This is a genomic window from Paenibacillus taichungensis, assembly GCF_047302525.1.
In the GTDB taxonomy this organism is placed as follows: Bacteria; Bacillota; Bacilli; order Paenibacillales; family Paenibacillaceae; genus Paenibacillus; species Paenibacillus taichungensis_B.
The window spans coordinates 1-56580 of the sequence record NZ_CP168020.1; the positions used below are offsets into that span (position 1 = coordinate 1).

Consider the following 56580-nt stretch of genomic DNA (forward strand, 5'->3'; position numbering starts at 1 on the left):
CCGGCCAAGAAAACACGAGAAACACGGTGCGGCAAGCGAATGAGATAAGCTTCGAAAGAAACTTGAAAAAAGAGCTTGCAAAGTTGGTTCGGATGTGATAAGATATAAAAGTTGCTGAGGTGAACAACACAGGCAATGAAACAAGTTTGATCTTTGAAAACTGAACAACGAGTGAGTAAACATTCTGCTTGCAGAATGAACGCGAAAGTTCGAGACAAGCCTTGGCTTGAATTGACTGGAGCATAAATGAGATTTTTAATCTCGTCAGTTTCAAAATGAGCATATCGCTCTTTTCAATACTTTATTGGAGAGTTTGATCCTGGCTCAGGACGAACGCTGGCGGCATGCCTAATACATGCAAGTCGAGCGGACTATCAGAGAAGCTTGCTTCTCTGATAGTTAGCGGCGGACGGGTGAGTAACACGTAGGCAACCTGCCCTCAAGTTTGGGACAACTACCGGAAACGGTAGCTAATACCGAATAGTTGTTTTCTTCACCTGAAGAGAACTGGAAAGACGGAGCAATCTGTCACTTGGGGATGGGCCTGCGGCGCATTAGCTAGTTGGTGGGGTAACGGCTCACCAAGGCGACGATGCGTAGCCGACCTGAGAGGGTGATCGGCCACACTGGGACTGAGACACGGCCCAGACTCCTACGGGAGGCAGCAGTAGGGAATCTTCCGCAATGGGCGAAAGCCTGACGGAGCAATGCCGCGTGAGTGATGAAGGTTTTCGGATCGTAAAGCTCTGTTGCCAGGGAAGAACGCTTGGGAGAGTAACTGCTCTCAAGGTGACGGTACCTGAGAAGAAAGCCCCGGCTAACTACGTGCCAGCAGCCGCGGTAATACGTAGGGGGCAAGCGTTGTCCGGAATTATTGGGCGTAAAGCGCGCGCAGGCGGTCATTTAAGTCTGGTGTTTAATCCCGGGGCTCAACCCCGGATCGCACTGGAAACTGGGTGACTTGAGTGCAGAAGAGGAGAGTGGAATTCCACGTGTAGCGGTGAAATGCGTAGATATGTGGAGGAACACCAGTGGCGAAGGCGACTCTCTGGGCTGTAACTGACGCTGAGGCGCGAAAGCGTGGGGAGCAAACAGGATTAGATACCCTGGTAGTCCACGCCGTAAACGATGAGTGCTAGGTGTTAGGGGTTTCGATACCCTTGGTGCCGAAGTTAACACATTAAGCACTCCGCCTGGGGAGTACGGTCGCAAGACTGAAACTCAAAGGAATTGACGGGGACCCGCACAAGCAGTGGAGTATGTGGTTTAATTCGAAGCAACGCGAAGAACCTTACCAGGTCTTGACATCCCTCTGATCGGTACAGAGATGTATCTTTCCTTCGGGACAGAGGAGACAGGTGGTGCATGGTTGTCGTCAGCTCGTGTCGTGAGATGTTGGGTTAAGTCCCGCAACGAGCGCAACCCTTGATCTTAGTTGCCAGCACTTCGGGTGGGCACTCTAAGGTGACTGCCGGTGACAAACCGGAGGAAGGTGGGGATGACGTCAAATCATCATGCCCCTTATGACCTGGGCTACACACGTACTACAATGGCCGGTACAACGGGCTGTGAAGCCGCGAGGTGGAACGAATCCTAAAAAGCCGGTCTCAGTTCGGATTGCAGGCTGCAACTCGCCTGCATGAAGTCGGAATTGCTAGTAATCGCGGATCAGCATGCCGCGGTGAATACGTTCCCGGGTCTTGTACACACCGCCCGTCACACCACGAGAGTTTATAACACCCGAAGTCGGTGGGGTAACCGCAAGGAGCCAGCCGCCGAAGGTGGGATAGATGATTGGGGTGAAGTCGTAACAAGGTAGCCGTATCGGAAGGTGCGGCTGGATCACCTCCTTTCTATGGAGAATCGTTTCCCGAGTGGAAACATTCAAATACGCAGCTTAGCTGCAAAACTACTCACTCGTTGCTCAGTTTTGAGAGCTCAAACTCTCAAACAGCTTGCTTTTGCATGGAGCTTGTTCTTTGAAAACTAGATATCGAAACGAAATTTTGCGATTTAGAACATTCCTTTTTAAGCTGAACTTGTGTTAAACAAGTTTCAATAAAAACGGTAGATTGCATGAGCGAGTGATCGAAATGGAACGACTTTTGGCTTTGCGCAAGCAAAACAAGGGAAGAGACAGCTCGAACACGAGCGATATGGTTAAGCTACTAAGAGCACACGGAGGATGCCTAGGCGCTAGGAGCCGATGAAGGACGTGGCGAACAACGAAACTGCCTCGGGGAGCTGTAAGCAAGCTTTGATCCGGGGGTGTCCGAATGGGGAAACCCAGCTGGGGTAATTTCCAGTTACTCATAACTGAATACATAGGTTATGTAGAGGCATACCAGGGGAACTGAAACATCTAAGTACCTTGAGGAAGAGAAAACAATAGTGATTCCGTCAGTAGCGGCGAGCGAACGCGGAGAAGCCCAAACCAGAGAGCTTGCTCTTTGGGGTTGTGGGACATCTCACATGGAGTTACAAAGGAACCGGTTAAGCGAAGAGGTCTGGAAAGGCCCGCCAAAGAAGGTAAAAGCCCTGTACTTGAAAGTTGGTTCTCTCCGAGATGTATCCCGAGTAGTGCGGGGCACGTGAAACCCCGTATGAATCCGGCAGGACCATCTGCCAAGGCTAAATACTTCCTAGCGACCGATAGTGAAGCAGTACCGTGAGGGAAAGGTGAAAAGCACCCCGGAAGGGGAGTGAAATAGAACCTGAAACCGTGTGCTTACAAAAAGTCAGAGCCCGTTTTAGGGGTGATGGCGTGCCTTTTGTAGAATGAACCGGCGAGTTACGTTCCCGTGCAAGGTTAAGGTGAAGAGCCGGAGCCGCAGCGAAAGCGAGTCTGAATAGGGCGACTTAGTACGTGGACGTAGACCCGAAACCGGGTGATCTACCCCTGTCCAGGGTGAAGGTGCGGTAACACGCACTGGAGGCCCGAACCCACGCATGTTGAAAAATGCGGGGATGAGGTGGGGGTAGCGGAGAAATTCCAATCGAACTCGGAGATAGCTGGTTCTCCCCGAAATAGCTTTAGGGCTAGCCTCGGAAAACAGAGTCGTGGAGGTAGAGCACTGATTGGGTGCGGGGCCCGCAAGGGTTACCAAGCTCAGTCAAACTCCGAATGCCATAGACTTACTTCCGGGAGTCAGACAGTGAGTGCTAAGATCCATTGTCAAAAGGGAAACAGCCCAGACCATCAGCTAAGGTCCCCAAGTGTGTGTTAAGTGGGAAAGGATGTGGAGTTGCACAGACAACCAGGATGTTGGCTTAGAAGCAGCCACCATTGAAAGAGTGCGTAATAGCTCACTGGTCGAGTGACTCTGCGCCGAAAATGTAACGGGGCTAAACACACCACCGAAGCTATGGCTTGATGCTTTGCATCAGGGGTAGGGGAGCGTTGTATAAGGGTTGAAGGTGTACCGTAAGGAGCGCTGGACATTATACAAGTGAGAATGCCGGTATGAGTAACGAAAAGATCAGTGAGAATCTGATCCGCCGAAAGCCTAAGGGTTCCTGAGGAAGGCTCGTCCGCTCAGGGTAAGTCGGGACCTAAGGCGAGGCCGAAAGGCGTAGTCGAAGGACAACAGGTCGAAATTCCTGTACCACCGTAAGCCGTTATGAGCAATGGGGGGACGCAGCAGGGTAGTGACGCGGACTGATGGATGTCCGTCTAAGCAGTGAGGCTGATGTGTAGGCAAATCCGCACATCATTAAGGCTGGGCTGTGATGGGGAGCGAAAATTATAGTAGCGAAGGTCATGATCTCACACTGCCAAGAAAAGCCTCTAGCCAGGTGATGGTGCCCGTACCGCAAACCGACACAGGTAGGCGAGAAGAGAATTCTAAGGCGCGCGGAAGAACTCTCGTTAAGGAACTCGGCAAAATGACCCCGTAACTTCGGGAGAAGGGGTGCCCCGGTAGTGTGAATAGCACGAGGGGGCCGCAGTGAAAAGGCCCAAGCGACTGTTTAGCAAAAACACAGGTCTGTGCGAAGCCGTAAGGCGAAGTATACGGGCTGACGCCTGCCCGGTGCTGGAAGGTTAAGGGGAGCGGTTAGGAGCAATCCGAAGCTGTGAACCGAAGCCCCAGTAAACGGCGGCCGTAACTATAACGGTCCTAAGGTAGCGAAATTCCTTGTCAGGTAAATTCTGACCCGCACGAATGGCGTAACGACTTGGGCGCTGTCTCAACGAGAGATCCGGTGAAATTTTAATACCTGTGAAGATGCAGGTTACCCGCGACAAGACGGAAAGACCCCATGGAGCTTTACTGCAGCTTGATATTGAATTTGGGTACGATCTGTACAGGATAGGTGGGAGCCTTTGAAACGTGAGCGCCAGCTTGCGTGGAGGCACCGTTGGGATACCACCCTGATCGTATCTAGGTTCTAACCTGGTACCGTAATCCGGTGCGGGGACAGTGTCAGGTGGGCAGTTTGACTGGGGCGGTCGCCTCCTAAAGAGTAACGGAGGCGCCCAAAGGTTCCCTCAGAATGGTTGGAAATCATTCGAAGAGTGCAAAGGCATAAGGGAGCTTGACTGCGAGACCTACAAGTCGAGCAGGGACGAAAGTCGGGCTTAGTGATCCGGTGGTACCGCATGGAAGGGCCATCGCTCAACGGATAAAAGCTACCCTGGGGATAACAGGCTTATCTCCCCCAAGAGTCCACATCGACGGGGAGGTTTGGCACCTCGATGTCGGCTCATCGCATCCTGGGGCTGAAGTAGGTCCCAAGGGTTGGGCTGTTCGCCCATTAAAGCGGTACGCGAGCTGGGTTCAGAACGTCGTGAGACAGTTCGGTCCCTATCTGTCGTGGGCGTAGGAAATTTGAGAGGAGCTGTCCTTAGTACGAGAGGACCGGGATGGACGTACCGCTGGTGTACCAGTTGTTCCGCCAGGAGCACCGCTGGGTAGCTATGTACGGAAGGGATAAGCGCTGAAAGCATCTAAGCGTGAAGCCCCCCTCAAGATGAGATTTCCCAGTATGTAAGACCCCTTGAAGACGACGAGGTAGATAGGCTGGGGGTGGAAGTGCAGCAATGCATGGAGCTGACCAGTACTAATCGGTCGAGGGCTTATCCAAGATATGCAAGTTGTAAATCGCAAATTTCGTTTCGGATCTAGTTTTCAGAGAATAAACTCTGAATGTAAGCTAAGCTATGCGTTTGGTGGCGATGGCGGAGGGGTTCCACACGTACCCATCCCGAACACGACCGTTAAGCCCTCTAGCGCCGATGGTACTTGGACCGCAGGGTCCTGGGAGAGTAGGACGCCGCCAAGCGAAACCCCTTTGGGGTATTTTTTTTCGATTTTTCATAGGGGCCCTTAGCTCAGTTGGTTAGAGCGCACCTCTGATAAGGGTGAGGCCGGTGGTTCGAGTCCACCAGGGCCCATAGTAATACCAGATATACTAAAGTGTATGGGGCCATAGCTCAGCTGGGAGAGCGCCTGCCTTGCAAGCAGGAGGTCAGCGGTTCGATCCCGCTTGGCTCCACCATTCCCTGATAGCTCAGTTGGTAGAGCACTCGACTGTTAATCGAGTTGTCACAGGTTCGAGTCCTGTTCGGGGAGCCATTAAGGCCCGTTGGTCAAGGGGTTAAGACACCTCCCTTTCACGGAGGTAACAGGGGTTCGAATCCCCTACGGGTCATAGCTATATTTATTAGCTTAAAAAAGGGATGAGAATCCCAAAGGTTCGTCGGAGGATAAACTTCGTTAGCAATGGCTTCGCAGTCTCGAACGAAGTGAGAGTATCCCCTACGGGTCATATATATGGAGGCTTAGCTCAGCTGGGAGAGCATCTGCCTTACAAGCAGAGGGTCGGGGGTTCGAACCCCTCAGCCTCCACCATATCATTTTCTGAATAACGACGCGGGGTGGAGCAGCCCGGTAGCTCGTCGGGCTCATAACCCGAAGGCCGCAGGTTCAAATCCTGCCCCCGCAATTATACTTTCTTTCAAGAAAGTGATCTGGAACCGTGGTGTAGTTGGCCTAACATGCCTGCCTGTCACGCAGGAGATCGCGGGTTCGAATCCCGTCGGTTCCGCCATCTTGATTTTGCTTCAGGGATGAGAATCCGTTTTTGGGTTCGTCGGAGCATTCACTTCGAGAGCATCAGCTTCGCAGTCTCGAACGAAGTGAGAGTATCCCGTCGGTTCCGCCATTTTAATCTTTACATGAGGAAGTTGTTCACTTAATCTGCTATATGGCACCGAACGCCTTAGATAAAGTGCAACGTATCAAGATTAAACTTTATTGTGGCTCGGTAGCTCAGTCGGTAGAGCAGAGGACTGAAAATCCTCGTGTCGGCGGTTCGATTCCGTCCCGAGCCACCATTTATCACAACTTAATATGCCGGTGTAGCTCAACTGGTAGAGCAACTGACTTGTAATCAGTAGGTTGGGGGTTCAAGTCCTCTCGCCGGCACCATGTAATCCTGGAGGATTAGCGAAGCGGCCAAACGCATCAGACTGTAAATCTGCTCCCGTACGGGTTCGGTGGTTCGAATCCATCATCCTCCACCAGTTTTTTGAGTCATTAGCTCAGTTGGTAGAGCACCTGACTTTTAATCAGGGTGTCGAAGGTTCGAGCCCTTCATGACTCACCATTATATGCGCGTGTGGCGGAATTGGCAGACGCACTAGACTTAGGATCTAGCGTCTTTGACGTGGGGGTTCAAGTCCCTCCACGCGCATCCTTTATAAGCGGACGTGGCTCAGCGGTAGAGCATCGCCTTGCCAAGGCGAGGGTCGCGGGTTCGATTCCCGTCGTCCGCTCCAATATTTTGCGCCCTTAGCTCAGCTGGATAGAGCGTTTGACTACGAATCAAAAGGCCGGGAGTTCGAATCTCTCAGGGCGCGCCATTATAACTTCATATGCCGGCGTGGCGGAATGGCAGACGCGCTCGACTCAAAATCGAGTGGGAAACCGTGGAGGTTCGAGTCCTCTCGCCGGTATAGATAACGGGATGTAGCTCAGCTTGGTAGAGCACCTGGTTTGGGACCAGGGGGTCGCATGTTCAAATCGTGTCATCCCGATTTTTACATGCGGGTGTAGTTCAATGGTAGAACTTTAGCCTTCCAAGCTAATAGCGTGGGTTCGATTCCCATCACCCGCTTTATAGAAATAAAAAAAAGAGATGGTTTCTGCCATCTCTTTTTTTGTATTTTTTAACGTTTCCATCGGCATCCGGACACTCACTCCAATGTTAGTAACTTATAGGATCATAGCTTTATCAACGGTGGGATAATACACAATACCACAGTGATAAAGCTATGTTTATTTGCCATTTTGTAAAACGCTTACAAAAATATCTTGCCTAATCCTTCAGCCTGTAATACTATATCAATTAAGCGCTTAACCTTTAGGGGTAAGGCGCTTAAACTTAACGTAGATTAAGCGCTTAACCCGTAAAGGGAAGGGAGATGATCATTCCATGACAACCATTAGACTGACGATGGCTCAGGCACTGCTCCGATATCTGGATCAGCAATATATTTCCGTTGATGGGGTGGAAACCAAGTTTGTGAAAGGTGTTATCGGCATTTTTGGTCACGGCAACGTAACTGGTATTGGAGAGGCACTGGAGCGTAGTTCTGGAAGTCTAACGTATATGCAGGGTAAAAATGAACAAGGCATGGTACATACGGCAGCGGCCTATGCCAAGCAGAAGAACCGTAGACAGATTTATGCCTGCACGACATCCATCGGACCAGGTGCACTGAACATGATTACCGCAGCGGCAACCGCGACGGTCAATCGGATTCCTGTTTTACTGCTTCCGGGTGATAACTTTGCCACACGTGAGCCCGATCCCGTGCTGCAACAACTGGAGGTAAGCGGCGATTATACCATTTCAGCCACTGATCCGTTCAAAGCGGTCAGTAAATACTGGGATCGCATCGTACGTCCCGAACAGCTGATGATTGCTGCCACGCAGGCGATGCGCGTGCTGATAGACCCGGCGGAGACGGGCGCGGTAACGCTGGCGCTGCCGCAGGATGTGCAGGCAGAGGCGTACGATTACCCTGAATCGTTCTTCGCCCGCAAGGTGCATTACCTGGACCGTCGTCCCCCGGTCCAGGCGGCAATTGAACGGGCAACGCAGCAGATTGCCCGTGGCAGGAAGCCGCTGATCGTAGCAGGCGGCGGCGTGTTGTATGCCGAGGCATCCACACAGCTGGCTGAATTCGCCGAGGCATTTGGCATTCCGGTTGCCGAGACGCAGGCTGGCAAGAGTGCCTTGGCGTGGGATCACCCACTTAATGTGGGAGCCATCGGTGTTACCGGCTCGCTGGCTGCCAACAGGCTTGCCAGGGAAGCAGATGTGGTAATCGGCGTCGGCACCCGGTTCTCGGATTTTACGACGGCGTCCCGGTCTGCTTTTCAGCATCCCGAAGCGACTTTCATCAATATAAACCTGAACGGCATGGATGCCGCCAAATTGGGTGGGGAAGCGATTTTGGCTGATGCACGGGAAGGTCTGCAAGCTTTGCAAACGGCTTTACAGGGACGGCAGTACCACAGTGGATACGGAACATCCGAGATCGCCGATCTGCGGGATGAATGGAACGCTGAGGTGAATCGACTCTATGGACTGCAACATGAGGCAGGACTGGCACAGACGACCGCGGTCGGTATTATTAATCGGAGCATTGACCCTTCTTCCGTCATTGTGTGCGCGGCGGGAAGTTTGCCTGGAGACTTGCACCGTCTGTGGCGCGCGTCTGCACCGAAAACATACCACATGGAGTACGGCTTCTCCTGTATGGGCTATGAGGTGAGCGGGGCATTCGGGGCAGCTCTTGCCGAACCGGATCGTGAAGTGTATGCCATGGTGGGTGACGGTAGTTACCTAATGCTGCATTCTGAACTGGTGACGAGCTTGCAGGAACAGAAGAAGATGACCATTTTACTATTCAACAACAACGGATTTCAGTGTATTCATAATTTGCAACGGGAGCACGGAAGTGACGGTTTCGGCAACGAGTTCCGTTATCGGGAATCGGAGAGCGGACGACTGACCGGGAATTACATGCCTATGGATTTTGCAGCCCATGCCCGCAGCCTTGGAGCCAAAGCCTATAAGGCAGAGACGACAGAACAATTGGAGCAGGCGATCAGAGATGCACGGAATGAGACCGTGACTACACTAATCGAAATTCCAGTCGTGCCCGGAACCAATGCAGGCGGATATGAGTCCTGGTGGAATGTAGGCGTTCCAGAAGTATCCAACGAGGAAAAGGTGGTAACGGCTCATCACGCGATGCAGGCAAACCGTGCCAAAGCTAGACTCATTTAATTGAGCATATCATCAATCCAAAGAGTGACTTTCAATCAGCATGATATAGATGGCAATGCGCGCGTTAAATCGAATGATGCAAAAATGTTGAACCATAAAAGGAGACGTGGAGCTATGAACAAGCTGCCATTTCAGCTCGGGATTCATCCGATCAACTGGGTCGGAGAGGATGTAAGGGAGCATGGTGATGCAACAACGTGTGAACAGATTCTGGATGACATTCAGCGACTTGGCCTGACAGGTACGGAGATGGGACGCAAATATCCCACGGATCCAGACACATTGAGAGAGGAATTAGGCAAACGCAACATACGCCTCGTTTCCCAGTGGAAATCGGTATTGTTCTCCGACCCGGCATATCGTCAGTCTGAGCTAGACAGCTATTGCAGACACGCGGAGTTTCTGCAATCAATGGGCAGCAAGGTGATTAGCACGGCGGAAGTAGGTGGCTCCCTGCATTTCGATCCAAGGCGGACACCACATGAAAAAGAAGTGCTGAGACTCAGTGAATCGGAATGGCACATCCTTGCTAAGGGGCTGAACGAAGCAGGTGCCATCGCCCGTGAGCACGGGTTGAAGCTGACGTACCATCATCATGGCGGCACCGTTGTTGAGCAGCCGGATGAGATCGATAAATTGATGGAACTGACTGACCCATCTCTTGTTTATTTGCTCTATGACACAGGTCATGCTTACTACGGCGGAGCCGACCCGTTAGCTCTCCTACGCAAGCATTATGACCGGATTGCCTATATTCATCTGAAGGATATCCGTCCTCAAGTGCTGGAAGAAGCACGGGCGGAACAGTCTGATTTTGTGGGCTGTATTCGTAAAGGGGTTTTTACGGTTCCCGGAGATGGATGTATTGATTTTGCACCGATTCTGCAGGAGTTAGTCACACGGGGGTATGATGGCTGGGCGATGCTTGAAGGGGAACAGGACCCTGCGATTCATAATCCGTATGAGTATGCGCGGCGATCGTTGCAATATATGGAGTCCTTATACCAGCACAGCTGATAAAGTCATGGCAATCGGGAGAGAGCCATACCATGAGGTAAACCAGATTATGAGTGTGAGTTTGATGAATGTATCATTCAAAATCCCATCACAGAAAGGGGTTCAAATACAATGACTTACGTATCCTTTCCTGATTCTAGGAAGATGGATTTCACCGCGATTGGCCGTCTGTGCATCGACTTGAATGCCAATGAGATCAATCGCCCGATGGAAGAGACGATGACCTTTACGAAATATGTGGGCGGATCTCCGGCTAATATCACGATTGGCATGTCCAGGCTCGGTATGGAAACGGCATTTATCGGCAAAATCGCGAATGACCAGATGGGCAGGTTCATCAACAGTTATCTGGAGCGGAACGGGATCGATACGTCAAATGTGGTAACGGACGATACCGGAGCGGTGACAGGACTTGCTTTTACCGAGATCAAAAGTCCAACCGATTGCAGTATTCTAATGTATCGTGACCATGTGGCTGATCTGTTATTGCAGTCGAGAGAAGTGAAGGAACAGCTGATTGCCGAATCCAAAGTGCTGCTGATCTCAGGCACAGCCCTCGCCCAGAGCCCGTCGCGTGAAGCGGTATTCCAGGCGCTGGCGTATGCGAAAAAGCATGGCACAATCATTGTGTTTGATCTGGACTATCGTCCTTACACATGGACATCAGCGGAAGAGACGGCGGTCTATTATAACCTCGCAGCCGAGAAATGCGATATCATCCTGGGCACACGTGAAGAGTTCGATATGATGGAGACATTTGACCATAATCAAGACCATAACGATCAGGTGACCGCGCAAAAATGGTTCGACTTTTCAGCTAAAATTGTCGTCATCAAACATGGCAAGGAAGGCTCCATTGCTTATACAGGTGAAGGGCTATCTCATCAAGCGGACAGCTACCCTGCGCGTGTGGTGAAGACGTTTGGGGCAGGTGATTCCTATGCGGCGGGATTCCTGTATGGGTTGATGCAGGGGTGGACGATTAAACGCAGCATGGCGTTTGGCAGTGCGGCAGCAAGCATCGTTATCTCCAGCCACAGCTGCTCGGATGCGATGCCAACGGTGGAACAAGTGAATGACTATATCGAACGCTGCAATCGGGGCGAAATTACGGTGTCTTGAAACGTGTTGAAGTACTTGGAGTACATGTGAGTGATTTGACGCAAAGCACATATAAGCGAAGGGAGACAGGGCTATGGGAAAAGGGATTTCGGAAGCGTCAGTAACAGCGACAATGGTTCAAAACTGGATCGGGGGTGCCTGGGTGACCCCGGCGGCAACCCGTACGGAGCAGGTTGTAAATCCGGCTACGGAAGAGGTCATTGCACACGTACCGCTATCTGAACAGGCGGATGTGGATTTGGCCGTCCAGACGGCACGGGAGGCGTTCCCGTCATGGAGTGGCACACCGGTTCCCCGCCGTGCACGGATTCTGTTCCGCTACCAGCAGCTACTGGTTGAGCACTGGGAAGAACTCGCGCGGCTGGTTACGCTGGAGAACGGTAAAAGCTACGCGGAAGCCTACGGCGAAGTGCAGCGTGGCATTGAATGCGTCGAATTCGCGGCAGGCGCCCCGAACCTGATGATGGGCAAACAGCTGCCCGACATTGCCACCGGGCTGGAGTCGGGCATGTACCGGTACCCGATCGGTGTCATAGGGGGAATAACCCCCTTCAATTTTCCGATGATGGTACCGTGCTGGATGTTCCCGCTGGCGATTGCGTGCGGCAACACCTTTGTCCTGAAGCCGTCCGAGCGCACACCGCTGCTGGCAGGTCGTCTGGCTGAGCTGTTCAAGGAAGCAGGGCTTCCGGACGGCGTGCTCAATATCGTTCACGGTGCTCATGATGTCGTGAACGGACTGCTTGAACACAAGGATGTTCAAGCGATCTCTTTTGTCGGATCACAGCCTGTGGCTGAATATGTTTACACTACCGCATCCGCACATGGCAAACGGGTACAGGCGCTTGCTGGTGCCAAAAATCACTCGATCGTCATGCCGGACGCCGATCTCGACCTGACGGTGAAAGAAATCACCAGTGCGGCTTTCGGCTCAGCCGGAGAACGCTGTATGTCCTGCTCAGTTGTTGTCGCCGTGGGCGATGTTGCTGACACGCTGGTACAAAAGCTGGTGGAAGCGGCAGATCGCATCACGATTGGTAACGGCATGGATGAAGGGGTATTCCTGGGTCCTGTCATTCGTGGTCCGCATAAGGAACGTACACTTAGCTACATTGAATCCGGAGAACAGGAAGGCGCTGCTCTGATCCGGGATGGTCGCAAAGATGAAGCGACAGGCAAGTCCGGTTATTTCGTTGGTCCGACGGTATTTGATGAGGTGCAGAGCACCATGAAGATCTGGAAGGACGAGATTTTTGCACCGGTGCTCTCGGTAGCGAGGGTGGCTACGCTGGAGGAAGCAGTGGAATTGGCCAACCGTTCCGACTTTGCTAACGGAGCTTGCCTGTTCACCCGCAGTGGAGCAAGCATGCGCCAATTCCGTGAAACGATTGATGCAGGCATGCTGGGCATTAACTTGGGCGTACCTGCGCCAATGGCATTTTTCCCTTTTTCCGGCTGGAAGAAATCGTTCTACGGTGATTTGCATGCCAACGGTACAGACGGCGTTGAATTTTATACTCGCAAAAAGATGGTTACTGCCCGCTGGTAGTCACTCAGGGCATACCAGCCAATGGAAGAACGTTGAGTCCACATGGACACATACAGGGAGGATAACGGAATGGGCAAGGATAAAGTAAGAATTGGCATCATCGGCGCTGGTCGTATTGGTAAAATTCATGCGGACAATCTCCTGCGCAACCCGCATGCCGAGATTGTTGGCATCAGTGATTTGTTTGCAGGACCCGAGCTGGAGGAGTGGGCTTCCAGCCGCGGCATTCCGGTGGTAACGACAGATAGCAGCCAGCTGATCGCCATGCCAAATGTGGATGCAGTGCTGATCTGTTCCTCAACAGATACGCATGTACCACTGATTGAACAGGCAGCCCAGGCGGGCAAACACATTTTTTGCGAGAAACCGGTCAGTATGGATCTTCATCAGACTCAGGCAGCTGTTGCAGCCGTGCAGAAGGCTGGGGTAAAGCTGCAAATCGGATTCAATCGTCGCTTCGACCATAACTTCAAACGGGTACGTGCACATGTGCAGGAGGGAACGATTGGTGATCCGCATATTATCAAAATCACTTCTCGTGACCCGAGTCCGCCGCCAGCGGAGTATATCCGGGTGTCTGGAGGGATCTTCATGGATATGATGATCCATGATTTCGACATGGCCCGGTATCTGTCCGGGAGTGAGGTGGAGGAAGTCTATGCCCAGGGCAATGTGCTGATTCATCCTGTTTTTGCGGAACACGGCGATGTGGATACGGCCATTGTGACGATGAGTTTTGAAAATGGAGCAATTGGTGTCATTGATAACAGCCGCCAAGCGGTATATGGATACGATCAGCGAGTTGAAGTGTTTGGCTCATTAGGCAGCGCCGCAGCTGCGAACGATCATCCGAATACGGCAGAAATTAGTACAGCAAACGGATTGATGCGCGACAAGCCGCTGCACTTTTTCCTGGAGCGATACAACGAAGCGTACGTGCAGGAGACAGCTCTTTTCATCGACGCGATTCGGAACGATACATCTGTCATCGTGAACGGGAATGATGCAGTCCAGGCAGAACGCATCGCACTCGCCGCGCGCATGTCCATGGAACAAGGCAGACCTGTGAAGCTGCGTGAAGTCCCGGGGATATCGGTGGAATCGCAGACGGTTGCCCCGTAGAGCCATTTTCATAACAAGTTCATTTCATCTAATAGACAGCCATCAGGATTAAGGATAAATACCGGAAGGAGTGGAAGGAAGCATGTCAGAACGCGTAGTAAAACCTGTGTTGAATCCGAAAGCAGACGGAACGTTGTTGACGGTCACACCAGAGTCTGCGGGATGGGAATATGTTGGGTTTCAGGTGGTACAGCTTGCGGAGGGACAGACTCTAACTCGTGAGAGCGGGGATCAGGAGCTCTGTATTGTGCTTCTCAGCGGCTTGGCGAATGTAAGTACTCGTGAATACACGTGGGAGAATATCGGGAAAAGAATGAGCGTCTTCGAGAAGATTCCTCCGTATTCGATTTACGTATCCAGTTCAGATCGAGTGGAGTTCACGGCTCTTACCGCATTGGAGATTGCCATATGTGCGGCACCAGGTAAAGGTACGTATCCTGCTCGTCTGATTGCCCCGGAAGATGTAGGTGTTGAGACGCGTGGTTACGGCAACCTGGAACGACAGATTCACAACATTTTGCCCGAACAAAAAGAAGCAGACAGTCTGCTCGTCGTTGAGGTGTTCACGCCAGATGGACATTGGTCGAGCTATCCTCCGCATAAACATGATCGGGACGCCCTACCTGACGAATCCTTGCTGGAAGAGACGTATTATTTCCGAGTACAGCCAGAGCAGGGGTTTGCCATTCAACGTATCTACACAGATGATCGCGCTGTGGATGAGACGCTTGCAGTGAACAACGGTGAAGTCGTGCTTGTTCCGTGTGGATACCATCCGGTAGGTGCTCCTCCGGGATACGAGGTCTACTATCTGAATGTGATGGCAGGACCAACCCGGACCTGGAAGTTTCATAACGACCCAGACCATGATTGGCTGATGAATAAAAAGTAGTATCGGCTTCAAGTTGCGTATGCGGACTTCCCCCTGCATAATGAGAAGATACGATTACCTATATATAAGGGAATTTATATATAGCACAAATGGGGAAAAAACAATGAAAGCAACCATATATGATATAGCACGCGAGGCGGGGGTATCCATTGCAACCGTCTCACAGGTCATTAACGGCAAAGGTAAAATTAGCGAGAAGCGGCGTGCCGAGATTATGGAGATCATGGAGCGTCTTCACTACCAGCCGAGCGCTATTGCTGCCGCACTTACGGGTAAGCAGACATACACGCTCGGGCTGCTCGTGCCCGATATCTCCAATCCGTATTTTGCCGAGCTGGCCAGAGCGGTAGAGGATCGCAGTCGGCAGTTGGGTTATAGCGTCGTGATTTGCAGCACAGACAATAAGGACGAGCGGGTAGAGCGGTATTTGAATCTGCTTCAGCAAAAAAGGGTCGACGGCATGATGATCGGAACAGGTATCGATAATGCCGAGATTCTGTCTCCACTCCTGCAACAGTCGATACCTGTTGCTCTGATTGCCCGTCATATGCCGTCGTTGTCGGTACATACCGTTGCGATCGATGACAGGCTTGGCGGCGCCTTGGCAGCACAGCATCTGCTTGAATTGGGTCATACTCACGTAGCGGTGCTGTCCGAATCGTTCAAAGTCAGCAGCAGTCAGGAACGCGTACGCGGATTTCGTGAAGCATTGGAGAAGGAGGGTTTTTCTCTTGAAGCCGATCAGGTGAGAGAGTCATCTGCCGATCTGGGTTCAGCCAAAAAAGAGGCGCTCGTGCTGCTCACTAAAAAAAATCGAGCCACAGGCATCTTCTGCTGCAACGACATGCAGGCAATTGGTGCGCTTCAAGCTGCCAAAGAACTAGGCCTGCGTGTGCCTGAAGATGTATCAATCATCGGATTCGATAATACGATTCTAGCTTCGGTAACCAACCCTCCTCTAACGACGGTTGCCCAACCTATTGAGGATCTGGGGCGTCGTGCCGTTGATTTATTAATTGATGAGCTAAAAGATGAAGGAAATTCACCGCGGAAAATTGTCCTGAAGCCTGAATTGGTCATTAGAGACTCAACAGGGAATGTATCAAATCAATCTTGAGAACACAGCCCTGTCCACAAACATATACGTCGTCATACAAAACAAGCCGCGTGCCCCTAAGGGTAAACGCGGCTTATTAGAGTTAAATCTTGAACTTCTTCACTTCCTCGTACAGCGTATTGGGGCATGCTGCGCCAGCTCATTGGAACGTTCCGAGATGCTTGTAATGTAATTGAACTGTTCCTGCGTGGAAGAAGCAACTTCTTCTGTGGAAGCTGCGCTCTGCTCCGACATGGCTGCAACACTGGAGATCACTTCCACAATCTTACCAGAGCTGTCATCTAACTCGGTCGTAGCAGAGGAAACCAACTGAAGCTGGCTGTCGATGCCGTCAATGGATTGTTTGATTCAGGTAAACGACTTGCGCATCTCATGCACAGCAGCTACCTGCTGCCAATACCTTGCTCAGCCGAAGTAACTTCACTCACTCTTTGACGACTTGCCGCCTGAATCTCATCCAGCAGGACAATGATATCCTGTGCCGGGTCCGAAGTTTCACCTGATGATCCACGGCTTGCAATCCGGCAAGCATGGCTTCCCCTGCTTCTCGATCATCGTTACCGATTGTTCAACATTGCGGTTAATGCCGCCAACACTATTACTCATCTCTTGCGATGGAGATCTGATCGGTAATACGTTTGGTATTGTCGGTATGCTCTTCCATCTCACCGAGATGCTTTGCACCCGGTTAGCGGAGGAGGCGACTCGTTTCAGCAGCAGACTGAGTTGAGCGGACATCTGATTGAATGCCGCACCTAACTCTGCGAACTCATCTTTACCTTTGATCTGCACCCGACCGGTAAAGTCATCACTCGACATCAGTCTGGAAGTTGCGCCCAAGCTTTTCAGTGGTTTGATGAATAGTGTTGCAATCCAGTATGCTGCTGCCATAACAAAGATTAGCGTAACAGCGATAATCAGAATGTAGTTATTTCGTAGTTCATAGTATTCTGAATAGGCTAAGGATATAACTGAACCTACCACTCAGCCCGTGCTGGGGATTGGATTGTAGAACAGCAGATAATTCTCACCATTGTAGTTAAAATTTTTCTCTTCTGACGGGTTTGCCTGCATATCGGCCAGCAGTAGTTTTAATTCCGCATTTTCAGAGGCCGAGGTATTCACCTGTTTCTCGTCAGGGTGAGCCCGAACCATTCATGAAATGACCGTCTTGTTCTGAACCAAAGTAAAGATCTGATAGACTCTCTTTGTTACTCCCCAGCTTCATGATTGGATGAGGTGGTATACTTATAATGGAATCTGTAATTTCCTGATTCACCCAATCACGAGAGGAGATCTCAATGAAAAAAAGAACCAAAACGATTCTTGGTGTGGTTGTTGTAATCGTGATTGCAGCTATTGCGATACCAATGTACATTTCGAGACAACACACCACCTTTCGAGCCGAAGTCACGGATCATATGAGTATGCTGGACACACTGGATATTCTAGTTATCAGAAAAATAACGACCACCGATCCATATGATGAAGAAGAAGTGATTATTAAAGGTCCCCAAGAGATTAGAAATATGTTGAAGTTAGCGAAGGATATCGAATTAAGAAGGCTAAAGCATACAGATATCTCCGAGCGATTCGAGGGGAACCCATATTACTATGACTGGCAGCTTAGGACAAAGAAAGAAGATCGATTTACAGAAGGCTTTGGAATTACGTTTTATAACCAACATGCCGTCTCTATCTATAGCGGATACAAAACGAGAGACAAGCTTGAAAATTATGAAATAACCAATGATTTTAATCTAAATGAAATGGAACAGCTCTTTACAAATTTGAAGGAGGAGAAGGAATGACGGAGTATCAATTGCGTCCGATTGAGGAGCGGGATATCCCTTTTCTTTGGGAGATGTTGTATGCATCCCTATTTAAGCGGGAGGGCGAAGAGCCTTTTGAACCTGAGATCATCCATAGCCCCGGCATGTCCAAGTACGTTGAAGGCTGGGGGAGAGAGGGAGATTTCGGATTTATCGCCGTGGATTCTCAGGGAAAGCGTATGGGCTCGTTGACGTTGCGGTTTTTTAATGATCAGAATGCGGGATATGGTTATGTAAATGCGGATACACCCGAGATGGGAATGGCTGTGGTTGAGACAGCGCGTGGCAAAGGAATAGGCACCCGTCTCATTCAGGAGGCGTTAGAAGAGGCTCGAAAGCGGGGTATTGACGCCGTTTCACTCAGTGTTGACCCGGATAACGAAGCAATTCGGCTTTATCGGCGTTTCGGATTCGTCGAACAAGGCATGTGTGGCACATCTGTAACGATGGTGTGTGTGATTAACCCTTGACCTTATCGCAACATGATGAACGTATTCATATGAAGAGTTTGATAATACAAAAAGGCGTTCCCTCATATTCTGGGAAGCGCCTTAAGATATGACTGCAAGCTCCTCGCACCGTATTTCCTTTATGCTTTAACGATGTTTAAAAATCAATCTTCAAGCTGTTACCTTCCGTAGCTATTCCTTCCGGACGGTTGATGGGCAGCTTTTGTTCTGCAGAGAAGCCAAGCGTCTCGCCGTCATGCAACGTTACATCGTTTTCGACAACATAAGTCGCAGTCATATACATCATTTCAAATACTTCACTTAACGGCTTAGCGGATTGAGTGATTTCCATCTCCTCTTTCCCGAAGTTGCGTAACCCATAAGTGTAGGCCGATGCGCCTTCAGGACTTTGAAATAGTCCGATGAAAATCCAGAGGGAGACGGGCAGCTCATCATCCTTGATTGAACGACTGATGTCCACGTACTGGCCTGCTTCCACCACAAGTGGCGCCATATATATAGCCAGCGCATGGTCAAGCTGGAGCAAAGCACTCGCTGTTTGGGTGAACAGAATATGTGCCTGAATGGCGTCAGTTGCATTAAGTACAGAAACAATAATCTGAGATTGATGTCTTGAAGTGACTTGCACCGCGTCCTGCCACAGCACATTTAATTTGGCATTTTCCTCTACTTCGTGGTCAGGAATAGGAGCATTAATATGTGCACACACCACTTGCATTCCATCCACTTCGAAAAAAAGATTGCCTTCCTCCGGACGTTCCTCAATCTCAATATTCCACTCGTTTTTCATAGTGTTAATGAAGTGATCAAAATTACAATCTTCGTGCTCCAGCAAAACAAATCCAACGATAGTTTCGCTATATGGAGCAGTATGTACGGCTCCACTTGCGGTCGCGTTTTCCTTTTTGCGGCGTCGCAGCTTGTCAAACAGTCCCATGAAACGTTCTCCTTTCCAGACCAATCACAGTGATCAGGCATAATCCGATGCCTTTATAACCATACCTTACCACATTGGAGCTTTTAATGAATCTCGGCATGGTAATGGTCAACAGGCGATCAGAGGAAAAGAACCAGAAGTAATGCAATGATCGCAGGCAACCCTTGTTTGATGATGATGGACCGAGTAGCGGTTACGCCTCCGTAGATTGCGGCGATAATGACACATGCCAGGAAGAAGATCTGAATGTGCTGTCCGACGGATGCATCCGGATAAACGAGTCCCCAGATCAAACCTGCGGCCAAAAATCCATTGTACAGACCTTGATTGGCTGCCAAGGACTTGGTAGATTCGGCTAGTTCAGGGGTAAGACCGAACGTTTTCATCGTGCGTGGACGGGTCCACAGGAACATCTCCATCACCATGATGTAGAAGTGCTCAATGGCTACAATAGCCACGAAAATGATACTAATCAAAAGAAACACCCGACTTTCTTATATGTCATTTATTTACTTGTCCTACTCAGTATAAATGTTTGCAATCCGAACTGAAAGTATAAAATTAATTTTACACAAAATAATTGTGTGAAATATTAATAGATCAATGATTCTCGTTTATAATGACACCGCGGATTAAACATATAGATAAACATACGCTGATTGTCGAAAATCCATTCATTGGGTAATAATGAACAATAAAGAAGAGAACTTACTCATGGAGAAGAGGGATTAGCGTGGGTGTGGGAACCGTTCAATTCTTCCTGCTGGCGGATGATCCATCAACGTTTGGAGTGGCTCGGTGCCAACCTGTTGGTCCGTGGAGTTGAAAAGTTGACAGAGCTTCCTTTCGGGACACGACTTCTGTTCCCGGATGGAACCGGGCTTATCTGCGAAGGGGAGAATCTGCCTTGTGTACACCCCGGGAAAATCATTGAGCAAGTCTACGAACAGGATGGTTTGCGCAAAAAGTTCGTGCCAGCCGCCCGCAAAAAACGCGGAATCGTCTGCTCAGTCGAGAGTGAAGGCGTAATCCGTACCGGAGATGCCATCGAAATTATTCACCTGTCCTGAGGCTTCAGGACAGGTTCTTACATTGCAGTCTAGTCCTTTTGTTTCGACTGTAGTTAATCTCAGTTTATCTTCTGGAATGGACGTAATCTTCAGGTGTGCTTCCGATAATGGACTTGAAGTCTTTGATAAAATGAGACTGATCGTGATATCCAAGGTCCTGGGACAGCCTAACCAGATCGCAATCCATACCCCGCTCCATCAGCTCAGCAGCATTTTGCAGGCGGTAGAGTTAGATCACCATTTTGGGGCTGATGCCCACATACTGATTGAAAAGGCGCTGGAGCTTTCTTGTGTGCATATTCCAGGAGGCAGATAAATCATCGACTCTCAACATATCCCGATGTTGCTCAATATACAGCACAATCTGGCTAACCAGAATGGCTTGATCATCAGGAGGAGGGAGGTGTTTACAGAGAAGCTGATCCATATAACTGACTTTGTCCGCATCACTTCCGTCCCCGAGCAACCGTTCTTCGAGCAGTGGAGCATCAACATCAAGCACACCAGAGACATTCAAGGGGTTCCCATACAATGTGGAAACGGGAGTGCGAATGAATGGATAGAAGCCGCCAGGCTTAAACTTCACCCCAAACACGCTTCCTTTTCCACGGACGAGATAGGAGAACTTCTGTCCAGATGGACCGAAGAAAAAGGTGTTTCCACGCTCTACCACCAGATTGACACAGGGATTCGGAACCACATGCTGAGGATAAGGATCATGCCCGGTAAGATCCCAGGAGACGATCCAGAAATGCTTGACCAAAGAACTCAATGCTTCGGAAGGGGCATACCGTGTCAGGCAATATCTGTTGTCGCCCTCATCCAGATTCAGAAGACCCATACTGGGTCTGACAGCATGATCTGCATGTTTCATTTTGCCGATTCCTCCAAGTATCTCGTCAATTCTGCTACGTTTCGAACAATGCACAATTTATGTTGGTGAGGCTGCAAAAACGCCATGATTAGCGCTTTTTCCTTACGGTCATGTTGATAGCTCCATTTATACATCCGCCAAAGCATGGTAAAAGTCTGTCTATAATTTCCTTGTTCCAGCCCGAGCTTCTGTACTGTGAAACGTTTGAGAATGCGCACATTCCTTTTCCACACGGGGGTATTCAAATAGACGATAAGATCAGCCTGCTCGAAACTTCTTGCCACCCATTCATAGTGTACACCTTCAATAATCCACTGATTGGAATGCACAGCTTTTTGCAGGAGTGTGTCCCGCGTCTCTGGGCTATTGCGAATATCCTGTCCTTGAGGTACACGGTGCCACACAATGTTGTCGAGCTCATAATAAGGAAGGTCTAGCCTCGTGGATAAATGGCGGGCCAGTGTAGACTTGCCGCTGCCGACTGAGCCGATAATATGTATTTTGTTTGGCCTGAATTTGATCTTGGATTCTTCACCGACCATTCCGTAACCAGTCCCCTTTGTTATTTACCTTTGCTCCCTGAACAGCAATGCACGGACAGCGAAACGTGGCAAAATAAGTTGTCTGCGCCATCTGGAAGGCTGGCTGAGCAGTCGATAAAGCCATTCCAAATTAAGCTTCTGCCATATCGCAGGTGCTCGTTTGGTTTTGCCGGCCAGAATATCCAGGCTACCCCCGACTCCGATGGCTACACGAGCATTGAGTTGGTGGCGATATTTATTGATCCAGTGTTCAGCATTAGGTGCTCCTAAGGCCACGATAAGAAAATCAGGTTGTGCCTCGTGAATCTCTTCTACAATGCTTTGCTCCTCGTCCGTTGTGAAAAATCCATGTTGTCTGCCACGAACAATGACTCCCGGATAGTTTTGCGCAATAACCTCCACAGCCCGCTTACTGACAGTTTCTTCTGCCCCGAGCATATAAAAGGACCAATTCTTCCGGTTGGCTTCCTCCAACAAACGAAAAAGCAGGTCACAACCTGTTACCCGTTCAGTCAATTGTCCACCCCGAAAGCGGGATACCATAACTATGCCCGCGCCATCAGCGGTCACAATGCCTGCCTGATCCACCACCGAACGAAGTGTCTGATCCTTCTGGCAGGACATGACGATTTCCGGATTGCCTGTAATGACATGGAACAGTTCAGATTGTCTCTGATAGATTACATCACCAAGAATTGTAACCGTCTGATCCATAGTTATATTGGGAAAAGGGATTCCCATAATTTTTGTTGTTTGGTTCATATTTCGGTTCCTTTCTGGATGCTAACTATCCTTCTCCAACGTATAATTCCTGTTATTTCATTCCATTTTAGCATGAAAACATAAAAATATACCGGACGAAAAGTGCGGATTATCAAGTTTCATGGTATCTTAAATCGTTTATTTTCGCTGTTGTCGCGTTTTTACAATACGCCGTTTGGGGTATAACGGTAGGATAGTGTTGCAAGCAAGTGTCAGTTCCTTCAATACAACACATAAAGGGAGTGAGTTCATGGAATTGAAATATGAGTTCTATATTAATGCTGGACAGGAAGATGTGTGGAATGCCCTGATCTCGCCGGACGGTACACGGAGCAGCTTTTTTGGCAGTGAACTTCGTTCCAATTTCCAACCGGGTCAGCCGTTCGCCTATGTAGGACCTGGGAATGATGGTGCAGAGACGGTTCATGTGTACGGCGATATTCTGGAATTCGAACCTTTATCCCTATTAAGTTACCTTGAACATCCCGGACCTTCCTATCACGCCAATCACGCTGAGCTTCAATCCAGAGTAGTGTTCCAACTGGAGACGGTAGGGGAATGTACGAAGTTAACATTGATCAATGACCAATTTACGGACAACCATCCATCCTTTGCGAACGCACAGAGTAACTGGTGGATGATATTGAGCAGTATCAAGACATGGGTAGAGACGGGCAAAACGCTGAATTTTGGCTGGTAAAGGTTCCGATAACGAACCGAGAGAATATATAAATATAACATCATAGCAATATGAAAAAAGCGCTGATAAAGCGTTTTTTCTTAATCGATTGTTGAATGATAAAATGAATTGCATAAGAAAATCCACCGAGACGCATTTCTGCTCTCGGTGGATTTTTGTATTTTCAACGATATATGCAATTCTATCTGTTGAATTATACTTGTTGAACTTTGATCAAGTTGGTGTTACCGGATTGACCGATAGGTACGCCAGCAGACAATACGATGATGTCCCCTTTTTCGATATAACCGGTTTTGATTGCATTGCGAGTAGCTGACTCGAACATTTCATCGGTTGTTGTTACTTTGTCGCCCATAACCGGAATGACACCGGAGAGCAGGCAGATTTTCGCAAGTACTTCTTCATGCTGTGTAACCGCGATGATCGGTGCTTTCGGACGATATTTGGAGATCATACGCGCCGTAAATCCACTCTCGGTAGAAGTGATGATCGCTTTGGCATTCAGGACGAGGGAAGAACTAACTGCTCCCTGACTGATAACTTCGGTAATATCAGCTACTTGTTGAGCGGATTTTTGGTTGAATTGTTCTTTGTAATCAATCATCGTTTCAGCACGGCGAGCAACAGCAGCCATAGTGCGAACGGATTGTACCGGATATTTACCTGCTGCCGATTCACCAGACAACATAACAACGTCTGCGCCTTGAAGAACAGCGTTAGCTACGTCACTAACTTCGGAACGAGTTGGGCGCGGATTCACTTGCATGGATTCCAGCATGTGTGTTGCTACGATAACCGGTTTACCCGCACGGTTACATTTATCGATCATTTCTTTTTGCATCATAGGTACGTCTTCAATCGGTACTTCAACCCCGAGATCTCCACGAGCTACCATGATACCGTCAGATGCTTCAATGATATCGTCCAGGTTGGTCATACCTTCCTGGTTTTCGATTTTGGAGATAATTTGTACATGATCTACACCGCGTTCTTTCAGGATGCTGCGAATTTCACGAATGTCGTCGCCTTTACGAACAAAGGAAGCAGCGATGATTTCGATACCGTTTTCGATCCCGAATCCGATGTGCATAACGTCACGTTCCGTAACACCTGGCAAAGTCGTTTTGATTCCTGGCAAGTTAACCCCTTTACGTGGTTTCAGAATGCCGCCGCTGATGATTTTACAGTGAATATCTGAACCTTCCACGGACAGTACAGTCAGATCCACCAAACCATCATCGATGAGAATGCGATCTCCAGGTTTTACAACGAGGTTCAATTCTGGATAGTTTACTGAGATACGCTCAGCGTCACCAAGAATTTCTTCGGTAGTCAGGATAAGCTCCTTACCCGCTTGCAGATGGCAGGATGCTTCTTTCAGTTTGCCAATACGAACTTCCGGTCCCTTGATATCCATCATAATCGGTACGTACGTATTCAATTCGGAAGCCGCTTTGCGGATATTGTTAATCCGTGCCACGTGATCTTCCAGCTCTCCGTGAGCCATGTTCAGACGGGCAACAGTCATCCCTTCCTGAATCATTACTTTTAACAATTCGATTGAGTCACAAGCAGGTCCCATAGTACAAATAATTTTTGTTTTCAACATGCTATTTTCCTCCTCATATGTTTGCTTATATGTGTATTGTAGCGTTTTCTGTCGAATCAAGGTATGAACTATAGTACAATGATTAGAATATAGTCCAATAATGAGGTGTGTTATGGTCACTCCATTAGAAGTACGACACATTAATGGTGTCGGTTGGTACGAAGAAGCGGTGCAGTCAAAGGCAACTTGGCGGTTAAGCTTGGTTACTTATGGAAAATGTGTATATTGGGTGAACGGAGAGAAGCAGATCATGGAAAAGGGGGAGCTCCTGTTAATCCCCGCTGGCATTCCGTATTACGGCAAAAGCATTCCTACCGTAACCCACACGCAAATTGTTGTTCAATTACAGGGGGATCATGGGCAAGGTTTGCCCGCGCTGGAACGGAGTGAGGCCTTGCGACATAAGCCCGGATGTTATGAACTGATTCATGAACGCATGAAAGCCATCCAACAACAATGGCAGGAACGTCCGTCTTATTATGTCATGATGAGCCAAGCCTTATTGATGGAAGTGCTTATTTATATAAATAGGGAACTGGACCGTGGTGTTATTCCGCCGGAGAGACATGTTCATGCGGAGCGGATGAAGCGATACATTGCGCGGCATTACCGGGAGAAAGTTACGAAAGAAGAGCTCGGGGACGAGATCGGTAAAACCCCGAATTACGCCGCCGCGTTATTTAAAAGCATGACGAATCAGACGATCAGCCAATATGTTCATGATCAACGGATGAAAAGGGCGGTGTATTTGCTTACCGAGTCACAGCTCTCCATTCAGGAAATTGCAGAATTTCTCGGTTACCGTGATCTGTCTTATTTTTACCGGATATTCAAGCGTTTAATGGGAACTCCTCCATCTGATTTGCTCCATGAACGTCCACCTATTGTATGAAAGACAAGGTTGTCATGGTCTCGTCTTGAAAAGTTCTTACATTTAAGTATCAACATAAATCACGCAAAAAAAAAAAGAGGGCCTCGGCCCTCTTTTTGGTCTCATGACAGTCGAATTAATCCTGCCTTTGCAATATAAATCATATACTAAGCGTTGCTGCTTGTATTTGTAGCCGTGATTGGCTGCTTTGTTTTTTTGTTTGCCAGACCTGCGCGAACCGCAAATACATGCACAGCCCAATACGCTGCTTCCGCGAATAGAATGCCGCCTGCTACATCCAGCAACGAATGCTGCTTCACAAACACCGTCGAAGCAATGATCAGCCACAGCCATATCGACCAGGAGATCCGCGCCAGTGGTTTAAAGTTTAAATGGCGATTGATGATAATGAAGAGCAGATAACTTGTGAGACAGTGGATGCTTGGAAAACAGTTAAATGGAGCATCATTGGTGTAGATAAATTGTACGAGCGCGCTGCTTAGGCCTGTTCCGATAGCTTCCGGCCGCGGCACGTAAGTAGGGAAGACCGCAAAAACGATATTGGCTGCGATTACTCCTACGTTATAGGTAATTATCATACGCCAGAATAGTGATTTGTTCGTTAGACCCAAATAAAGAAATCCAAGATACAGAATCGGCATCCAACTGACATAAGGATAAATAAATTCTTTGATAAAAGGAATCTGTGTATCAATCCAGGCATAATTGTAGAAGACATCACTTCCGGTGTTACTACCCAACAAAACATAAATGGAACCTTGAAGCGGTATACATAAGATTGCCAGCAAATGTCCCCAGCGCAAAAATAATGCTTTCATAGTATCCCCCTGATTTCGTTCTTCTTCATTTTAACTCTCCATATATATGACGTTGCAAAAGTGTCGTACCCCTGCAGCGATTCATTCTATTACTACTATAATGGACAGATTAGTACTTGAGCCATACCTGATTGTAAGGTAAAAGCTGTAAGAGGAATTCTCTTTTTTGTTACTTTTATAGTTTTATCCAGAAAAGGATACCCGAATATCCAGTAGATATGATACAACTAAATTGTCATATTAGTTCATGTGACAACCACTAAAGATGAAATGAGGCTGGTACAATCTATGAAAACCCCGCAATCCAGGCAAAACCAATCCTTTTCCACGCGTAGGCCCGTGCTGACGGTAGTCATTATTGAACTGCTCCTTTTGCTGGCGGTATTCGCGGCAGGAGCGGTTGCAACCGTGAAGCAACTGGATTACACATCACCTGTGCTTATGTCGTTTACTCCAATTGCTCTTGTACTCATCATCTATCTGACTATGCGCCGCAAGTGGGGAGAAACCGGATTCCGTTCCTTAAGAACCATCCCAGCAAGTCATGCAAAGTATTATATTCCGCTACTCCTTGTACTGGGTACTATCGCGCTTAAAGGATTTACAGAATTAACCCTGTCCAAGGTGACTTTTTTTATCTTCTTCACCTTGCTTGTCGCCTTTGTGGAGGAAACCATTTATCGTGGACTTATTTTCAAAACTTTGCTTCGTAAGAGTGCGGTTGCGGCAGTTGTCACTTCAAGTGTTTTATTTTCCGTCACTCATATCATGAATGCATTATCCGGCCAGAGTATGGCAGATACGATTCTGCAACTGATCTATGCACTGCTGCTTGGAGCGGCCCTCGCGCTGTTAATGTTGAAAAACGGAAATATCGTGCCGCTGATCTTGTTTCATTTCATACATAATTTGATTCAATTTCTTGGGGACGACCGGCAAGATACCGGAACACTTCCCTACGATATCTTCATATTGGTTGTGTTGGTTGCTTATTGCGTATGGTTGACGTTTAGCGTTCGAACGAAGTTATCTTCTTCAGAGAGTAGTACACCGGGTAGTTCAGTAGTTCATTAAACGGGTCTGGATCAGTTGCTGCATAACTCTGTTTACCGCCAGCCATGGGATCGTGGTATACTTCAATCTGGCGGTATGACAGGCTTGTTCGTAATCAATCGGAAGTCCGTCCATCCGTACAATGGGTAGATAAATAGGTGATATTGTGGAAAAGACAGCACAGACAGTAGCGGAATGGATGGTACAGGAGATTAAATTCACCGGTACGCTTCATCAGGAAGCTGCAATTGAATATGTAAAGTCCAATTTTGGAGAAGAATTTGTATTTGTAAATGAGAATGGAAATACTTCGTTATCAAAAGAAGTGAAGAAAGCGTTCCGCAAGTTACATCGTGGGCAGATTGCATGGGATCGTGATGCCTTTATGTGGGCATGGACATAGTGTGTTATCTTGTAATGGGTTAAGCTTTCATGGATGTATTGGATATGCATGTCAAAATATTTTATAGAAAATGTATAAGTTGGTTCGGATCTGCATATCCTTTCATAAGACCGCAATGAGCGGCAGGTAAGCGACAAACCCTGTTCCAGCGCGTGCGAATAACATGTATTTCCAAAGCTGTTTGAAAAGAAAATACAAAGATTTGCTTTTTGGAGGAAACGGAGTTATAATAAAAACAAGTTGTAGAGAGTGGAAAACCTAATTCACATATTGTAAAGGGCGATCACTTATAGGTTATGACTGGTACCTTTTTCAATGTGTGAATTTTTATTTGCTTGCTGCAAAGAACAAAGGAACATGTTAATCTTTATTTGGAGGTGTAATTCACATGCAAAACGGAACAGTAAAATGGTTCAACGCTGATAAAGGCTTCGGTTTCATCGAAGTTGAAGGCGGAGAAGATGTATTCGTACACTTCAGCGCTATTACAGGCGAAGGCTTCAAAACGCTGGACGAAGGTCAACGCGTGCAATTTAAAATTGTACAAGGAAACCGTGGTCCTCAAGCAGAAGAAGTTGTAAAACTGTAATTAAAGCATAGCTGCCTTTAACATGTTATAATGGTAAAGGCAGCTTCTTTTTTTTGAGCAGTTATAATGAAAGTCGGCCCAATAGTTGTCGAGACAGAAGTCCGGACGGGACGAAACTTCCGCTAAGTAGTGGCTTCTGTGAAATAACGTCGGATTAGATGTTTTTCCATAACAAAGGGGGTAGAAGTCATGTATAATCGCAAAAAACCGTTGGAAGAGATTCCACAAGCGGATGCGGCAATCTGGGAATGTACGAGCGATACGTGCAAAGGATGGATGCGGGACAATTTTGCGTTTGATAGCGTGCCTACTTGTCCGATATGTGCTTCTGAGATGGTTAGCACGACCAGGATGCTGCCATTGCTTGAAAATTCGAATAGTAATCTGAAAACGATGCCTAAAGGAAATCGGATTTAACATAGCTTACCCGCCTCTAACGAGGTGTTTTTTTTTAAGTTGAACCTGACATCTTGTACAAAGGTAAGGGTATTAAATATGAAGTTCCCGGCATTCGTTTTTGGCGAATGCCTTTTTTATATCTTTTTTCCAATATATCGGATAATAAAACGGTAATATATCCAATTTACAACAGTGTTGGGTGTAAGCCGGGGTAAAGCATCCGTAGTGTTACAGTGGCTGAAGGAGAAACTTTAAGTATGATAAATGAAAAACAAAGAACCTTCTCGCTTTATGCGAGAAGGTTCTTCGTTTGTTTGGATAGTTTAGATGAACAGGAATGGAAGCAGGAACAGCGTTGCTACCAGAGCCAGCTCAATCCCTGCTCCAGAGCCGTAACCCCCGTAACCTCTTCCGTATCCTCCACCGTATCCTCCATATCCGTAAGCCGAGGATTTAACTTTCTTTGTTGCAACAGCATTTTTCTTACTGCTTTTTACAAGCTGCTGTTTGGATTTGACTGAACACAGCCGTGGTCCTTCGAAACACCCGTTCAAATAAACTTTACCATCACGACATTGACTAAGCGTACCGTACATATGCTTACCGTCGTTCATAACGAGACAAACGGAACGTCCAACGTGCGGAGAAACCGTCTCTTCACATACCGGATTAATTCTGTACATGTAAATCCTCCTCATTATTGCGGTTGCCGCTTGAAATCAACGGTTTGTATATCATAGTAAAAAGAAGACCGATTGGTATGGACGAGTACCCGGAAATTAGATGGGGAGGAGCCGTTTTTGTATCTGTTCCATACACTGGAGGGAGTAAAAGGGAGGGAATCTCATGGATTATCATGATTTGCTGGCCCGGCTTGGAGAAGGGAGTGCCCATCCGGGAGGGTTTACAGCAACGATGCAACTGTTGGATACGCTGTCTCTGCCTGCGCATAGTAAGGTGCTTGAGGTGGGATGTGGTACAGGGAGGACGGCTTGTTATCTGGCTCGAAACGGTTACCGGGTAACTGCGGTGGATCTTAATCGGCAGATGTTGGAGAAAGCGGTGCGACGCGCAAGACGGGAGCGCTTGGATATTCGTTTTATTCAGGCAGACGTGAGATCCTTGCCTTTTCCGGATCATTATTTTGATGTGGTATTTGTAGAGTCTGTCACTATCTTCACCCAGTGGCGAAGTACCCTTGCGGAATATAAGCGAGTGTTGAAGCCAGGTGGTCTCTTCATTGATCGGGAGATGGTGTTATCCGGAAGGAAGACAGAGGTGATGAGCCGTAGGCTGAAACAATTTTACGGAATAAGGACACTGGCGACCATGACTACATGGAAGAAACGTCTCAGACAGAGTGGATTTACTGAAGTCCTGGTCAAGGAACAATCTCGTTCCATGGGAAAGTGGGGCGTGGATCATGATCCTCATCGGGAGATGGATATGAGCTTGTTTGAGGATGAGCAAGTGCAGCGTATGGGTCGCACCAATGATCGTTTGCTTGCGAGATACGGAAAAAGACTGGGGTATGCGGTTTTTGAAGCGAGGGTACCAATGGAGAATGGTAATACCCAGAAAGAGTAGGAAGCATCTGCTCGCGCGGAGGTCGTTGTATTTCATCAATAAATGAATGTGGAAAAATATTTGGTTGATGCCGTACTTGGCATATAAAAAGGCAACCCACTCTAAGGTAGGTTGCCTTTGCCTTCTTTTTTTCGGACTCTAAATCCAATATAAGTAAGTTATGAAGAAACGTCAACTCAAAGGCTTGGACTGAAACCGTTACAGCATATCGTTGTCGATAATGCGCCAGTGGTGCTTCAGCAGAGCTTCCAGTTGCGGTTTATCTTTGGCTCGAAAAGCGCTTAGGATTTGGCGATGTTCTTCATTTACTTCATTAAGTACACTGGATAGCTTCGGCTTATTGTCGCTGACATACGACTGGCGAATAAAGCTGTTTTTTAACGTGTTTAACATCTCGATGACAGTGGCGTTACCGCAGCGCTGGATGTACAGGTTATGAAATTGATATTGATTCTTGCTGTAAGCAGCCAGATCGAGCTGGGTAATATCTTCATCCATCCGTGCAACAAGGGCCTCCATCTCCATGAGCTCAGACGGTTTGAGGTGGTCCGCTGCAAGTGTAGCAGCAAGTGCCTCAAGTGCACCGATGGCCTGCGAGAATTCGAGTTTTTTGCCAGCATCAAAAGGAGCGACGATAAATCCCCTGCGTGGGATATATTGCAGGAGGTTGTCAGAAGTGAGTTGAAATAAGGCTTCCCGAGTAGGTGTGCGGCTGATGTCGAGCTTTTTGCAAATCTCCGCTTCATTAATCTTCTGATTGGGGAGCAGTGTCCCGTCTTGAATTTTCTGTGCGATATAATCGTAAACATGATCTTTCAAGGACCGGTATTTTGGTGCCTCCATACCGAATCCCCCCTTCTGTATATAGTGATGATTGGATGTGTGAGGGTGTAAGCCCTGTAATGGTGCGCCGTTCGGGAGTTTCAAGTTTTTATCATCTTAACACCGAGGGGGGAGTTGGGCAAGCAATCTTAATGATCTAAAGAGATGTTAGTTTCGGGTTACATAAATGACGTTTTGTGGAATTTAAGCGTATAAATGTGTTGAATTCATTGCTATGCAGCTAATTTCTTATTAGTATTACTTACATTAAAGCCCACATATTGTCTGATGTATATTGTATAGAGATAAATTATACTGCCGCAGGCCTTTCGTAACATGCTTCCAGCTATCGGCAATGAATTCATTATTATCATTAAAGATTCCTCGCTTGTTCCCATGATCGGGATTGCTGAGATTATCTATACAGCCAGAGCTGTTCAGGGGATTACCTTCCAACCGCTTGCCCCGCTACTTGTTGCTGCTGCCCTCTATTTTGTAATTACATTTACGTTGGCCAACCTGCTCACCTGGCTGGAACACAGACTTTCTATATCCCGATAACGTGGATACGGACTCTGCGAATGAGTGGAATTAGGTGATAGCGGAAAAAGTGAGCAGGAGTCGTAAATGGTCGTGGCGAAGCATACATTGATATTGTATTTTGTATACAATATAATCAAAGAGGGGTGCTGGGAGTATATGTCAGATTCGAAAGTGTTAATGGATTGGTCGGAACGTTATGCTGCACCTAATTATCATCCGCTCCCGATCGTCATTGAGCAGGCGGAGGGAGTATGGGTCGAAGATCCGGAAGGTCGCCGTTATATGGATATGTTAAGTGCATATTCGGCATTAAATCATGGGCACAGACATCCAGCAATTATTCAGGCGCTGAAGGATCAGGCAGATCGGGTAACATTAACATCACGGGCATTTCACAGCAGTGCGGCATCACTTTTCTATCAGAAGCTCTCGCAATTTACGGGCAAACCCAAAATTCTTGCCATGAACACGGGAGCTGAAGCGGTTGAAACGGCCGTGAAAGCAGTACGAAGATGGGCATATCGCTGCAAGGATGTATCGGAAAATCAAGCTGAAATCATCGTATGCTCAGGAAATTTTCATGGAAGAACACTGACCGTCACGTCTTTCTCATCTTCAGAAGAGTACAAAAAAGACTTTGGACCGTTTACACCCGGATTCAAAATCATTCCTTATGGTGACATTGAAGCGCTTAAGCTTGCGATCACACCGAACACGGCCGCTTTCCTTGTGGAACCCATTCAGGGGGAAGCCGGTATTGTCATTCCGCCAGAAGGATATCTTGCTGAAGCCTTTACGCTGTGCAAACAGCACCGGGTGTTGACCGTGGCGGATGAGATTCAGACCGGATTCGGACGAACGGGACGCCGTTTTGCCTCTGACTGGGAGGGGATTGAGCCGGATATCTGGATTATGGGTAAAGCGCTAGGCGGGGGAGTGATGCCTATCTCGGCTATTGCTGCAAATGCAGAAATACTGGATTTGTTTGAACCGGGTTCTCATGGCTCCACATTCGGGGGTAACCCACTCGCTTGTGCCGTGGCTGTCGCGGCACTGAAAGTTCTGGAAGATGAGAAGCTTGCAGAGCGCTCGGAGCGTCTGGGAAATTATTTTATGAAACAGCTTCAGGGAATTCGCAGTTCAGCTGTGCGTGAGATTCGAGGTAGAGGATTGTTCATCGGTGTTGATCTGCATGTACCTGCACGTTCATATTGTGAGAAATTAATGTCTGTTGGACTGCTCTGTAAAGAAACCCATGAGACAACGATCCGTTTTGCGCCGCCACTGACTATTACGGAGGCTGAGATCGACTGGGCGTTGGAACGAATTGCTCAGGTGCTGGGTGACTGAATAAACCTTTCATTCTTTGATTACTTCATATAAGCAGCGAAGGAGCTGACCTACGTGGGAAACAATGATATTGAATCTGCAGGAACGCTGAATGCTTCTAATGAAACGAGCCAATTGCTTTTGCGTCATCATGACGTTGCCATCATTAAGGTTCCTTTTGGACTAGGCGGGGCGCGAGGTGGTGCTGAGCTAGGTCCGGATGAACTAATTACAGCAGGATTGAAACGTGAAATTGCAAGCCTTGGGTTGAATGTATCAAAAGAGATCCGTGTAGATTGTCCCTCAGAGTCTGTTGCTCCAATTGAATGCAACCGTGTGAAATATTTATCCGAGGTTAGACAGGTGAGTGAGCGAGTGTGCAATGAAGTGTCTGGGGCGATATCTGGAGGTGCTTTTCCACTTGTTCTGGGTGGCGATCACAGTGTAGCTATAGGTTCTCTTGCTGGGGTGTCTGCGCATTATTCCAATCTAGGTGTGATCTGGTTTGATGCCCATGCGGATTTGAACACAGAAGAGCGTAGTCTGTCTGGAAATATGCATGGGATGAGTGTTGCTGCAGCTTTGGGGCATTCTGCATTTAACTTGTCTCATATTCCGGGTGCAGGGTCGTTCGTTAATCCTTCCAATCTGGTCTACATTGGCTTACGTGATCTGGATGTGTATGAAAAGGAACAGATCCGAGCGCTTGGCATTAAGAGCTTTACAATGCATGATATTGATCGGATAGGTATACAACAGGTTGTTGAACAGGCGCTGGCTGTAGTCGGGGAAGGAACAGATGGTATTCATATTAGCTTTGATATGGATTGTCTTGATCCGCGTGAGGCTCCGGGTGTGGGTACGCCAGTACCAGGGGGATTGAATTACCGTGAAGCTCATTTCGCACTGGAGCTGCTCGCTTCCACCAACCGAGTCACGTCCATGGATCTGGTGGAAGTTAACCCGCTGTTTGATCAGAACAGGCATACGGCCCGCCTTGGAGTAGAACTGATTGCTTCATTGCTGGGTAAACGGATCTTATAACAATTGTATAGCTATTTCTTGTGCGGATGAATTCATGCTTATATAGAAGGTAAGGTCGAATCATATAATGTAAGGTTATATAAGAGCCAGGGTCAGACTCATCCATACGATCTTCAACTGAGTGAAGATAGGTATGAGTACTTCCCTGGCTATGGTTGTTGGGTGCACTTCTTGATTCCTGAAAAGGGGAAGCGTGAAGTTGGCCTTATAGAGTAATGTTTGGCTAAGCGGGGCTTTCTGTTTCTTTAAGGAGCGTTGGGTAGAGCGTTGGGTAGATATACGAGGGCTCTACTATAGAAGAAAGAGATTGAGATTATCTGATGAGAAAGTGGTTCTAAAGTTTTTTAAAAATAAAGCTTGCGTTCATAATCTCTACATGGTATATTCTAATTCCGGCCAAGAAAACACGAGAAACACGGTGCGGCAAGCGAATGAAATAAGCTTCGAAAGAAACTTGAAAAAAGAGCTTGCAAAGTTGGTTCGGATGTGATAAGATATAAAAGTTGCTGAGGTGAACAACACCCGGCAATGAAACAAGTTTGATCTTTGAAAACTGAACAACGAGTGAGTAAACATTCTGCTTGCAGAATGAACGCGAAAGTTTGAAACAAGCCTTGGCTTGAATCGACTGGAGCACAAATGAGATTTTTAATCTCGTCAGTTTCAAAATGAGCTTATCGCTCTTTTCAATACTTTATTGGAGAGTTTGATCCTGGCTCAGGACGAACGCTGGCGGCATGCCTAATACATGCAAGTCGAGCGGACTATCAGAGAAGCTTGCTTCTCTGATAGTTAGCGGCGGACGGGTGAGTAACACGTAGGCAACCTGCCCTCAAGTTTGGGACAACTACCGGAAACGGTAGCTAATACCGAATAGTTGTTTTCTTCTCCTGAAGAGAACTGGAAAGACGGAGCAATCTGTCACTTGGGGATGGGCCTGCGGCGCATTAGCTAGTTGGTGGGGTAACGGCTCACCAAGGCGACGATGCGTAGCCGACCTGAGAGGGTGATCGGCCACACTGGGACTGAGACACGGCCCAGACTCCTACGGGAGGCAGCAGTAGGGAATCTTCCGCAATGGGCGAAAGCCTGACGGAGCAATGCCGCGTGAGTGATGAAGGTTTTCGGATCGTAAAGCTCTGTTGCCAGGGAAGAACGCTTGGGAGAGTAACTGCTCTCAAGGTGACGGTACCTGAGAAGAAAGCCCCGGCTAACTACGTGCCAGCAGCCGCGGTAATACGTAGGGGGCAAGCGTTGTCCGGAATTATTGGGCGTAAAGCGCGCGCAGGCGGTCATTTAAGTCTGGTGTTTAATCCCGGGGCTCAACCCCGGATCGCACTGGAAACTGGGTGACTTGAGTGCAGAAGAGGAGAGTGGAATTCCACGTGTAGCGGTGAAATGCGTAGATATGTGGAGGAACACCAGTGGCGAAGGCGACTCTCTGGGCTGTAACTGACGCTGAGGCGCGAAAGCGTGGGGAGCAAACAGGATTAGATACCCTGGTAGTCCACGCCGTAAACGATGAGTGCTAGGTGTTAGGGGTTTCGATACCCTTGGTGCCGAAGTTAACACATTAAGCACTCCGCCTGGGGAGTACGGTCGCAAGACTGAAACTCAAAGGAATTGACGGGGACCCGCACAAGCAGTGGAGTATGTGGTTTAATTCGAAGCAACGCGAAGAACCTTACCAGGTCTTGACATCCCTCTGATCGGTACAGAGATGTACCTTTCCTTCGGGACAGAGGAGACAGGTGGTGCATGGTTGTCGTCAGCTCGTGTCGTGAGATGTTGGGTTAAGTCCCGCAACGAGCGCAACCCTTGATCTTAGTTGCCAGCACTTCGGGTGGGCACTCTAAGGTGACTGCCGGTGACAAACCGGAGGAAGGTGGGGATGACGTCAAATCATCATGCCCCTTATGACCTGGGCTACACACGTACTACAATGGCCGGTACAACGGGCTGTGAAGCCGCGAGGTGGAACGAATCCTAAAAAGCCGGTCTCAGTTCGGATTGCAGGCTGCAACTCGCCTGCATGAAGTCGGAATTGCTAGTAATCGCGGATCAGCATGCCGCGGTGAATACGTTCCCGGGTCTTGTACACACCGCCCGTCACACCACGAGAGTTTATAACACCCGAAGTCGGTGGGGTAACCGCAAGGAGCCAGCCGCCGAAGGTGGGATAGATGATTGGGGTGAAGTCGTAACAAGGTAGCCGTATCGGAAGGTGCGGCTGGATCACCTCCTTTCTATGGAGAATCGTTTCCCGCGTGGAAACATTCAAATACGCAGACTTGATCTGCAAAACTACTCACTCGTTGCTCAGTTTTGAGAGCTCAAACTCTCAAACAGCTTGCTTTTGCATGGAGCTTGTTCTTTGAAAACTAGATATCGAAACGAAATTTTGCGATTTAGAACATTCCTTTTTAAGCTGAACTTGTGTTAAACAAGTTTCAATAAATAGTGAAAACTGCATTGCGATGGTATAGAGTGAGAGCGACTTTTGGATTTGCGCAAGCAAAACAAGGGAAGCGAGCAGTCGAAACCGGAGCAAATATGGTTAAGCTACTAAGAGCACACGGAGGATGCCTAGGCGCTAGGAGCCGATGAAGGACGTGGCGAACAACGAAACTGCCTCGGGGAGCTGTAAGCAAGCTTTGATCCGGGGGTGTCCGAATGGGGAAACCCAGCTGGGGTAATTTCCAGTTACTCATAACTGAATACATAGGTTATGTAGAGGCATACCAAGGGAACTGAAACATCTAAGTACCTTGAGGAAGAGAAAACAATAGTGATTCCGTCAGTAGCGGCGAGCGAACGCGGAGAAGCCCAAACCAGAGAGCTTGCTCTTTGGGGTTGTGGGACATCTCACATGGAGTTACAAAGGAACCGGTTAAGCGAAGAGGTCTGGAAAGGCCCGCCAAAGAAGGTAAAAGCCCTGTACTTGAAAGTCTGTTCCCTCCGAGATGTATCCCGAGTAGTGCGGGGCACGTGAAACCCCGTATGAATCCGGCAGGACCATCTGCCAAGGCTAAATACTTCCTAGCGACCGATAGTGAAGCAGTACCGTGAGGGAAAGGTGAAAAGCACCCCGGAAGGGGAGTGAAATAGAACCTGAAACCGTGTGCTTACAAAAAGTCAGAGCCCGTTTTAGGGGTGATGGCGTGCCTTTTGTAGAATGAACCGGCGAGTTACGTTCCCGTGCAAGGTTAAGGTGAAGAGCCGGAGCCGCAGCGAAAGCGAGTCTGAATAGGGCGACTTAGTACGTGGACGTAGACCCGAAACCGGGTGATCTACCCCTGTCCAGGGTGAAGGTGCGGTAACACGCACTGGAGGCCCGAACCCACGCATGTTGAAAAATGCGGGGATGAGGTGGGGGTAGCGGAGAAATTCCAATCGAACTCGGAGATAGCTGGTTCTCCCCGAAATAGCTTTAGGGCTAGCCTCGGAAAACAGAGTCGTGGAGGTAGAGCACTGATTGGGTGCGGGGCCCGCAAGGGTTACCAAGCTCAGTCAAACTCCGAATGCCATAGACTTACTTCCGGGAGTCAGACAGTGAGTGCTAAGATCCATTGTCAAAAGGGAAACAGCCCAGACCATCAGCTAAGGTCCCCAAGTGTGTGTTAAGTGGGAAAGGATGTGGAGTTGCACAGACAACCAGGATGTTGGCTTAGAAGCAGCCACCATTGAAAGAGTGCGTAATAGCTCACTGGTCGAGTGACTCTGCGCCGAAAATGTAACGGGGCTAAACACACCACCGAAGCTATGGCTTGATGCTTTGCATCAGGGGTAGGGGAGCGTTGTATAAGGGTTGAAGGTGTACCGTAAGGAGCGCTGGACATTATACAAGTGAGAATGCCGGTATGAGTAACGAAAAGATCAGTGAGAATCTGATCCGCCGAAAGCCTAAGGGTTCCTGAGGAAGGCTCGTCCGCTCAGGGTAAGTCGGGACCTAAGGCGAGGCCGAAAGGCGTAGTCGAAGGACAACAGGTCGAAATTCCTGTACCACCGTAAGCCGTTATGAGCAATGGGGGGACGCAGCAGGGTAGTGACGCGGACTGATGGATGTCCGTCTAAGCAGTGAGGCTGATGTGTAGGCAAATCCGCACATCGTAAGGCTGGGCTGTGATGGGGAGCGAAAATTATAGTAGCGAAGGTCATGATCTCACACTGCCAAGAAAAGCCTCTAGCCAGGTGATGGTGCCCGTACCGCAAACCGACACAGGTAGGCGAGAAGAGAATTCTAAGGCGCGCGGAAGAACTCTCGTTAAGGAACTCGGCAAAATGACCCCGTAACTTCGGGAGAAGGGGTGCCCCGGTAGTGTGAATAGCACGAGGGGGCCGCAGTGAAAAGGCCCAAGCGACTGTTTAGCAAAAACACAGGTCTGTGCGAAGCCGTAAGGCGAAGTATACGGGCTGACGCCTGCCCGGTGCTGGAAGGTTAAGGGGAGCGGTTAGGAGCAATCCGAAGCTGTGAACCGAAGCCCCAGTAAACGGCGGCCGTAACTATAACGGTCCTAAGGTAGCGAAATTCCTTGTCAGGTAAATTCTGACCCGCACGAATGGCGTAACGACTTGGGCGCTGTCTCAACGAGAGATCCGGTGAAATTTTAATACCTGTGAAGATGCAGGTTACCCGCGACAAGACGGAAAGACCCCATGGAGCTTTACTGCAGCTTGATATTGAATTTGGGTACGATCTGTACAGGATAGGTGGGAGCCTTTGAAACGTGAGCGCCAGCTTGCGTGGAGGCACCGTTGGGATACCACCCTGATCGTATCTAGGTTCTAACCTGGTACCGTAATCCGGTGCGGGGACAGTGTCAGGTGGGCAGTTTGACTGGGGCGGTCGCCTCCTAAAGAGTAACGGAGGCGCCCAAAGGTTCCCTCAGAATGGTTGGAAATCATTCGAAGAGTGCAAAGGCATAAGGGAGCTTGACTGCGAGACCTACAAGTCGAGCAGGGACGAAAGTCGGGCTTAGTGATCCGGTGGTACCGCATGGAAGGGCCATCGCTCAACGGATAAAAGCTACCCTGGGGATAACAGGCTTATCTCCCCCAAGAGTCCACATCGACGGGGAGGTTTGGCACCTCGATGTCGGCTCATCGCATCCTGGGGCTGAAGTAGGTCCCAAGGGTTGGGCTGTTCGCCCATTAAAGCGGTACGCGAGCTGGGTTCAGAACGTCGTGAGACAGTTCGGTCCCTATCTGTCGTGGGCGTAGGAAATTTGAGAGGAGCTGTCCTTAGTACGAGAGGACCGGGATGGACGTACCGCTGGTGTACCAGTTGTTCCGCCAGGAGCACCGCTGGGTAGCTATGTACGGAAGGGATAAGCGCTGAAAGCATCTAAGCGTGAAGCCCCCCTCAAGATGAGATTTCCCAGTATGTAAGACCCCTTGAAGACGACGAGGTAGATAGGCTGGGGGTGGAAGTGCAGCAATGCATGGAGCTGACCAGTACTAATCGGTCGAGGGCTTATCCAATATGCAGGTTGTAAATCGCAGATTTCGTTTCGGATCTAGTTTTCAGAGAATAAACTCTGAGATGTAAGCTAAGCTATGCGTTTGGTGGCGATGGCGGAGGGGTTCCACACGTACCCATCCCGAACACGACCGTTAAGCCCTCTAGCGCCGATGGTACTTGGACCGCAGGGTCCTGGGAGAGTAGGACGCCGCCAAGCGAATTCCCTTTGGGGTATTTTTTTTGCCCCCCTCGTAAGGAAAAGGGAAATATATTGGGGCCCTTAGCTCAGTTGGTTAGAGCGCACCTCTGATAAGGGTGAGGCCGGTGGTTCGAGTCCACCAGGGCCCACCATATAGTTTTAAACCACAGTGAAACATGGGGCCATAGCTCAGCTGGGAGAGCGCCTGCCTTGCAAGCAGGAGGTCAGCGGTTCGATCCCGCTTGGCTCCACCATTCCCTGATAGCTCAGTTGGTAGAGCACTCGACTGTTAATCGAGTTGTCACAGGTTCGAGCCCTGTTCGGGGAGCCATTCAGGAGAGGTGTCCGAGTTGGTCGAAGGAGCACGATTGGAAATCGTGTAGGCGCCAAAAGCGTCTCGAGGGTTCGAATCCCTCTCTCTCCGCCAGATAGAATTTTGTTACTGTGGCCCGTTGGTCAAGGGGTTAAGACACCTCCCTTTCACGGAGGTAACAGGGGTTCGAATCCCCTACGGGTCATATATATGGAGGCTTAGCTCAGCTGGGAGAGCATCTGCCTTACAAGCAGAGGGTCGGGGGTTCGATCCCCTCAGCCTCCACCATATAGTTTTTAAATAACGACGCGGGGTGGAGCAGCCCGGTAGCTCGTCGGGCTCATAACCCGAAGGCCGCAGGTTCAAATCCTGCCCCCGCAATTATACTTTCTCTGAAGAAAGTGATCTGGAACCGTGGTGTAGTTGGCCTAACATGCCTGCCTGTCACGCAGGAGATCGCGGGTTCGAATCCCGTCGGTTCCGCCATTTTTACTCAAGTAACATTTTATACCGTGCCGGTGTAGCTCAACTGGTAGAGCAACTGACTTGTAATCAGTAGGTTGGGGGTTCAAGTCCTCTCGCCGGCACCATTTATTGCATTTACCTCTGAATTTATAATAGAATGTATATTGTAGTTTCAGATGGGAATACTGAGATACTCTCAGCGAATGTAAGGGATAGCTTATGGCGATCGTGGCGAAGTGGTTAACGCACCGGTTTGTGGATCCGGCATTCGGGGGTTCAATTCCCCTCGATCGCCCCATGTTTTCTTAATGGGGATTAGCCAAGCGGTAAGGCAACGGACTTTGACTCCGTCATGCATAGGTTCAAATCCTATATCCCCAGCCATTTTAGTTTTTAGTTTGAGTCATTAGCTCAGTTGGTAGAGCACCTGACTTTTAATCAGGGTGTCGAAGGTTCGAGCCCTTCATGACTCACCATTATATTTTGCGGTCGTGGCGGAATTGGCAGACGCGCACGGTTCAGGTCCGTGTGGGCTAACCCCCGTGGAGGTTCGAGTCCTCTCGACCGCACCATATATTTTGCGGAAGTGGCTCAGCGGTAGAGCATCGCCTTGCCAAGGCGAGGGTCGCGGGTTCGATTCCCGTCTTCCGCTCCAATATTTGCGCCCTTAGCTCAGCTGGATAGAGCGTTTGACTACGAATCAAAAGGCCGGGAGTTCGAATCTCTCAGGGCGCGCCATTATTTTCATAAGTATCGGGATGTAGCTCAGCTTGGTAGAGCACCTGGTTTGGGACCAGGGGGTCGCATGTTCAAATCGTGTCATCCCGATTTTTATATGCGGGTGTAGTTCAATGGTAGAACTTTAGCCTTCCAAGCTAATAGCGTGGGTTCGATTCCCATCACCCGCTTCATGGTAACAACAAAGAGAGCTCTTGCTTATTGCAAGGGCTCTTTTTGATATAGTAATCTTAAGTAAGAAAATAGTGGGAGGACTTATGAAAAATAAAATAGAAGCGCCAAAGATTCCCCTGGAACTCGAAGACTTATCGTTAACTTTAGAAGCATGGGAGAGTAAAGAAGAAATCAAACATGGGCGATTTACCAATATCTCTATTGAGAATCAGAGCGCCAGCAGAGTTTCATTCGATAAAGTGGTCTTTGAGAACGTGATCTTCAGCCAGTCCTCTCTCCCCGAAGTCGAGCTTACTGATGTAATTTTTGATAAATGCGATTTATCCAATATGGACTTTAACGGTTCTTTCCTCCACCGAACAGAGTTTAGAAACTGTAAATTGCTTGGTACCAATTTTGCAAATAGCAGGCTCCAAAATGTAAGCTTTCAGGGCTGTGTAGCTGACCTTTCTTTATTTCGATTCTCCAAGTTTAAACAGGTGAAGTACACGGAATGTTCTCTGGTGAGTGGCGATTTCTTTCAAGCTACTGCCCAAAAATTGGAGTTTTCTGAATGCAATATAGACCAAGCTCTTTTGTCGGGTGTTAAGCTTAAGGGAGTGGACCTTAGTGACTGTAGCTTTGAAAGGTTACATGTAGATATTGAGGATCTGAACGGATGTATCATCTCAGATGCTCAGGCCGCCTCTTTTGTTGGATTATTAGGCTTAATTGTGAAGTGAGTTTGATTATGCGAGTGATCTTTGTTTAAATGAAGAGATCAATGAATGTACAACATCATGCTTTCACTGATAAAAAGGAGGCGGATTATGAAAAGGGCTCTGGTTATTGGAGGACATGGAACATTAGGTAAGGCTGTTGTTGCGAAGCTTCAGGAATATTCCGTTGAGGTCATTACAGCCGGCAGGCAATCCGGAGATTACCAGGTGGATATGACATCCACAGAGAGTATTACATCCCTCTTTGAAACGGTGACTAATATTGATTATGTCATTGTTGCAGCCGGCCAGACCCATTATGCGAAGTTGGAGGAGCTGACCCCTGAGAACAATATGATTAGTGTGCAGGGGAAATTACTTGGTCAAGTGAACATCGTCTTGATTGGACAGCACTACATCAACGATATGGGAAGTTTTACGCTGGTCAGTGGCATTATACAGGACCATCCCATTCTCAAAGGCGCATCCAGTGCTATGGTCAACGGTGCAATTGATTCGTTTGCCAAAGCAGCAGCTTATGAGTTGCCCCGAGGTATACGTCTGAATTCGGTTAGTCCTAACCTGTTTGTTGAATCCGCAGAGAAATATAAAGGTGTGTTTATCGGATTTAATCCGGTGCCTGTGGAGCGAGTCGCCAATACGTTTATCCAGAGTGCACTTGGGATCGAAACAGCCCAGACCTTTAAAATATACTAACTGTAAGAAATAGTAAGTATAAAGGAGATCAGCAGAATGTTCCTGCTGATCTCCTTTTGTTTTGGTTGAAATGGAAGTTCGGCTTTAAAATTTTCTCCGTTGCCCCATAAGCCGCTAGATACCATTACTTAGACTCATACGATATAGACAGCAACAACCAATTAGTATCTTTCCAAGATCAGTTGAGTTTTCAGGCCATCCGCAGGAATGAGCCAGTTTTTGTTCTCCAGCACTTGCATCAGTTGGGTACGCAGTCCGGAAACAGCTGTAGAATCAGCTGTTTTGAACGAGATCTCAACGATATTCTCTACACCTGTGCCTGCTGCGTTGCGAATTGGCCATACTTCAAGGGTGAGTTCCTGTCCATTCCATGTGCCTTCATAACGTTGGAATGTTACCGGGCCGTAAGCACGGGATGCCGTGAGTTGTTGTTTACCCCAGTTGGAGGAGGACCAGTTTTTTAATTTGCCAGGCAGCTTGTCCAATAACATGCTCAAGGCTTCCTGCTGTGATGGAAGTTGTACGCCTGTAGCTTTGGTATCCACCTTTTTAGTGTTGGAGAAGCTTAATGTTTGTTTGCCATATCCCCAGTCAATTTCAGCCTCGTAGTTATCATCTGACGCATCAAATCCCTCTTGGTTAGCCAGAGTCAACGCCGCATTAACATCACCATTAATGACAGGGTAGCGCTTCTTATAAGTCAGTTCATAGTTATTCTTGTCATCCTTCTTCCGAAAACGGACGTTCCATCCCTGTTGATCCAGATTGAGCGCGTTGGTGTCGAAATACTCTGCACTAATGTTTCTTGCTGTGGAGCTCAACCCAAGCGTCTGAATGACTTCACTGCGTGGTGTCCCATCTGTGTTCAATACCAGCTCCGGCTTAGCCAGGAACTTCACTTCATAAGCAGGAACGGCGTTGGCTGCTGCTGAAGCCTGTGGTGCTTCCAGAAACGTCAGTCCACTTCCCAATGTCACGATGCTCAGCATGAATGAGGCGGTTACCTTTTTCCATTTTTTCAAAACCAATCACTCCCTAGGCTGGATTAACGTACTAACCCACTTTATCGTCCGAGTATATGAAAGCGATTAAATGGAAGGGCTCGTTGCGTTAACCCTGCATAGATTTGATGAATGCCAAACGATAGTTTATATGGGATGGCGGAATCATGAATTAAAAAGAGAGAGGCTGTGGCTCATGTCCCGCAGTACTTCCTTGAAGCGGTTGACCTGGACGGAAGGATGACGATCCTTGTTGTGGACGGTATAAATATGCCGCGGAGCCTGCTCCCCTGGAATGGGGAGGACCTTGATCAGTCCATGCTGCTCTTCCCACTGTACGGCCATTCGTGACATGAACGAGATATGACCACCGAGTAGAACCAACTGCTTAATCGCCTCCAGAGAGTCCATCTCAACGGTGCTTCGCAAACGAATATCATGTTGCTCCAGCCATTGGTTAGTTAAACGTCGAGTGCTGGATTCATCCCCATGCAGTGCAAAAGGAACCTGTGCCATATGCTCAGGTTTCAGCACATCCCTCTGAGCCAAGGCATGCTGTGGAGAGCAGATTAATACCAGATCATCCTCACATAGTGTTTCTGCCTGAAGTACCGGACCCACAAAAGGCTCTGAGGAGATCACACCCAAATCAATCTGGTGACGGATCAACATTTCGCGGATAACGGGTGAAGGTTTGACCGATAACATAATTCGAATACCGGGGAATTCCTGAGAAAATGTATTCAAAATAGGCGGCAGCAGATACGTTGCAGGTACATAGCTCGCTCCAATGTGCAGGGTGCCCCGATAGAGGCTGTCATATTCCTGTACTACTCGGCGTGCCTCCTGGGTCAGGGCATTGATTTTCACCGAATAGTGTAAAAGGGCTTGTCCAGCCTCGGTGAGAAACGTCTTTCCACTACGCGATTCAAATAATCGAACCCCCATCTCTTCCTCCAGAGACTTCATATGAAAGGTAACGGTAGGCTGCTTGATGCCGAGAAGCTCGGCCACACTGGTCATATGATGATGCTTATCAATGAGTTCAACAATTTGCAGTTTAATCAGGTTCAACGAATCCAACACTCCTCTCGGGTAATTTGAATCACCTTATATAGATTTAATCTATGAAGATCAACAGAATTCATCTAAAAAGTTAATTCCAATTTTACATTTCTAACATACAACTCGCGAAAGCGGACGTTAGACTGAGAACAGTACAAGAAGACAGGCAGGGATGCTTATGAAAATGGAAATTAGGGGAATTCAAAAATCATTCAATCGCACTCCCGCGCTGCTGCCCACGGATTTAACACTTCAGCATGGACAGTTTACGACGCTGCTCGGCCCATCCGGCTGCGGCAAAACGACGTTGCTGCGCATGCTGGCGGGGCTCGAGCAACCAGATGCGGGAGAAATCGTTGCGGATGGCAAGAGTTTCTACTCGGCGACGAAGCGAATAGATGTACCGACACATAAGCGTAATCTGGGCATGGTGTTTCAGGATTTTGCATTATGGCCGCATATGACAGTATACGAAAATGTGGCGTTCGGCCTGAAAGCCGGAAAGCAGAAATCGGATCTGCGCCAGAAGGTGACCGAAGCACTTGGCATGGTACGCCTGCAAGGCATGGAGGATCGTTATCCTCATCAGCTGTCGGGAGGACAGCAGCAACGGGTTGCTTTTGCCAGAGCGGTAGCAGTAAGGCCGGGGATTATCCTGTTCGATGAGCCACTAAGTGCACTGGATGCTGTGCTGCGGGAAGAGATGCGAATTGAGATGATGTCATTGGTACGGGATATGGGACTGACAGCGCTGTACGTCACCCATGATCAAGTTGAGGCGATGTCGATGTCAGATGAGATTGTGGTGATGGAGAAGGGGCGCATATTGCAAAAGGGAACCCCGGAAACGATCTACGCATCGCCAAGCGATCCTTTTGTTGCTTCGTTTATCGGAAAGTCCAACTGGCTTACGCCTAATCAGTCCATGGTGAGACCGGAACATGTCTCCTGGAGCAAAACAGGTCATGACGATCTGTGTTATCAGGCGGTAGTGCTCAGCGTCAGTTATGTAGGAGAGCGTTATGAAATTCGGGTGCAGATGGAGGGACTGAGTGTATGGACAGCCTATCTGGATCGAAGAGTACGCGTAGGGGAGAAGGTTCAGCTCTATGTAGCCCCGGAGCGGATTTGCCGAATGAACGGACAAGACACTCCGAATGTGAAGCCTAGAGAGTTCATCGCAGCAGCCAACTGATCATGATGAGCATAAAGGGCCTCAGATCAGGAAATAGGCCATGAACAGAATCATTAAGTAATGAAACGGATTATCAAGGAAGTGTAACTTCTAGAAAGTGAATGATCAAGGAAACGTACCTTCCTGAGAGCATATTATCGGTAAGTCTCATGAATAGAGGCATGTGTTGGCGGCAATAGCGACCATAGTGGTAACGGCGTAAACAGCGTGAGTTTGCAGAAACTTGAATACGAATATAATCAGAAACCAAGGGAGATGGAATGAAAATGTTGGGTATGAAAACACGGAAAAGAAGCGCAATGCTGTTATTATCAGCGGTAATGAGTATCAGTTTGTTCGGATGTAGCACAGGTAATTCAACTACTGGGAATGCGGGTCAAGCTGCTGGGGAAGGCAGTACGGCTACTGCATCGGCGGAAACGACAAAGCCAGCAGGAGGTAAGCTGGTATTGTACAGTGCAGGACCTCAGAAGCTGGCGGATAACATCATCAGCGGATTTACAGCCAAGACGGGCATTGAAGTGGAGATGTTCCAGGGTACGACAGGTAAAATTCTGGCTCGCATGGAAGCTGAAAAATCCAATCCGGTAGCGGACGTGGTTATCCTGGCTTCCCTGCCTTCGGCACAAGCACTGAAAGCGGACGGTCTGACACTCCCATATCCTGATGCGGAGAATGCAGACAAGCTGAACAAGGATTGGTCAGATGCCGATGGCAACTATTTTAGCTCCAGTGCATCGGCACTCGGAATTGTCTACAATACGAAGCTGGTGTCCACGCCACCAACCAGTTGGGCTGAGCTGGCAACACCTGCCTGGAAAGATGTTGTGAACATTCCTGATCCTACACTGTCCGGTTCCGCGCTGGACTTCATTACGGGATACCTGAGTGTGAATGGAGATAAAGGCTGGGACTTGCTGGACAGCTACAAAGCGAATGGTGTAGCGATGGCAGGAGCGAATCAGGAAGCACTTGACCCGGTCATTACCGGAGCGAAAAGCATCGTAGCAGCTGGTGTGGACTACATGGCGTATTCCTCCAAAGCCAAAGGTGAACCGCTGGACATCGTATATCCAGAGGAAGGGACTGTAATCAGTCCAAGACCGGCAGCGATTCTGAAATCGAGTCAGAATGTGGAGAATGCCAAGGCGTTTATCGACTACCTGTTGTCCGATGAGGCACAGAAGCTCGTTGCAGATGCTTATCTGATCCCGGGACGTGAAGACATCGAGGCGACTAACCGGGCTAATCTGAAGGATATCCCGCAGCTTAAAGTGGATTGGAACTGGATGAGTGAACACGGAGATGAGACAGCGGCACGTTTCTCCGAGACTTTTAAATAAGAATAGTGTTATGACCTGCCGTGAGTAACTAGAACAACTAGAGTGAAGAGACGATTGTCTTGTGGAAGTCATGTGAGGTGAAATCGTAGTGAAACCTGTTGTAGTAGACAACAACCGTATTTTTCGGAGAGTGGGCGTGATTCTGGCCCTCTTTCTGCTAACGATAAGCATTGGTGTACCGCTCTTGCTGATTTTCTGGCAAAGTGTGTATCCGGATGGGCAATGGGATTGGATGGCTCCGATTCGCACCATTACCGGACAGCATTTATCCGGGGTGCTGCTGAATTCTGTCTGGCTGGGGATCTGCGTGGTAGCTGTAACAACTCTGCTGGCATTGCCACTGGCCTGGATGATGGCGAAGACCCGCATGGGTCAGCATCGCTGGGTGGACGTGATCCTGATGATTCCGTTCATGACCCCGCCGTATATCGGCTCCATGGGATGGATTTTGTTTATGCAAAAAGGGGGATACCTGCAACAATGGGTGCCCTCCGCTGCGAGCTGGAGTGAATTATTCTTCAGCTTCTGGGGCATGGTGCTCATTATGAGCCTACATCTGTTCCCTTTCCTGTATCTGTTGCTTCGGGATGCAATCATTCGCATCGGAGGCAATCTGGAAGAAGCGGGAGCGGTGCACGGGGGACGTGCGGGATACCGATTCAGACGTATTATTTTGCCACTACTGTTGTCTTCCTATGGCATGGGGATCATGCTCGTCTTTGTCAAAACGATTGCGGAATTCGGAACACCGGCCACCTTCGGGCGCCGTATCGGTTATTATGTCATGACCTCTGAGATCCACAAGTATATCTCCAGTTGGCCGATTGATTTTGGTAAAGCAACCTCGCTTGCATCGGTGCTGCTGTCGGTCTGTCTGGTGATGTGGTACATGCAGTCTGCCATGAGTCGAAAGTTCACGTACCGTCTGGTAGGGGGCAAGGGGCAGCGATCTAAACGATATTCCCTACGCGGCGGGGCGGGTTGGTTGTGCGGGTTGTATCTCGCGTTGCTGCTGATTCTGTCGGTGGGTATTCCGTATTTCTCTATTATTGCTGCGTCGACTATGAAACTGCGCGGCGCGGGATTGTCCTTCGACAATCTGACGCTGGATCATTACCGGGAATTGCTGTCCTGGGGATCAGTCAGTATGAAAGCAATCGGAAACAGTCTGGGGCTGTCACTAGCAGCTTCGACGGTTGCAGTTATTATCGGTACAGGTTTTGCACTGACGATTGGTAAATCGTCTTCCTTTATGCAGCGTGTCATTGACCTGTTCAGTCTGCTGCCGAATACGGTGCCTGGCATTGTCATGGTGGTGGGTCTCATCCTGTTCTGGAATTCACCATGGATGCCATTCACCCTGTACAACTCGTACGGAATGGTTGTTCTGACGTATGTGGTTCTCTTCTTGCCGTACACGGTGCAGTATGTCAAATCAAGCTTCACCCAGATAGATGGAACGTTGTTCCAGGCGGGTCAGGTCTTTGGCGGAAGACCGTTATACATTCTGCGGCGTATTCTTCTACCACTGATCATCCCCGGCATGCTGGCCGGATGGATGATGACATTCACCATTGCCACCCGGGAGCTGGTGGGATCACTGTTGATTTTGCCTCCATCGATGCAGACATCGGCAACGTATATTTTTGCTCAATTTGAACAAGGTCAGGTTTCATTGGGAATGGCGATGGCCGTGGTGACTGTCGGTATGACGGTACTGATGTTGCTCGGCATTGAAGTTCTGAATTCGAAGAGAAAGTGGAATGCATCATGATCAAACTGAAGGTATGGGGCGGCGCCGGGGAACACGGGCGCTCTGCCTATCTCCTGAGAGGGAGCCGGGTACAACTTTTGCTGGATTGTGGCGTGAAAAAAGAAGGAGCCGGCGAGTATCCGTTGATTGAACCGGAAATCGTTAAAGAGCTGGATGTGGTTTTATTGTCTCACGCCCATGAGGATCATTCTGTCGCTATTCCATTGCTCTATAGGATGGGGTATCAGGGTGAAGTATGGACGACGCGGGAAACCAGGGAGCAATTAGACACCTACTTCAGAGCTTGGCGAAGAAATATGGAGAGGGCAGGACACGCCCTCCCATACGAAGAAGGTGATGAACAGCTGATTCGCTACCGATTTTTGGAGGACGAAGCCGAGGGTGGAACCTGGTTTGAAATGGTCCCTGGCGTCTCGGTGGTGTGGGGGCGCAGTGGACACCTTGCGGGATCGGTATGGTTCGGGCTGGAAATGGAGGATAAGCGGATACTTTATTCCGGTGATTACACCTCCGAATCCATGCTATTGCAGGAGGATTGCCCAGCGGATGTATTCTGGCAGGCAAGGGTACCACGTAACAGGCGTGGATTCGATGCTCCAGTTAGTCAACGTTGGAAAACGGATATACGAACCGTAGTGAATGGTAGGCATGTCTTGGCAGGGGAGCCATCCGCGTCGCAGACTCTTCCCTTTGCTGCATCCGAGGGGATGTTACGATCCCATGTATCAGCAGGTAGAACTGTGGAGCAAGGGGATGCCTATGCCGTATCCAAGGGAGTAGAAGTGAACAAAGCATCTTCCTCCGGCCTGCTGGATTTAGTGATTATGGATGCCGCATATGGTACTGACCGCGATACGCAGACCAACAAACTGGAACAGCTGGAACAGGCCATCCATGAGACGATTGCCCGGGGTGGAAAGGTGTTAATGCCTATGCCCTCGGTGGGGCGTGGTCAGGAAATCATGTTGTGGTCACAGCAGCAGTTCCCTGACGTTCCGATTGTAGTGGAACAAGGGCTGGTGGACGGACTGAAGCAGCTTTTACATGCTCCATATTGGCTTAAGGAAGAGGAAGAACACATACCGGGTTCTGTGAAGGAAGCGATTGGGCGTTTTCTGGAGGGTCATGGATGGGAGATGCCTGTGACAAAGGAAGAGCGAGAGCGGCTACTGCATCAACATGCTGCCTCTTTGTGGTTCATTCCGGACGGGATGATGCAGTCCTCTCTTGCCCGCTGGTACTATAACCAGTTTGCGGACGATGAAAATAATCTTGTACTGCTCACTGGGCATGTCTCTGCTGGCACCTATGCTTACAGGCTGTTGCAGAATCCTGCAAAACACGGGGCGTGCGAGGTACGGAAAATTCGTTATAAGGTGCATCAGGGATGGAAGGATGTCGAGAAAATGCTGCATCAGGTTCCTGCAAGGCATACGGTGCTTGTGCATGCGGACCGGGCAGAGACGGATAAACTGAGAGAAGGCTTGCTCAGAGAAAAATGGGTCTCGGGGAAAGGAATACTGCATTCACTATCTCCTGGAGATGAGCTGTATCTGTAAGTTGAATTTGATAAAGATTGGATCTATGTAGGGCGTCCCTGGGGACGTCTTTTTGAATGTGGATTTTTAAATAAAAAAAAGCATGATGAGAAGTTATGCTTCTCATCATGCACAGGAGATGATTCAAGGAGAGAATCATCCGGATATCATCCGATGTCTTTTAAAATTAGATTAGGGCTCGCGCTGAATAGGATGCTCCAGCTCTGAATGGCCCATCAAGCTATCGAGGGCTTCACCGTCCACCAGAATATCGATACTTTCTACTTCATCGTATTGAAACATCGTCTGGGTCAGTGCATCCAATGCAAGCAGCTCGCCACTGGTTCCCAATTTGGCCTCATCCGGAATATGAACATCCAAAGTGACTTTGCCCTCACCGTACTGTTGGGAGAGCAATTCGACTTTTTCCCAGAGGGATACGAGCTCCGAATCGGTATTGTTTTGTAAAGCTTCAAATGTTTTTTTGTATTTCTCGGAATTGTCCTTGTATTCAATTTCCTGCTCTTTTTTCTCAAGTTCCAGTACCTGGGCGTCTGCAAAATACACATCAACCGCTTGTGTGTTCATTGTGCCCAGATCCACCTTTGTTTCGGATGGGTTTGGTGACTGTCCCCCCTGAACAGCAGGTTCGGCCGATCCGGATTCACTGACTGGCTTCTGAGCACAACCAATGCCAACTATCATTAAAAAGCATAAGACGAGAGCACATCCCAATTTCGTTTTCAATGGATCACATCCTCCAGCATATTTACATTATGTTTTATCATTTAATTTATACCCAGATATTCCTTAATCCCATCTGCTATCGCTTGAGCGGCTTTCATCTGAACAACATCGGACGACATCAGTTCTTCATCCATAACATTACTCAGGAATCCCACTTCCAAAAGTACTGCAGCCATGGTCGTATCTCTGATCACTTCCAAGTTGCCATTTTTCACACCACGGTCTTTGAGCCCCATGGCTTTAACCAAACGTTGATGAATAATATTGGCTAATTCCTTGCTGCTGCTGCGTTGATAGTAGAACGTTTCTGTTCCTGTTGCCTGAGGTGAGGACTCCACATTATTGCCATGGATAGATACAAATACATCCGCGTTTAATTGATTGGCGAGCCGAACACGCTCCGGGCGAGTGGGATAAGTATCACCGTCACGAGTCATCACTAATTCGATATCCGGCTCATTGAGAAGCAGTGCTTGTACTTTGAGAGCCAATGCCAGATTATATTCTTTCTCGGGTTTGTTGGTGATGCTGGTTGAACCTGGATCTTTACCCCCATGGCCTGGGTCGATGACAACAACCTTGCGTCCTGAGTCGCCTACAGGAGTTACAGGAACGGGTGTGACGTTATCTCCCGAAACATTTAGATCGATAATTAGTTTATCGGCAATGATGTTCTGGCTGTACTGTACATCCTTCACCTGATTCAATTCAACGACAATTCGAACTTGACCAGGGTCTTGTTTAAAAAGAGAATATCTAACTTCCGTTACATTGGGGTATGCGTCCACATCCAATTTGCCATTCATGTTTTGATTCAAAGGTTGCGATAGATCACCAAACACTGCTCCGGGCAGATCCACGACCAGACGATCGGGATTCTTCAAAGTCGTCATCACTGGTTTGGATTCACCATCCATAGACACGACGAGCTGATTGTTGGCAAATTGGATATCGGTAACATGTGTAAGTGATGTTGGGCTACCGTTTCCTGAACCGTTGCTCGGCTCAACATTGGGCACTTTACTGGTGTCGGTGTTGATTAAGTATACGATCTTCTCCTTGTTGTTCCATTTCACGTTGAGTCCCATTTGTTCACTGACAAATCGAATGGGTACCACCATGGTGTTATTTAAAATAAGTGGGGCTGTGTTCAGGGTAACTTGCGTGTCAGCAACCATGGCTTGCTTTTGATCAACGGTTAAAGAAATCGTCTTGTCATTTTGCTGGATCTTTACATTACGTGTATTTTGATTCCAATCAACTTTGAATTTCAAATTTTCGGCAACGACACGAATCGGAATCATAACATTCTTATTCACGATGGTCACCTGAACGTCACTTGGGAGGATTAATTCCTCACCGTCCAAGAAGATTTTCGACGTGCTTGCAGCCGCATTTCCCTGATGAGGGAGTACAACCAGCAAGAACAGACTTAGAAACATTAGTAAAATCGATTTTTTCATTATGCACCTCTACTATTTAGATCGTTACTGTATGGAATACTTATCCAGCTTGAACCATTCGGCAAACTCGTTACGGCTGATTTTCTTAAGAGGCTTCACCTTGTTACTCTCTATGCTATACCTATAAAGTATCATTTGATCAGACGGGTACTCACTGATGTAATCTAGTATTTTTCCGTTTTTTTGCCACAAAATCAGAATGGTACTAATATAATTGGTTGCCCTTGGTAGGTATACAAAGCTCTCTTTCTGAACATTGTAGATAGCTATTGAGCTTTTGGAGGGATCTCCGTAAGAGAAGGCTATCTGATCTTCGTTGGGTGCCCAGTTATAGTCGGCAATCGTTTCTATGTTTTTCTTGCCTGCTTTTTTCAATCGGTCATTTAATTCCGTCACTTCACCCGTTTGAAGGTTAAGCAGCATCAGAGTGCTTCCTGAGCTACGTTCTGCGTGTATAGCAAGCCATGTATTGGAGTTAGAGGCAACAACACTTGTGATATCGAGCCAATTGTCTTCCAAATCACGCGTTTCAATCGTATGTTTCTGGCTCCCCTTGGTGACGACAATGGATTGAATTACGTTTTGTTCAAAAGTAGGCTTACCTTCCAACTTCACTGTAGTAGCGGTTAAAGTAATATTTCCTCCTTTCCAGATGATTTTGTTGGTACTGTTGTTCCTTTTAAACGGTTTGACGCTTGAATAGATGGAAGGAGTTACAGAAATCGCATTAATGGAAGAATGTGAAATTAGTTCTGATGCGGCTGGTTTGGCACCAACAACGGATGACGATGTAGTCGTCAATCCCCCCAGTAATAGCACAGTTGAAAACCAAATAACAGCGTTGTTCACCTTGGTATCCCCTTCCGCTGGTGACAGTTTATAAACCCTCAACATGTCGATTCCAAAATATACCTTCATTATATAAACGGTAAAATTGTAAAAATGTTTCTTTTTTGATCGTTATTTATCTATTTTTATTTATAGAAGCATCTTGTGAGCATTCCAGTTCGGACAAAGAGTCACTATGGTTGAAAGAGTGTAATTAAATTTCATAAAATATTTGACTTGTGAAATTTTATATCATATACTGGGTGAAATTATGGCAGGATGACGTGTTCATCGGGTCTGGCGGGAGGTTGTGAATGGATGGATACAGGCAGCTATCCGATGTGGGAGCAATATCGCTTGAAACGGGAGCATTACATCATTGGACTGATGTCAGGCACGTCCCTCGACGGGACGGATGCGGCATTGGTGCGTATTCTGACAGATGACAGCGGGGCATTGCAAAAGATCGATCTGGTTGACTTCGTCTGCGTACCTTACTCCAATGAATTGAGAGAAGTACTGATTCGACTATGTTCACCGGAGACGGCACGCGTGGATGAGCTGACGGCTGCACATTTTGGCGTATCAGAGTGGTATGCTCACAGTGTCAGAGAGCTTATTCGATCCTCAGGAATCTCGTCCGGTCAGGTGGATGCGATCAGCATGCACGGACAGACCGTATGGCACGCACCTGTAGCCTCGGCTTTTCCAGGGCCAGCAGGAGAGAGTCTTCCAGTGGTGTCCACGTTGCAGATTGGCGAATGCGCCGTTGTACGTGAACGAACGGGCCTGCCAGTGATCGGCAATTTGCGGGCACGGGATATGGCGGCTGGTGGGGAAGGGGCGCCCCTTACTCCTTATGCCGATGCGTTGATGTTCCGCAGTCCAGAGGAAGGACGACTGGTGCAAAATATCGGCGGTATTGGCAACGTTACGGTGCTTCCATCAGAGTCTTCTAATGAAGGCATTTCGGCTTTTGATACGGGACCTGGCAATATGGTGATGGACGCGATCGTACGCCAGGCGACAGCTGGGCGGCAGCACTATGATCCGAATGGAAGCATCGCCGCACAGGGAAAGTTCGATCAGGATCTGGTGGATCTGTGTTTGGACGATAACTATTTCAAAAGGCTCCCTCCCAAGAGCACCGGACGTGAAGTGTACGGTGCGGCATATGCAGCACGCCTTATGGAGATGGCTACTGCGCGTTCCTTATCCCTGGAGGATACGCTAGCTACCGCAACTTGTCTGACCGCGGAGACGATCGTACGGGCAGTGAAGGATTTTATCCTGCCCAAGATGCAAATATCGGCCATGCTCGCCTGCGGTGGTGGCACTTCCAATGCCACGTTAATGGAGATGATCCGTCAGAGACTCCCGGAAGGCATCCGTTTGGAGCGAACAGCGGACTATGGTATACCAGATGATGCTCGCGAAGCGATTGGATTTGCCCTCCTTGGCCATGAGGCACTTATGGGCAGAACCAACACGCTCCCGGCAGTAACCGGTGCGAAACACGCCGTAATATCGGGCAACCTGACACTGTAGTGCAGCAAGGCTTTTGAATGAGTTGGGCTATGCAAGGGCGTTTAATCAATTAGACTCTATTGGAATTATAGGATAAAATGCTTGTACATGAAGGCAGTACGGAAAGGAGGAGCGGATGGAAGGCATGAAAGGTGGACTTGTACGTTTACGCGCATTAATGGATGACTTGACTCCGTCGGAACGGAAGATCGGAGCTTACATTCTCGATCATCCCCAAGAGACGGTTCAGTCCTCGGTGGCACAGCTGTCTGAACGGAGCGGTGGCAGCCCGGCTGCCATTATCCGTCTCTGCAAATCACTGGGTGTAACGGGTTTTCAGGAGCTGAAGCTGAAGATTGCCGGGGATTTGCAGACAGGTGAGCAATACCAATATACAGAGATTCGTCCCCAGGACTCCATGGAGAGCATTATTCAGCATGTGTCCGCAAACAATATTCAGTCGGTGAAGGATACCGTTCATATTTTGGACCCGCGTCTGGTGGAACAGGCAGTGGACGTGCTCGATCGGGCGAACCGGATCTTTTTCTACGGGGTGGGGGCCTCCAACCTGATTGCGCTGGATGCACACTACAAGTTCATGCGAATCAATCGCACAAGCTTTTCGTTCGCCGATCCGCATATGCAGGTTTCGTCCGCAACGACGCTTCGCGAAGATGATGCGGTGGTATGTATCTCGTATTCAGGGGAGACTTCGAACGTGATCTCCTGTCTGAAACATGCTCGTGAAGGCGGCGCTGCAACGATTAGCATTACCAAGTGGGGGAGCAATACGCTCAGCAGTTTGGCGGATGTGCCCCTGATGATTACTTCCACCGAAAGCGATATCCGGAGCGGAGCAACTTCGTCACGGATTGCACAGCTGAACGTGATCGACATTTTGTATCTGGCGATTGCCAGCCGCGACTACAACCAGTCG

General features: G+C 48.5%; 46 protein-coding genes, 34 tRNA genes and 6 rRNA genes (1 of these 86 only partly in view). 68 read left to right on the top strand and 18 right to left on the bottom strand.

All coding sequences use genetic code 11. The features are described from left to right. Window positions 1-301: 301 nt before the first annotated feature. The 27 genes from ACDJ58_RS00005 (at window position 302) to ACDJ58_RS00135 (ending at window position 16122) form a co-directional block, all read left to right on the top strand. A 16S ribosomal RNA gene (locus tag ACDJ58_RS00005) occupies window positions 302-1853 on the top strand. A gap of 305 nt (window positions 1854-2158) precedes the next feature. After that, a 23S ribosomal RNA gene (locus ACDJ58_RS00010) occupies window positions 2159-5085 on the top strand. An 81-nt stretch (window positions 5086-5166) separates the two neighbouring features. Continuing rightward, window positions 5167-5283: ribosomal RNA gene (gene rrf, locus ACDJ58_RS00015) — 5S ribosomal RNA — on the top strand. The 16S, 23S and 5S rRNA genes sit together here with 17 tRNA genes alongside, the layout of an rRNA operon. 38 nt (window positions 5284-5321) lie before the next feature. Further along, window positions 5322-5395, top strand: a tRNA-Ile gene (locus ACDJ58_RS00020). Between the two features lie 28 nt (window positions 5396-5423). Next, window positions 5424-5499, top strand: a tRNA-Ala gene (locus ACDJ58_RS00025). Window position 5500: 1 nt separating this feature from the next. Continuing rightward, window positions 5501-5576, top strand: a tRNA-Asn gene (locus ACDJ58_RS00030). A 4-nt stretch (window positions 5577-5580) separates the two neighbouring features. Further along, window positions 5581-5652 (top strand) — tRNA-Glu (locus ACDJ58_RS00035). Between the two features lie 124 nt (window positions 5653-5776). After that, a tRNA-Val gene (locus ACDJ58_RS00040) sits at window positions 5777-5852 on the top strand. Window positions 5853-5872: 20 nt separating this feature from the next. After that, window positions 5873-5946 (top strand) — tRNA-Met (locus ACDJ58_RS00045). A 27-nt stretch (window positions 5947-5973) separates the two neighbouring features. Further along, window positions 5974-6051 (top strand) — tRNA-Asp (locus tag ACDJ58_RS00050). Window positions 6052-6261: 210 nt separating this feature from the next. Further along, a tRNA-Phe gene (locus tag ACDJ58_RS00055) sits at window positions 6262-6337 on the top strand. Window positions 6338-6355: 18 nt separating this feature from the next. After that, a tRNA-Thr gene (locus tag ACDJ58_RS00060) sits at window positions 6356-6431 on the top strand. Window positions 6432-6440: 9 nt separating this feature from the next. Then, window positions 6441-6526: transfer RNA gene (locus ACDJ58_RS00065), tRNA-Tyr, on the top strand. A 7-nt stretch (window positions 6527-6533) separates the two neighbouring features. Then, window positions 6534-6609: transfer RNA gene (locus tag ACDJ58_RS00070), tRNA-Lys, on the top strand. A gap of 6 nt (window positions 6610-6615) precedes the next feature. Then, window positions 6616-6696, top strand: a tRNA-Leu gene (locus tag ACDJ58_RS00075). A 10-nt stretch (window positions 6697-6706) separates the two neighbouring features. Continuing rightward, window positions 6707-6781: transfer RNA gene (locus ACDJ58_RS00080), tRNA-Gly, on the top strand. Window positions 6782-6788: 7 nt separating this feature from the next. Next, window positions 6789-6865, top strand: a tRNA-Arg gene (locus ACDJ58_RS00085). 14 nt (window positions 6866-6879) lie between these two features. Continuing rightward, window positions 6880-6958, top strand: a tRNA-Leu gene (locus ACDJ58_RS00090). Between the two features lie 7 nt (window positions 6959-6965). Further along, a tRNA-Pro gene (locus ACDJ58_RS00095) sits at window positions 6966-7039 on the top strand. Between the two features lie 9 nt (window positions 7040-7048). Beyond that, window positions 7049-7119 (top strand) — tRNA-Gly (locus ACDJ58_RS00100). Between the two features lie 318 nt (window positions 7120-7437). Next, the gene (iolD, locus tag ACDJ58_RS00105) at window positions 7438-9303 is read left to right on the top strand and encodes a 3D-(3,5/4)-trihydroxycyclohexane-1,2-dione acylhydrolase (decyclizing) (RefSeq protein ID WP_413374518.1); all 1866 of its coding nucleotides are present in this window, start codon (window positions 7438-7440) and stop codon (window positions 9301-9303) included. A gap of 114 nt (window positions 9304-9417) precedes the next feature. Beyond that, window positions 9418-10320, top strand: a complete 903-nt coding sequence (gene iolE, locus ACDJ58_RS00110) for a myo-inosose-2 dehydratase (protein WP_413374519.1) — start codon at window positions 9418-9420, stop codon at window positions 10318-10320. A 111-nt stretch (window positions 10321-10431) separates the two neighbouring features. Further along, window positions 10432-11442, top strand: a complete 1011-nt coding sequence (gene iolC / locus ACDJ58_RS00115; protein WP_413374520.1) for a 5-dehydro-2-deoxygluconokinase — start codon at window positions 10432-10434, stop codon at window positions 11440-11442. Between the two features lie 73 nt (window positions 11443-11515). Continuing rightward, complete coding sequence (locus ACDJ58_RS00120) at window positions 11516-12991, top strand: CoA-acylating methylmalonate-semialdehyde dehydrogenase (RefSeq protein ID WP_413374521.1); 1476 nt, start codon at window positions 11516-11518, stop codon at window positions 12989-12991. A 69-nt stretch (window positions 12992-13060) separates the two neighbouring features. Further along, window positions 13061-14113, top strand: a complete 1053-nt coding sequence (iolG, locus tag ACDJ58_RS00125; protein WP_413374522.1) for an inositol 2-dehydrogenase — start codon at window positions 13061-13063, stop codon at window positions 14111-14113. An 82-nt stretch (window positions 14114-14195) separates the two neighbouring features. Continuing rightward, window positions 14196-15005 carry a 5-deoxy-glucuronate isomerase gene (iolB, locus tag ACDJ58_RS00130; RefSeq protein ID WP_413374524.1) on the top strand — a complete coding sequence of 270 codons (810 nt, stop codon included), beginning with the start codon at window positions 14196-14198 and terminating at the stop codon, window positions 15003-15005. Window positions 15006-15108: 103 nt separating this feature from the next. Continuing rightward, entirely contained in the window at window positions 15109-16122 is a 1014-nt protein-coding gene (locus tag ACDJ58_RS00135) for a LacI family DNA-binding transcriptional regulator (protein WP_413374526.1), read from the top strand. Between the two features lie 99 nt (window positions 16123-16221). On the opposite strand, the gene ACDJ58_RS00140 is transcribed toward ACDJ58_RS00135, so the two are convergent. The 3 genes from ACDJ58_RS00140 to ACDJ58_RS00150 all read right to left on the bottom strand — a co-directional run bounded on the left by ACDJ58_RS00140 (window position 16222) and on the right by ACDJ58_RS00150 (window position 17277). Beyond that, window positions 16222-16431, bottom strand: coding sequence for a hypothetical protein (locus ACDJ58_RS00140; protein ID WP_413374528.1), 210 nt, complete (start codon window positions 16429-16431; stop codon window positions 16222-16224). A 186-nt stretch (window positions 16432-16617) separates the two neighbouring features. Then, window positions 16618-17106, bottom strand: a complete 489-nt coding sequence (locus ACDJ58_RS00145) for a HAMP domain-containing protein (protein ID WP_413374530.1) — start codon at window positions 17104-17106, stop codon at window positions 16618-16620. Further along, window positions 17107-17277, bottom strand: a complete 171-nt coding sequence (locus tag ACDJ58_RS00150; protein WP_413374532.1) for a hypothetical protein — start codon at window positions 17275-17277, stop codon at window positions 17107-17109. Between the two features lie 146 nt (window positions 17278-17423). Between ACDJ58_RS00150 and ACDJ58_RS00155 the strand changes: the two genes are divergently transcribed. Both ACDJ58_RS00155 and ACDJ58_RS00160 read left to right on the top strand, forming a co-directional pair. After that, on the top strand, window positions 17424-17933 hold the full coding sequence (locus tag ACDJ58_RS00155) for a hypothetical protein (protein ID WP_413374534.1): 510 nt from the start codon (window positions 17424-17426) through the stop codon (window positions 17931-17933). Then, window positions 17930-18424 carry an N-acetyltransferase family protein gene (locus ACDJ58_RS00160; protein WP_413374536.1) on the top strand — a complete coding sequence of 165 codons (495 nt, stop codon included), beginning with the start codon at window positions 17930-17932 and terminating at the stop codon, window positions 18422-18424. The genes ACDJ58_RS00155 and ACDJ58_RS00160 overlap by 4 nt, the downstream gene beginning before the upstream one ends. Before the next feature lie 136 nt (window positions 18425-18560). On the opposite strand, the gene ACDJ58_RS00165 is transcribed toward ACDJ58_RS00160, so the two are convergent. Then, complete coding sequence (locus ACDJ58_RS00165; RefSeq protein ID WP_413374538.1) at window positions 18561-19361, bottom strand: DUF4261 domain-containing protein; 801 nt, start codon at window positions 19359-19361, stop codon at window positions 18561-18563. Between the two features lie 119 nt (window positions 19362-19480). Next, window positions 19481-19837: a DUF1304 domain-containing protein gene (locus ACDJ58_RS00170; RefSeq protein ID WP_413374540.1), complete on the bottom strand. Its 357-nt coding sequence runs from the start codon at window positions 19835-19837 to the stop codon at window positions 19481-19483. A gap of 261 nt (window positions 19838-20098) precedes the next feature. On the opposite strand from ACDJ58_RS00170, the gene ACDJ58_RS00175 reads away from it, so the two are divergent. Further along, window positions 20099-20431, top strand: a complete 333-nt coding sequence (locus tag ACDJ58_RS00175; RefSeq protein ID WP_413374542.1) for an MOSC domain-containing protein — start codon at window positions 20099-20101, stop codon at window positions 20429-20431. Window positions 20432-20495: 64 nt separating this feature from the next. On the opposite strand, the gene ACDJ58_RS00180 is transcribed toward ACDJ58_RS00175, so the two are convergent. From ACDJ58_RS00180 to ACDJ58_RS00195, 4 genes are read right to left on the bottom strand one after another with little or no spacing between them, the layout of a single operon-like run. Further along, window positions 20496-20651 carry a helix-turn-helix domain-containing protein gene (locus tag ACDJ58_RS00180; RefSeq protein WP_413379396.1) on the bottom strand — a complete coding sequence of 52 codons (156 nt, stop codon included), beginning with the start codon at window positions 20649-20651 and terminating at the stop codon, window positions 20496-20498. A 9-nt stretch (window positions 20652-20660) separates the two neighbouring features. Then, window positions 20661-21305: a DUF6597 domain-containing transcriptional factor gene (locus tag ACDJ58_RS00185; RefSeq protein ID WP_413374544.1), complete on the bottom strand. Its 645-nt coding sequence runs from the start codon at window positions 21303-21305 to the stop codon at window positions 20661-20663. After that, a complete protein-coding gene (locus ACDJ58_RS00190) occupies window positions 21302-21847 on the bottom strand; it encodes an AAA family ATPase (RefSeq protein ID WP_413374546.1) in 546 nt (181 codons plus the stop codon). Before ACDJ58_RS00190 ends, ACDJ58_RS00185 begins: the two co-directional genes overlap by 4 nt. Before the next feature lie 24 nt (window positions 21848-21871). Next, window positions 21872-22609, bottom strand: a complete 738-nt coding sequence (locus tag ACDJ58_RS00195) for a WecB/TagA/CpsF family glycosyltransferase (protein ID WP_413374548.1) — start codon at window positions 22607-22609, stop codon at window positions 21872-21874. 250 nt (window positions 22610-22859) lie between these two features. Here ACDJ58_RS00195 and ACDJ58_RS00200 point away from each other — a divergent pair, with 250 nt between their 5' ends. Continuing rightward, window positions 22860-23309, top strand: a complete 450-nt coding sequence (locus ACDJ58_RS00200) for an SRPBCC family protein (RefSeq protein WP_053779077.1) — start codon at window positions 22860-22862, stop codon at window positions 23307-23309. A gap of 193 nt (window positions 23310-23502) precedes the next feature. On the opposite strand, the gene pyk is transcribed toward ACDJ58_RS00200, so the two are convergent. After that, window positions 23503-24918, bottom strand: a complete 1416-nt coding sequence (pyk, locus tag ACDJ58_RS00205; protein ID WP_076292255.1) for a pyruvate kinase — start codon at window positions 24916-24918, stop codon at window positions 23503-23505. Between the two features lie 112 nt (window positions 24919-25030). Between pyk and ACDJ58_RS00210 the strand changes: the two genes are divergently transcribed. After that, window positions 25031-25810, top strand: a complete 780-nt coding sequence (locus tag ACDJ58_RS00210) for a helix-turn-helix domain-containing protein (protein WP_413374551.1) — start codon at window positions 25031-25033, stop codon at window positions 25808-25810. A gap of 146 nt (window positions 25811-25956) precedes the next feature. Here the strand turns inward: ACDJ58_RS00210 and ACDJ58_RS00215 are convergent, their stop codons facing one another. Next, complete coding sequence (locus ACDJ58_RS00215; RefSeq protein ID WP_413374553.1) at window positions 25957-26628, bottom strand: phosphatase PAP2 family protein; 672 nt, start codon at window positions 26626-26628, stop codon at window positions 25957-25959. A 288-nt stretch (window positions 26629-26916) separates the two neighbouring features. Here ACDJ58_RS00215 and ACDJ58_RS00220 point away from each other — a divergent pair, with 288 nt between their 5' ends. The 4 genes from ACDJ58_RS00220 to ACDJ58_RS00235 all read left to right on the top strand — a co-directional run bounded on the left by ACDJ58_RS00220 (window position 26917) and on the right by ACDJ58_RS00235 (window position 29090). Continuing rightward, window positions 26917-27702 (top strand): CPBP family intramembrane glutamic endopeptidase, encoded by a 786-nt coding sequence (locus ACDJ58_RS00220; RefSeq protein WP_413374555.1) that lies wholly within the window; start codon window positions 26917-26919, stop codon window positions 27700-27702. Between the two features lie 145 nt (window positions 27703-27847). Then, a complete protein-coding gene (locus ACDJ58_RS00225) occupies window positions 27848-28084 on the top strand; it encodes a DUF6953 family protein (protein ID WP_413374557.1) in 237 nt (78 codons plus the stop codon). Window positions 28085-28472: 388 nt separating this feature from the next. Further along, a complete protein-coding gene (locus ACDJ58_RS00230) occupies window positions 28473-28673 on the top strand; it encodes a cold-shock protein (RefSeq protein WP_024633772.1) in 201 nt (66 codons plus the stop codon). A gap of 189 nt (window positions 28674-28862) precedes the next feature. After that, window positions 28863-29090: a cold-shock protein gene (locus ACDJ58_RS00235; RefSeq protein ID WP_024633773.1), complete on the top strand. Its 228-nt coding sequence runs from the start codon at window positions 28863-28865 to the stop codon at window positions 29088-29090. A gap of 305 nt (window positions 29091-29395) precedes the next feature. Here the strand turns inward: ACDJ58_RS00235 and ACDJ58_RS00240 are convergent, their stop codons facing one another. After that, window positions 29396-29755 carry a hypothetical protein gene (locus ACDJ58_RS00240; protein ID WP_413374560.1) on the bottom strand — a complete coding sequence of 120 codons (360 nt, stop codon included), beginning with the start codon at window positions 29753-29755 and terminating at the stop codon, window positions 29396-29398. A gap of 163 nt (window positions 29756-29918) precedes the next feature. On the opposite strand from ACDJ58_RS00240, the gene ACDJ58_RS00245 reads away from it, so the two are divergent. After that, window positions 29919-30659, top strand: a complete 741-nt coding sequence (locus ACDJ58_RS00245) for a class I SAM-dependent methyltransferase (RefSeq protein ID WP_413374562.1) — start codon at window positions 29919-29921, stop codon at window positions 30657-30659. Between the two features lie 198 nt (window positions 30660-30857). Here the strand turns inward: ACDJ58_RS00245 and ACDJ58_RS00250 are convergent, their stop codons facing one another. Continuing rightward, window positions 30858-31502 carry a GntR family transcriptional regulator gene (locus ACDJ58_RS00250; RefSeq protein WP_413374564.1) on the bottom strand — a complete coding sequence of 215 codons (645 nt, stop codon included), beginning with the start codon at window positions 31500-31502 and terminating at the stop codon, window positions 30858-30860. A 315-nt stretch (window positions 31503-31817) separates the two neighbouring features. On the opposite strand from ACDJ58_RS00250, the gene ACDJ58_RS00255 reads away from it, so the two are divergent. The 25 genes from ACDJ58_RS00255 to ACDJ58_RS00375 all read left to right on the top strand — a co-directional run bounded on the left by ACDJ58_RS00255 (window position 31818) and on the right by ACDJ58_RS00375 (window position 43162). Further along, the gene (locus tag ACDJ58_RS00255) at window positions 31818-32042 is read left to right on the top strand and encodes a hypothetical protein (RefSeq protein WP_413374566.1); all 225 of its coding nucleotides are present in this window, start codon (window positions 31818-31820) and stop codon (window positions 32040-32042) included. A 138-nt stretch (window positions 32043-32180) separates the two neighbouring features. After that, a complete protein-coding gene (locus ACDJ58_RS00260) occupies window positions 32181-33374 on the top strand; it encodes an ornithine--oxo-acid transaminase (protein ID WP_413374568.1) in 1194 nt (397 codons plus the stop codon). A 54-nt stretch (window positions 33375-33428) separates the two neighbouring features. Further along, a complete protein-coding gene (rocF, locus tag ACDJ58_RS00265; protein ID WP_413374570.1) occupies window positions 33429-34397 on the top strand; it encodes an arginase in 969 nt (322 codons plus the stop codon). A 694-nt stretch (window positions 34398-35091) separates the two neighbouring features. Further along, a 16S ribosomal RNA gene (locus ACDJ58_RS00270) occupies window positions 35092-36643 on the top strand. Between the two features lie 309 nt (window positions 36644-36952). After that, window positions 36953-39878: ribosomal RNA gene (locus ACDJ58_RS00275) — 23S ribosomal RNA — on the top strand. 80 nt (window positions 39879-39958) lie between these two features. Then, window positions 39959-40075, top strand: a 5S ribosomal RNA gene (gene rrf, locus ACDJ58_RS00280). A gap of 57 nt (window positions 40076-40132) precedes the next feature. Continuing rightward, window positions 40133-40209, top strand: a tRNA-Ile gene (locus tag ACDJ58_RS00285). Window positions 40210-40235: 26 nt separating this feature from the next. Then, window positions 40236-40311, top strand: a tRNA-Ala gene (locus ACDJ58_RS00290). 1 nt (window position 40312) lies between these two features. Then, a tRNA-Asn gene (locus tag ACDJ58_RS00295) sits at window positions 40313-40388 on the top strand. Window positions 40389-40392: 4 nt separating this feature from the next. Next, window positions 40393-40484, top strand: a tRNA-Ser gene (locus ACDJ58_RS00300). Between the two features lie 19 nt (window positions 40485-40503). Beyond that, window positions 40504-40575 (top strand) — tRNA-Glu (locus tag ACDJ58_RS00305). A gap of 7 nt (window positions 40576-40582) precedes the next feature. After that, window positions 40583-40658, top strand: a tRNA-Val gene (locus ACDJ58_RS00310). Between the two features lie 19 nt (window positions 40659-40677). Beyond that, window positions 40678-40751, top strand: a tRNA-Met gene (locus ACDJ58_RS00315). 27 nt (window positions 40752-40778) lie between these two features. Further along, window positions 40779-40856: transfer RNA gene (locus ACDJ58_RS00320), tRNA-Asp, on the top strand. 28 nt (window positions 40857-40884) lie between these two features. Then, window positions 40885-40960: transfer RNA gene (locus ACDJ58_RS00325), tRNA-Thr, on the top strand. Window positions 40961-41057: 97 nt separating this feature from the next. Beyond that, window positions 41058-41133 (top strand) — tRNA-His (locus ACDJ58_RS00330). A gap of 11 nt (window positions 41134-41144) precedes the next feature. Continuing rightward, window positions 41145-41219, top strand: a tRNA-Gln gene (locus ACDJ58_RS00335). A 16-nt stretch (window positions 41220-41235) separates the two neighbouring features. Further along, window positions 41236-41311: transfer RNA gene (locus tag ACDJ58_RS00340), tRNA-Lys, on the top strand. A gap of 9 nt (window positions 41312-41320) precedes the next feature. After that, window positions 41321-41407: transfer RNA gene (locus ACDJ58_RS00345), tRNA-Leu, on the top strand. Window positions 41408-41415: 8 nt separating this feature from the next. Then, window positions 41416-41490: transfer RNA gene (locus ACDJ58_RS00350), tRNA-Gly, on the top strand. Between the two features lie 6 nt (window positions 41491-41496). Next, a tRNA-Arg gene (locus tag ACDJ58_RS00355) sits at window positions 41497-41573 on the top strand. A 16-nt stretch (window positions 41574-41589) separates the two neighbouring features. Further along, window positions 41590-41663: transfer RNA gene (locus ACDJ58_RS00360), tRNA-Pro, on the top strand. A gap of 9 nt (window positions 41664-41672) precedes the next feature. Then, window positions 41673-41743, top strand: a tRNA-Gly gene (locus ACDJ58_RS00365). Between the two features lie 87 nt (window positions 41744-41830). Beyond that, window positions 41831-42469 carry a pentapeptide repeat-containing protein gene (locus tag ACDJ58_RS00370; protein ID WP_413374572.1) on the top strand — a complete coding sequence of 213 codons (639 nt, stop codon included), beginning with the start codon at window positions 41831-41833 and terminating at the stop codon, window positions 42467-42469. An 87-nt stretch (window positions 42470-42556) separates the two neighbouring features. Next, entirely contained in the window at window positions 42557-43162 is a 606-nt protein-coding gene (locus ACDJ58_RS00375; RefSeq protein WP_413374573.1) for a short chain dehydrogenase, read from the top strand. 161 nt (window positions 43163-43323) lie between these two features. Here the strand turns inward: ACDJ58_RS00375 and ACDJ58_RS00380 are convergent, their stop codons facing one another. Both ACDJ58_RS00380 and ACDJ58_RS00385 read right to left on the bottom strand, forming a co-directional pair. Then, window positions 43324-44184 (bottom strand): CYTH domain-containing protein, encoded by an 861-nt coding sequence (locus tag ACDJ58_RS00380; protein ID WP_413374574.1) that lies wholly within the window; start codon window positions 44182-44184, stop codon window positions 43324-43326. 144 nt (window positions 44185-44328) lie between these two features. Continuing rightward, window positions 44329-45237: a LysR family transcriptional regulator gene (locus ACDJ58_RS00385; RefSeq protein WP_310854543.1), complete on the bottom strand. Its 909-nt coding sequence runs from the start codon at window positions 45235-45237 to the stop codon at window positions 44329-44331. Between the two features lie 169 nt (window positions 45238-45406). Here ACDJ58_RS00385 and ACDJ58_RS00390 point away from each other — a divergent pair, with 169 nt between their 5' ends. The 4 genes from ACDJ58_RS00390 (at window position 45407) to ACDJ58_RS00405 (ending at window position 51099) form a co-directional block, all read left to right on the top strand. Next, window positions 45407-46423 (top strand): ABC transporter ATP-binding protein, encoded by a 1017-nt coding sequence (locus ACDJ58_RS00390; protein ID WP_413374577.1) that lies wholly within the window; start codon window positions 45407-45409, stop codon window positions 46421-46423. Window positions 46424-46689: 266 nt separating this feature from the next. After that, window positions 46690-47766 (top strand): ABC transporter substrate-binding protein, encoded by a 1077-nt coding sequence (locus tag ACDJ58_RS00395; RefSeq protein ID WP_090904034.1) that lies wholly within the window; start codon window positions 46690-46692, stop codon window positions 47764-47766. 88 nt (window positions 47767-47854) lie between these two features. Next, the gene (locus tag ACDJ58_RS00400) at window positions 47855-49540 is read left to right on the top strand and encodes an ABC transporter permease (protein ID WP_111620086.1); all 1686 of its coding nucleotides are present in this window, start codon (window positions 47855-47857) and stop codon (window positions 49538-49540) included. Continuing rightward, a complete protein-coding gene (locus ACDJ58_RS00405) occupies window positions 49537-51099 on the top strand; it encodes an MBL fold metallo-hydrolase (RefSeq protein WP_413374579.1) in 1563 nt (520 codons plus the stop codon). Before ACDJ58_RS00400 ends, ACDJ58_RS00405 begins: the two co-directional genes overlap by 4 nt. Window positions 51100-51270: 171 nt before the next feature. Here the strand turns inward: ACDJ58_RS00405 and ACDJ58_RS00410 are convergent, their stop codons facing one another. The 3 genes from ACDJ58_RS00410 to ACDJ58_RS00420 are packed head-to-tail and all read right to left on the bottom strand — an operon-like array spanning window position 51271 to window position 54137. Continuing rightward, a complete protein-coding gene (locus ACDJ58_RS00410; RefSeq protein WP_413374581.1) occupies window positions 51271-51825 on the bottom strand; it encodes a GerMN domain-containing protein in 555 nt (184 codons plus the stop codon). A 41-nt stretch (window positions 51826-51866) separates the two neighbouring features. After that, window positions 51867-53288: an N-acetylmuramoyl-L-alanine amidase gene (locus ACDJ58_RS00415; protein ID WP_413374583.1), complete on the bottom strand. Its 1422-nt coding sequence runs from the start codon at window positions 53286-53288 to the stop codon at window positions 51867-51869. Between the two features lie 24 nt (window positions 53289-53312). After that, window positions 53313-54137 carry a hypothetical protein gene (locus ACDJ58_RS00420; protein WP_413374585.1) on the bottom strand — a complete coding sequence of 275 codons (825 nt, stop codon included), beginning with the start codon at window positions 54135-54137 and terminating at the stop codon, window positions 53313-53315. 297 nt (window positions 54138-54434) lie between these two features. Here ACDJ58_RS00420 and ACDJ58_RS00425 point away from each other — a divergent pair, with 297 nt between their 5' ends. Further along, a complete protein-coding gene (locus tag ACDJ58_RS00425; RefSeq protein WP_413374587.1) occupies window positions 54435-55664 on the top strand; it encodes an anhydro-N-acetylmuramic acid kinase in 1230 nt (409 codons plus the stop codon). Window positions 55665-55788: 124 nt separating this feature from the next. Further along, a protein-coding gene (locus ACDJ58_RS00430) for a MurR/RpiR family transcriptional regulator (protein WP_413379398.1) crosses the window boundary here: on the top strand, window positions 55789-56580 show its 5' portion. It continues 48 nt past the right edge of the window; 792 of the gene's 840 nt are visible here — the first part of the coding sequence; its start codon is at window positions 55789-55791; its stop codon lies beyond the right edge, outside the window.

Bases quoted from the DNA above. Each gene is read 5' to 3' on its own strand.
- pyk (WP_076292255.1), bottom strand. From the start codon at position 24,918: ATGTTGAAAACAAAAATTATTTGTACTATGGGACCTGCTTGTGACTCA.
- ACDJ58_RS00255 (WP_413374566.1), top strand. From the start codon at position 31,818: ATGCTTCCAGCTATCGGCAATGAATTCATTATTATCATTAAAGATTCC.
- ACDJ58_RS00185 (WP_413374544.1), bottom strand. From the start codon at position 21,305: ATGAAACATGCAGATCATGCTGTCAGACCCAGTATGGGTCTTCTGAAT.
- ACDJ58_RS00390 (WP_413374577.1), top strand. From the start codon at position 45,407: ATGAAAATGGAAATTAGGGGAATTCAAAAATCATTCAATCGCACTCCC.
- ACDJ58_RS00250 (WP_413374564.1), bottom strand. From the start codon at position 31,502: ATGGAGGCACCAAAATACCGGTCCTTGAAAGATCATGTTTACGATTAT.
- ACDJ58_RS00120 (WP_413374521.1), top strand. From the start codon at position 11,516: ATGGGAAAAGGGATTTCGGAAGCGTCAGTAACAGCGACAATGGTTCAA.
- ACDJ58_RS00160 (WP_413374536.1), top strand. From the start codon at position 17,930: ATGACGGAGTATCAATTGCGTCCGATTGAGGAGCGGGATATCCCTTTT.
- ACDJ58_RS00230 (WP_024633772.1), top strand. From the start codon at position 28,473: ATGCAAAACGGAACAGTAAAATGGTTCAACGCTGATAAAGGCTTCGGT.
- ACDJ58_RS00245 (WP_413374562.1), top strand. From the start codon at position 29,919: ATGGATTATCATGATTTGCTGGCCCGGCTTGGAGAAGGGAGTGCCCAT.
- iolB (WP_413374524.1), top strand. From the start codon at position 14,196: ATGTCAGAACGCGTAGTAAAACCTGTGTTGAATCCGAAAGCAGACGGA.
- ACDJ58_RS00215 (WP_413374553.1), bottom strand. From the start codon at position 26,628: ATGAAAGCATTATTTTTGCGCTGGGGACATTTGCTGGCAATCTTATGT.
- iolG (WP_413374522.1), top strand. From the start codon at position 13,061: ATGGGCAAGGATAAAGTAAGAATTGGCATCATCGGCGCTGGTCGTATT.
- ACDJ58_RS00150 (WP_413374532.1), bottom strand. From the start codon at position 17,277: ATGGTTCGGGCTCACCCTGACGAGAAACAGGTGAATACCTCGGCCTCT.
- ACDJ58_RS00395 (WP_090904034.1), top strand. From the start codon at position 46,690: ATGTTGGGTATGAAAACACGGAAAAGAAGCGCAATGCTGTTATTATCA.
- ACDJ58_RS00260 (WP_413374568.1), top strand. From the start codon at position 32,181: ATGTCAGATTCGAAAGTGTTAATGGATTGGTCGGAACGTTATGCTGCA.
- ACDJ58_RS00210 (WP_413374551.1), top strand. From the start codon at position 25,031: ATGGTCACTCCATTAGAAGTACGACACATTAATGGTGTCGGTTGGTAC.
- ACDJ58_RS00190 (WP_413374546.1), bottom strand. From the start codon at position 21,847: ATGGTCGGTGAAGAATCCAAGATCAAATTCAGGCCAAACAAAATACAT.
- iolE (WP_413374519.1), top strand. From the start codon at position 9,418: ATGAACAAGCTGCCATTTCAGCTCGGGATTCATCCGATCAACTGGGTC.
- iolC (WP_413374520.1), top strand. From the start codon at position 10,432: ATGACTTACGTATCCTTTCCTGATTCTAGGAAGATGGATTTCACCGCG.
- ACDJ58_RS00240 (WP_413374560.1), bottom strand. From the start codon at position 29,755: ATGTACAGAATTAATCCGGTATGTGAAGAGACGGTTTCTCCGCACGTT.
- ACDJ58_RS00155 (WP_413374534.1), top strand. From the start codon at position 17,424: ATGAAAAAAAGAACCAAAACGATTCTTGGTGTGGTTGTTGTAATCGTG.
- ACDJ58_RS00375 (WP_413374573.1), top strand. From the start codon at position 42,557: ATGAAAAGGGCTCTGGTTATTGGAGGACATGGAACATTAGGTAAGGCT.
- ACDJ58_RS00370 (WP_413374572.1), top strand. From the start codon at position 41,831: ATGAAAAATAAAATAGAAGCGCCAAAGATTCCCCTGGAACTCGAAGAC.
- ACDJ58_RS00415 (WP_413374583.1), bottom strand. From the start codon at position 53,288: ATGAAAAAATCGATTTTACTAATGTTTCTAAGTCTGTTCTTGCTGGTT.
- ACDJ58_RS00195 (WP_413374548.1), bottom strand. From the start codon at position 22,609: ATGAACCAAACAACAAAAATTATGGGAATCCCTTTTCCCAATATAACT.
- ACDJ58_RS00135 (WP_413374526.1), top strand. From the start codon at position 15,109: ATGAAAGCAACCATATATGATATAGCACGCGAGGCGGGGGTATCCATT.
- ACDJ58_RS00165 (WP_413374538.1), bottom strand. From the start codon at position 19,361: ATGGGACTGTTTGACAAGCTGCGACGCCGCAAAAAGGAAAACGCGACC.
- ACDJ58_RS00405 (WP_413374579.1), top strand. From the start codon at position 49,537: ATGATCAAACTGAAGGTATGGGGCGGCGCCGGGGAACACGGGCGCTCT.
- ACDJ58_RS00200 (WP_053779077.1), top strand. From the start codon at position 22,860: ATGGAATTGAAATATGAGTTCTATATTAATGCTGGACAGGAAGATGTG.
- ACDJ58_RS00220 (WP_413374555.1), top strand. From the start codon at position 26,917: ATGAAAACCCCGCAATCCAGGCAAAACCAATCCTTTTCCACGCGTAGG.
- iolD (WP_413374518.1), top strand. From the start codon at position 7,438: ATGACAACCATTAGACTGACGATGGCTCAGGCACTGCTCCGATATCTG.
- ACDJ58_RS00425 (WP_413374587.1), top strand. From the start codon at position 54,435: ATGGATACAGGCAGCTATCCGATGTGGGAGCAATATCGCTTGAAACGG.
- ACDJ58_RS00235 (WP_024633773.1), top strand. From the start codon at position 28,863: ATGTATAATCGCAAAAAACCGTTGGAAGAGATTCCACAAGCGGATGCG.